Below are 57,343 nucleotides of genomic sequence, written 5' to 3' on the forward strand. Positions count from 1 at the left end.
GGCACCCATGTTGTGAGGACCGTTCGGTCGCGCGGCAATAGAAGAGAGCTGACATGGGGACGATCATCGAATTTCCGGCCGGTCGCCGGCTGGGCTCATCGGGGGATGTCGCTCCGCTCGCAGAGACGGGGACGGTGTTGATCCTTCCCGTGATCCGCATCGAGCGTGAATCGGACGGGACCAGCGGCGGTCGTGGGCCGGAAGAGGGCACTGCGCCAGGGCGCCGCCGTCGGCGCCGCTAGTCACCGGCTGCCGTGCAATGCCGGACCCACACCACAAGATCCGGTGTTTTGCATCGGCCCTGCTGCTCGCGCTGACCGGCGCGACGCTGGGTGCCTGTAGCGGCGGCGATTTCGGCCGCACCCGCGAGGACATGCGCAGCGACGACATGCACCGTTGGCTGGGTGCCGAGGTGACGGGCAGCCTTGGTCTCAAGGCTTCCCAATTCCAGCTCACCGACGAGGAGCGCCAGCTTCGCGACCTCGCCTATCCCATGATCGAGCCGCCGCTGTCGCGTCCCGCCTGGAAGAGCGTATTCGGCGACTACAAGGCGTTGCCGTCGCCCTGGCAGCAGAAGGTCGTGTTCGACCGCACCATGTACGGCCGCACCCTGATCGACGAGCCGCACCGTTCGCATTCCTCGCGTTATGCGCAGCTCATCGAGGACGTGCGCAACGACATCACGCGGTTCGAGCCGTTCTTCGCCAGCGCGATCCGCGTCATCGATCTCGACAAGAAGCGCAACGCCAGCATGGCGCGCGTCTCCGAGCTCTCGCCAAGAGAGAAAGAGGATGCGGTGGCGCGCATGCAGGAGAATTCGCTGATCGTCCAGTGGGTGCAGCAGTGCCTCGAGCAGCGCGTCTCGTCCTATCGCTGGGCGCTGGAGCGGCTGGTGATTCAGGCGCCCGACGGCATGGCGGCGGATGCCGACCGCCTGATCGGCGAGCTCGCCGCGCAGACTGCAAATCCCCCGGTCGCTGCCCAGCCGCCCTATGGCCGCGCGGTGGCCGTCCGCGGCTAGGACGAACCGGGCCGGTTCCGTCCGGACAGCGGTGCGCCGCAGCAGCGAACCGGGCAGCCTCGAACCTTCGTCGGATAGATTTGTGCTTGTCCGGCTAGCGCCGATATCGATAGATTGCGTGTGTTAGACGTGTCGATTTTTGACCAATTCTTTCAACATGCGATCAGGGGCTCCGGCCATGTTCGAAAGCCATTTCATTCGCATTTTGCCTTATGGCGTTCGCCAACTGCTTCCAGCCGCTCTCCTCCTGGCCTCGACGGGCGCAAGCTTTGCGCTGACGCAGGAGGCGGCGATCGAGAACTGCCGGATGACCATCGGCAAGCCGATCGTGCAGGCCTGCATGCGCGCGGGAGGCGGGCCGGCGGGTGGCGCCAATCTCGAAGCCTGTCGCGCCAGGGCTAAGCCACAGGTCCGTGCTTGCGTGATTGCCGCCTTGAACGCGGCGAACGGCCGCGCCAATGTCGCGGTGGAGGCGCCGAAGGAGGAGGCGCCCAAGCTCGTGCCGGGCACGGCACTACCGAAGGGCTTCATTGCACCGCCGCGGACCATCTCCGATATCACCGCGATACTCGATAGCGAAAAGCCGAACGATAAGCTGATCGCGGAGCTGAAGGCGGACGCGGATTCGACACCGACGGGGAAGGAGTCTCGCGAGGATCTCGCCCAGTTCTATTTCGACCGCGCCAATGCCCGCTCCCAGCTCGGGCGTCTCGCCGAATCCACTGTCGATGCCAACAAGGCCGTGGAAGTGGGCCGCGGGGCCGTCAGCCCAAGCATGATGGGGCGATTGTTGCAGTTGCAGTCGGTGCAATACGCGCTCGCAGGCGATCCCAAGCGCGCGCTGGAGATCATTCAACAGCTCTTGCGCCAGACGCTCAGCGTGCCGGGCGCGAAAGGATATCAGTTCAACGCAAACCGCTCGGTTGCGTCCATTCTCGTTCAGATGGGTGATATCGCGCAGGCGGAAGCCTATTTGCGTCGCAGCCTGACGGGGATTCAGGAGGCGCGCACTAGTGGGCTTCCTGGTTGGCGAGCGTCCTATGCAAAGTTCGGCCAGACCTGGGAGGGTGAAATCGAGATTACCCGCGGGGTAATATTCGAGGCACGGGGGCAGTTTGCCGAAGCCGAGGCCGCCTATCGCGCCGCGGAGCTGCGTAAGAGCGCCGGTAACAAAGCGGTATTGGAGTCGGACAACCCGCCTGCAGAGACCCTGCTGCTGCAGGTGGTCGACAGCATGGTGTTGAATCAGGCGCGTATGAAGGCAAGGCAGGGCAGACTGGCTGAAGCTGAGGTCGATGCCCGCCGGGCGCTGCTGTCACGGCTGAAAGATACCGGCAAATACAATCCGGTGACGCCACGCTTTGTCATGGGCCTCGCCGGCATCCTGGTCGAGGAAGGCCGGTATGAGGAGGCCGAGCAGCTCGGCCGCGTCGCCGTCGAGATCAACAAGACGGTCGGCGTGCCCGAGGATTCGCAAGCTACCGTCGGATTGCTCTCGCAGCTTGCCGGCATGCTGGCGCTGCGGCGCAAGACACCTGAAGCGAACGAGATCTATGCGCGGATCGACAAGGCGGTCGCCAACTGGGATCCGCAGCGCCGCCAGGTGTTCGAGCTCAACCCGTCGCGCATCCTGTCGCTCTATGCCTCCGGCCAGGTCGATGTGGGCATCGCTGCGGCCGAGCAATTGGTGAAGAAGCAGGTCGCTCGGGTCGGCGAGAATCATTTCGACGCCGCCTCGGCGCGTGGGACGCTGGCGATCGGCTTGATGCGGGCGCGCCGCGATGCGGAGGCGATCCGCGAGTTCAAGGCCGCGATCCCGATCATGATGGCGAATGCGCGCGAGAACGCTGACGACGAGAATACGACCGTGGTGGCTGCGCGCAGCCTGCGCCTGCAAGGGACTGTCGAGAATTATTTCCTCCTGCTCGCACGGGCCGAGGGAACGAGCAACGAGGTTGGCGAAGAGACCTTCAGCCTTGCCGATGCCATCCGAGGTCGCTCGGTCCAGCAGGCGTTGGCAGCTTCCAGTGCGCGCGCGGCGGCGAAAGACCCGGCGCTCGCCGATCTCGTCCGCAAGGAGCAGGACCTGACCAAGCAGGTCAACGCCCAGCTCGGCACGCTCAACAACGTGCTTGCGATTCCCTCTGCCGATCGCGACGAGAAGGGCGTGCAGCAGATCCAGGCCTCGATCGCAACCTTGCGCCGCGACCGCGACAAGGCGCGCCTGGAGATCAAGCAGAAGTTTCCGTCTTACGCCGATCTGGTTTCGCCCAAACCGCCGAGCGTCGCTGAAATTCGCGCGACGCTGGCGGACAACGAGGCGATGCTGTCGTTCTATTTCGGCCAGAACGGCAGCTTCGTCTGGGCCGTGCCCAAGACGGGTCCGGTGGCTTTCGCCGCGGTCAAGGCCAGGATCGGCGACATCGAGACCAAGATCCGCAAGCTGCGCGAGGCACTCGAGCCGCAGGCGGCAATGATCTCGGACATTCCTCCGTTCGACCTCAAGCTCGCCTATGAGCTCTACGAGCTCCTGCTGGAGCCGGTCGAAAGCGGCTGGAAGCCGGCCAAGAACCTGATCGTCGTCACCAACGGTGCGCTCGGCCTGCTGCCGCTTTCATTGTTGCCGACGGCGCCTGCGGAGGTTTCGCAGGATGATGACCCGCTGTTCGTCGGCTATCGCAACGTACCATGGCTCGCGCGCACCCACGCGGTGACCACGGTGCCATCGGCGGCGGCGTTGCGGACGCTGCGGCAATTGCCGCCCGGCAAGCCCGGACGCAGCGAGCTGGTGGCGTTCGGCGATCCCTATTTCAACAGGGATCAGCAGGCCGAGGCGGAAGGTACCGACGCCAAGGTCCAGGTTGCGGATGCCGGCGGTAATTTGACGCGCGGCGTGCCCTTGAAGCGGCGCAACAGTCCGAAGCTCGACGGCGTCGATAGCGCCGAGCTCGGGCTGCTGCCCCGGCTGCCCGATACCGCGGACGAGCTGAAGTCGATCGCGCTTGCCTTGCAGGCCGACCCGTCGAAGGTCCTGTTTCTCGGCAGCAAGGCGACGGAGAGCGCGGTCAAGACCATGAACCTCTCCGGCTTCAAGATTCTCGCCTTTGCGACCCACGGCCTCGTGCCGGGCGAGCTCAACGGCTTGACCCAGCCGGCGCTGGCCTTGTCGTCTCCGGCGGTGACGGGCGAGGAGGGGGATGGCCTCCTGACCATGGAGGAGATCCTCGGCCTCAAGCTCGATGCCGACTGGGTCATCCTGTCGGCGTGCAACACCGGCGCCGGAGCAGGCGCCGGCGCCGAGGCGGCCTCTGGACTTGGCCGTGCCTTCTTCTACGCAGGCACGCGTGCGCTACTCGTCACGAACTGGTCGGTGCATTCGCAATCGGCGCGGCAATTGGTGACGGACCTGTTCAAGCGACAGGCAGACGATGCAAAGATCGGACGAAGCGAGGCGCTGCGCCAGGCGATGATGGCTCTCGTCGACGGCCCGGGTTATCTTAACAGCGAAGGCAAGACTGAATTTGCCTACGCACATCCGCTGTTCTGGGCGCCGTACACCATCATCGGCGATGGCGGCGCGCGTTGAAGGCCAGCGTAGGAGGTTGAGCGAAGTGACGATGCGGAAGATCTGGTTGGGGCTTGTTGCGGCAGGCATCCTGCTTGCGGGTAGGGCGCAGGCGACGCAATTGATTACGGAAGAGGAGGCCAAATTGCCGCCGCCGAAGGGCGCCGTTGTGGCCGACCGGCGCGGCATTTTGCGCGGACCGAAGGTGGAAGTGGTCTCGCCCAGCGATGCCGCCAGTTCGCCGCTCAAACTGCAACTGAAGTTCGAGTCGTTCGGCGGAGCGAAGATCGATCCCGACTCCGTCAAGGTGACCTTCCTGCGCTCGCCGAACGTGGACCTGACCGCGCGGGTCAAGCCGTTCATCCAGGCCGACGGCATCAATATGCAGGACGCCGAATTGCCGCCGGGCGAATATCTGGTTCGGGTCGACATCAAGGACAGTGACGGCCGTCCTGGCACCGTGAGCTTCACCCTGAAAGTCGCGCCGAAATGAAGCGATGAAGTGTCCCTATTGCCAATCGGAGAATGTCGAGGGCGCGCTGGTCTGCGCGTCCTGCGCCCGCGACATCGCCATTCCCGCCACGTTGATCGCCGAACGCGACGATCTCCTGCGCAAGCGCGACCAGCTTCGTGACGCGTTGCGGAGCGCCAGAGCGGAGATCGAGGCGATCATGAGCCGCAGGAAGTCGCGCTGACGATGGAGTGTCCGTTCTGCGCCGAGACCATCAAGGATGAGGCCATCGCGTGCAAGCACTGCTCGCGGGACCTGCGCGTCGTGCGCCCGATGCTCGCCGAGATAGACGAGATCGTCGGCGACCTCGACCGGCTCAGGCGTGATCTCGACCGCGTCGGCGCCAGGCTCGAGCGCTACACCAACCCCGTGCGGTACTTTTCGACCCACGCGGTTCTCTATGTCGTCATTCCCGCGCTGCTACTGGTCACCGCGCACGTCCTCGTCACCATCACCTTCAACATCTCGCCGTTGCCCCTCCGCCTGGCGTCGATCGTTGTACCCCTCCTGTTCGGCCTCATCGCCTATCCGCTGCACCGGGTCTCCCTGATCGGCGCGCTGGTGCTGGGTGTGCTGTGCGCTGCGCTCAGCATTCAGTTGATGCTGACGGTGACGGGTATTCACGACCGCGTCCCGATCCTTCCCGAAGTCTGGGTCGAGTGGCGCGAGGTCTTCGAATATGGCGCGAGCATCCTGCTCGCCTTCCTGTCCGGCAACATTTTGGGCGTCGTGATCTTCCAGGTGTTGCCGCGGGTGCTGACGCAAGGCGGCAAGCCCAACGCCTTCGCCTTCAGGATCGCGCGCCTTCTCGGCCAGCACGTCGGCGAGGAGCAATTGCGCCGCAGGGCGCGCCTGATCCAGGACCTCATGCAGACCGTCGGTCCGCTCGTCGGTGTCGCCGCCACGGCGGTCGGCTCGATCTATGCCGGGTTGAAGGGGATCCTTGGATAGGCGGAGAAAGGGGCAGAGTTGTTGCCGCTTGCCAGGCCTGAACCAATGACCGGTCGGTGAAGACAAACGGTCATCGAGATCGCATTGAGAATAGCCGCTCAAACGCCGCTCGATACAAGCCTCTTGGATATCTCACATCATGATGGAGGTAGTCCCATGCCGATCGTGCAATTTGCTCGTTTCAAAACCGACAAGCCCGAGGAAATGACCAGGATTGTCAGGCAGGCGAAGAAAATCTTCGAGAAACACGGCGCCGAATTTCTCAGGCTGTCCCGTTTCCACACTGGTCACTGGGCAGGAGAGCTACTGGTGACGACGCGCTATGCCAATTGGGAAGTCTACGGCAAAGTGCAGGAAGCCGTGGCAAAGGACGCGGAGTTCGCGCAAGTGATGGCTGACGGGATGAAGATTGCGGAACTACAGGGTCGCAACATCGCCGTGAGCATCGATCTCTAGTCGGGGCGCCACCGAGCGAACCAGGATTGCAAGGCCGCCGGACATGCGCCGGCGGCCTTTTCAATTCCGGCGCAGATGTCGATGAAATGAATTTGCGTTGTTGTGCGCGAGGCGAGCATGAAGCTTGTGAGCTCATCCTCGATCGGAGACGAGTGCGTTCGCGCGGGTGAGGGAAGTGAGTGAAACAAGCTGTTTTGCAGGATCGATTGGCTCGATTTGTCGGCACTCGCGCGGGTGAAACGCTCAATCGGGCGGCAATCATCACAATTTTTTCGCGCTCGTAGCGCCGACGAAGCGATCATTGCTCGCCGCAGAAAACAAAGCTGGTTTCGTTTCATTGACTGAACCGCGATCGCTTTTACCATCTGGAACGTCCAAGCGAGGTCGTTCACCATGTGGCAATCCGATCCACTCGTCGTTCGCGAAGCAGCCCGGCTGATCTCGGCTTTGTGTGCGCCGCGCTGCGCTGAGACGATGGCGGAGAGCTGTACCGCCGGGATCCGTGCGCGACGGACCATCTAGTCCGGTCGCCGACGCGATCCCCAGGGACCAAAAGCCAAGAAACCGTCGATCATTCTCCGCGCGCGCGACCGGCGCATGGCGGAGCTTTGTCCAGAATTCACAACGAGAGGCCACGATCATGAGCAATACGACCACTATCGACAATTTCATTCCGCGTGCTGACATCATCAAGCGTGCGGCCAGGCTCGGTGCCGAAATCAAGAACGTCAAGCTGTCCGGCGATCTGTCCGATGACGTCATTCGCGCCATCAACCAGATTCTCCTCGAGCACAAGGTCATCTTCTTCCGCGACCAGGGACATCTCGACGACGCCGAGCAGGAGCGCTTCGCCGTCAGGCTCGGAAAGCTGATTCCGCATCCGACGGTCGGTGCGATCAAGGGAACGTCGTCGATCCTGGAACTGGACTCCGGCCGCGGCGGCGGCCGTGCCGACCAGTGGCACACGGATGTCACCTTCGTCGACGCCTATCCGAAAATCTCGGTGCTGCGCGGCGTGGTGATCCCGCCCTATGGCGGCGATACGGTGTGGTCGAACACGGCGGCGGCCTATCTGGACCTGCCCGAACCGCTGCGCAAGCTTGCCGACGAGCTCTGGGCAATCCACAGCAACGCCTATGACTATGCCGTGAAGACGCGTGCGACGGAAGCGGACCGGAAGCATTTCGACGAGGTGTTTACCGGGACGATCTACGAGACCGAGCATCCGGTGGTGCGCGTTCACCCCGAGACGGGCGAGCGCACGCTTGTGCTCGGCAATTTCGTCCAGCGTTTCGTCGGTCTGCCGAAATATGACGGCCAAAAACTGTTCGATCTGTTCCAGTCCCATATCACCGCGCCGGAAAACACCGTGCGCTGGACCTGGCAGGCCGGTGACGTCGCGATCTGGGACAATCGTGCGACCCAGCACTACGCGGTCAATGACTATGGCGATCAGCATCGCGTTGTTCGCCGGGCCACCATCGACGGCGAGGTGCCGCTCAGCGTCGATGGCCGTCGCAGCGTGACGCGCATCAAGACGTCGAAACCGCAGACGGCGAAGGCCGCCTGATCCCGCATCATCGACAGGATTTGCCAGCATGAATTCTCTGATTCGATTTGTTCGCGCGCGGCATCTCGCCGCGCGCAGAGCGGCGCGGCTCTTGACCGCGGGCGCCTTGACGCTCGGCCTCGCAGCTCCGGCCTTCGCCGAGCCGCCGCTCGAGAAGACCGAGATCCGCTACCAAGGCTGGGCCGGGCAGGCGACGTTCATCGAGCTCGCCGACGACCTCGGCTATCTCGCGCCGCTGAAGCTCAAATGGGTTGGCAATACCATCAGCGGACCGCAGGACATCCAGGCCGTGGTCACCGGCGATATCGACATTGGCGGCGCCTTCTACGGGGCGATCCTCAAGCTGATCGCGGCCAAAGCTCCGATCAAGGCTGTGGTCGGCTACTACGGATCCGACGACAACACCTACAATGGCTACTTCGTGAAGGACGATGGTCCGGTCAAGACGGCGCGCGACCTGATCGGCAAGAAGGTCGCGGTCAATACGCTCGGCGCGCATCTGGAGTTCGTTCTTCGCGAATATCTCGCCCGCAATGGCCTGAGCGCAAGCGAGGCCAAGCAGGTGACGCTGGTGGCGATCCCGCCGGTGAGCGGGGAACAGGCGTTGCGCCAGGGCCAGGTCGAGGTGAGCACGCTCAGCGGCATCTTGCGCGACAAGGCGCTCGAGCGCGGCGGCATCCACCCGCTGTTCAAGGACACCGATCTGTTCGGCCAGTTCACCGGTGGCTCCTATGTGCTGCGAGACAAGTTCATCAGGGACAATCCCGAAGCATCCCGCAGGCTGATCGAGGGCATTTCGCGCGCGATCGCATGGGCGCAGACAACGCCTCCGGAGGAGGTGCGCGCCCGGTTCGAACGCATCATTGGCGAGCGCAAGCGCAATGAGGATGTCGCTCCGATCAAATACTGGAAGAGCACCGGCGTTGCATCCAAGGGTGGATTGATCTCGGACGCCGAGATCCAGGTGTGGATCGACTGGCTAGAGAAGGACGGCCTGTTCAAGCCGGGGCAGATCAAGGCCTCCGATACCTACACCAACGCGTTCAATTATTTCCGTCCGGGCAAGACGGCGGAGGCGCGATGAGCCAAGTCAAAAGCGACGTCAAAATCAGTCCCGTCAAGATCAGCTTCGAGCACGTCCGCAAGGAATTCGTGACGCGAGGCGAGGGGGGCGGTCCGGCGGACCGCTTCACCGCACTCGAGGACGTCACACTCGATGTTCGCGCCGGCGAGTTCCTGGCTTTGGTCGGCCCGAGTGGCTGCGGCAAATCGACGTTGCTCGATTTGCTCGGCGGACTGGCGACACCGACCAGCGGCCGCATCCTGCTCGACGGACGGCCGATCACCGGACCCGGCCGCGACCGCGGCATCGTGTTTCAGCAATATGCGCTATTTCCCTGGCGCACCGCCGCCGAGAATGTCGAGTTCGGACTCGATATCGCAGGGCTCAAGGCCACGCGGCGGCGCGAGATCGCGCGGCATTTCCTCGATCTGGTCGGCTTGTCCGGCTTTGCCAGCCGTTATCCGCACGAATTGTCCGGCGGGATGAAGCAGCGCGTCGCGATCGCGCGAAGCCTCGCCTACGATCCGGAGGTGCTGTTGATGGACGAGCCGTTTGCCGCGCTCGACGCGCAGACGCGCGAGACGCTGCAGGGCGAGCTGCTGCGGATCTGGCGCGCCACCGGGAAGACCATCATCTTCATCACCCACGGCATCGACGAGGCCGTCGTGCTCGGCCAGCGTGTCGCGGTGATGACGTCGCGCCCGGGCCGCATCAAGCAGGTCATCGACATTCCGATGTCGTTGCGCAGCGAGGTCGACGACGTGCGTGCGCTGCCGGAGTTCGGCCATGTGCGGCACGAGGTCTGGAGTCTGCTTCGCGAAGAGGTGCAGAAGGCGCAGCAGGGACAATTGGGCGTCGTTTCCATTGCGGGGCGCGTCGACCGTGAGGTGAAGGAGGTTGCCCATGTCTAGTTTGGAGACGCTGACGCTGCTGGAGTTGGCCCATGGGCGTCGGAAGCCATTGTCCAGCGCGGACTATCGGTCGTCGCCGATCGCCAATGGGCTTCGTGCGATCGTGCGTGGGCTCGCCGCGTTCGGACACCGCTCCCTTCTGCTCATCATTTTGTTGTCGGTGTGGGAGGCGGCCCCGAGGTCCGGGGTAGTCGATCCGGTGTTCCTGCCGCCGTTCTCGGAGGTGATCGCCGCCGGCTGGCAGCTCGCGCAAAGCGGCGAGCTGTATGACGACGTGTCGGCGAGCTTGCTGCGCGCCCTCAGCGGGTTTCTGATCTCGGTCGCGTTGATCGTTCCCCTTGGCCTCGCCGTCGGCTGGTATGCCCGGCTCGGCAATCTCCTGAACCAGTTCATTGAGATCTGCCGCAACACTGCGCCGCTGGCGTTGTTGCCGGTGTTCATCCTGCTGCTCGGTATTGGCGAGATGTCGAAGATCACCATGGTGATCTATAGCTGCGCCTGGCCGCTGCTGCTCAACACCATCGCCGCGGTGAAGCAGGTCGATCCGCTTCTCATCAAGTCGGCGCGGACGATGGGCGCGAGGCCGCGGCAACTATTTCGCAAGGTGATCCTTCCGGCGGCGCTTCCGACCATCTTCGTCGGCATTCGTCTCGCAAGCGCCTCGGCCATGCTGGTGCTGGTTGCCTCCGAAATGGTCGGTGCCAAGGCGGGGCTCGGCTATCTCATCATCAATAGCCAGTACAGCTTCCTGATTCCGCAGATGTATTTCGGCATTTTGGGCATCACGGTCATCGGGCTGGCGTTTAATGCCGTCCTTGAGGCCCTGGAGCGGCGCTTCATGCGGTGGAAGGCACCCGTCGCGGCATGAGCGCGCGGGCCGATTGCAATCATTCGAACTGGGGATGTCATCAATGACCAACCAAATCCGTCGCGCCGAGCGCAGATCAGCGCCGGCCGGATCCGTCGAATATGATGCCGACGTGCTGGTGCTCGGCGGTGGACCCGCGGGCACCTGGGCTGCGGTGAGCGCGGCCGAGCGCGGCGCGCGCGTCGTGCTTGCGGACAAGGGGTTTTGCGGCACGTCGGGCGCCACGGCTGCGGCCGGCACCGGCGTCTGGTACGTCGATCCCGTACCGGCGCAACGCGAGGCGGCCATGGCCGGTCGCGAGAAGCTCGGCGGCCATCTCCAGGATCGCCGCTGGATGGCTCGCACGCTTGATCTCACCTACCAGCAGAGCAATCGCCTCGCCGATTGGGGCTATCCCTATCCCGTCGATGACAACGGCAAGTCGCAGCGCAACTCGCTGCAAGGTCCCGAATATATGCGGCTGATGCGCAAACGGACCAAGCAGGCCGGCGTCACCATTCTCGATCACAGCCCGGCGCTCGAATTGCTGGTGGATGAGTCAGGTGCTGTTGCCGGCGCGAGCGGCTTGCGGCGGCAAAAGCAGGATCGCTGGACGGTGCGCGCCAAGGCGGTGGTGATCGCAACCGGCGGCTGTGCGTTCCTGAGCAAGACCCTGGGATCGAACGTGCTGACCGGCGACGGCTATCTGATGGCCGCGGAAATCGGTGCCGAGTTCAGCAGCATGGAGTTCTCCAACCCTTACGCAATCTCGCCGGCGTTCGGCTCCGTGACCAAGACACTGTTCTACGGCTGGGCCACCTTCACCCATGAAGATGGTAGCGTGGTTCAAGGCGCTGCATCCAAGGGCGGCCGATCGGCGATTGCCCGCGCGCTGCTTGAGGGGCCGGTTTATGCCCGACTCGACAAGGCCGATGAGGACGTGCAGCGGCACATGCGTGTGTCGCAGCCGAACTTCTTCCTGCCGTTCGACCGCACCGGTATCGACCCGTTCAGGGAAAGCTTTGCGGTGACGTTGCGGCTGGAAGGCACCGTTCGCGGCACCGGCGGTCTGCGCATCGTCGACGACACATGCGCCACCAGCGTGCCGGGACTCTATGCGGCGGGCGATGCGGCGACGCGCGAATTGATCTGCGGTGGCTTCACCGGCGGCGGCAGCCACAACGCCGCCTGGGCGATGTCGTCAGGGACTCTTGCCGGGCAGGGCGCCGCCGCCTACGCGAGGCATGCCGGTGGTGCCGAGCGGAGACTATCGTCGGCGGGAACCATCGGGTTTCGCAACCGCTCGCGGCGGCCGTTCGAACCGGCGGCGCTGGCGAAGGCCGTCCAGGATGAAGTCTTCCCGTATGAGCTGAACTATTTCCGCGAGGCATCGCGGCTGAATGGCGCGCTCGCGCGCCTTGACGCCGCATGGCGCGACGCATCGGAAGCGGATGCAGCCGGCGCGGCCGATGTGCTGCGCGCACGTGAAAGCGCGGCGATGCTTGCGACCGCGCGGTGGATGTATCGCAGCGCGCTCGCGCGTCAGGAAAGCCGCGGCATGCATCGCCGCGACGATTTCCCCGATCTGGATTATCGCCAGCGCCACTACGTGACCACGGGCGGTCTCGACGACGTCTGGACCGCGATCCGGCCGCATGCCGAGGCCTTTGCGGAGGCCGCGGAATGATCGAGGTCATCGATAACGAACGCTGCACGTCCTGCGACATCTGCGTCAACGTGTGCCCGACCAACGTGTTCGACAAGACGGACGGTGTCCCGGTGATCGCGCGGCAGAGTGATTGCCAGACCTGTTTTCTCTGCGAACTCTATTGTCCCGAAGATGCGCTTTATGTCTCGCCTTTCGCGGATGAGAGTCAGCAAGTCGACCTTGTTGCTCTCAAGCAGGCCGACGCGCTGGGCAGCTATCGCCGCGCCGTCGGCTGGACCGAAGACACCGGGGATCGCCGGAACGGCGACCGCAGCTATCTGCTCTTCGGGCATTGAGTCGGCTCAACCTGCGCCGGCCGATGCGCGCATCAATGGCTTGAGATGATCTTGGCCGCAGTCCGCGAGAGAAGGGACGCAAACTCGAGATCACGTGCCTTGGCTTCTGTCGGAGCGACGTGGTACATCGCGAAAGTTCCCAAAACCCTTCCGTTCGCTTCAACGGGAAATGACCAACAGGCGCGGTAGCCGAACTTGTTCGCCAGCCAATTCCATTCACTCCAGCTTGGATCCTCCGTGACGTCCGGCGTAATGACGGCACGTCGCTTGGCGGCTGCCAAGCCGCATGCCAGCGATGCGGAGCCGATCCCAAATCCATCGACATAGCGCGCATAGTCTTTCGTCATACCCGTGAGATGGTAGAGCGCGGTTCCTTGGGGATTGGCCAGATAGAAAGCTGCTCTCGCATCTCCATTAGCCTGTTCCACAGCCGCGTGAACGAGAACCCCGAGCAAATCCGGTAGTGCAACTCGGCTACCTTCACCGACGGCGATCTTGCCTATTCCGGCGGTCTCGAATGATCCTGTAGGCCGAGGCGTGCTGCAGCGCATCAAGCTGAGATGCCATGGCGCGCCATTGGCCGGCCAATTCCCGCAGAGTATGGGCGGTCATCCGATCGGTGGCCTTATCAGCCATCGCCTCGCACAGCTCAGCTTTCGTCGTCATTTCGTTGGCGCATAACATGATCGCCAATGACTTGGAGCCAACGGCGTTCCAATCCATGGCCTTTGCGAACCGGGCAAATCAGGTCCGTTCTCCGGCACGCGGCTACTGTGCATGGGGTTGTTTTCCAGATTTTCGATAAGGGCCGCGACTGTCCGCTCACCGTCGTCCGCGCGGGGCGTCGGCCTTGGCGGGCGCGTCGGTCTGCGGCGCGCAGGTGGCGGCGGCAAGCGAAGCCTGCGCCTGCGGCATCAGGCCGGGCTCGGCCGCAAGCGCCTTCATCACGATCAGGCCGGTCGCTGTCGGGGAATCGATGATCAGCCGGTCGGCCGCGGTGACTTCCTCGTCCTCGGGCAACGCGTTGTGCTGGGCTTCCGTCATCAGGTCGAGTTCGATCACCTTCTTGCCGGCGGAGCGATCGTTGATCGCGTAATAGGCGATCTCGTTGCGGGTGTAGAAGGACACCGAGGTGTAGGACTGGCTCACCGGCACCTGCAGCTTCAAGGGGCCGCCCGACAGGTCGTAGCGGCAGATCGCCAGCGCAAAGGCCGGGTCCATGAACGGCATCGGCGAGGTGTTGGGATCCGCGAGCGGCAGCTGCGTGACCGCGTTCTCCGTGGTCATCGGCGTCAGCCGCGAATAGGCATCCTGGGTCGCAATCCGCGGCAGCGCCAGCACGCTGACGAGGTGGACGATGAGGCCGAGCAGGATGCCGGCAAGGATCGTGAAGGCGAGCCGGATCATGGGCAGCCCACCGTTGCGATCTGTGGCATCGGTGCGTCGCGTTGGGTGCGTGTGGCAACGCCCACGGGCGTATCGTAGAGGCGGAGCATCAACGCATAGCGCTCGATGCCACCGGTCGGCAGCCAGTTGCCCGCGCGGGAGCGCGAGGCGATGTGGATCTCGAACGAGCCGTCTGACAGCCGGACGATCTCCTGGCTGGTGAAGCCGTAGCGCTGCAGCGAGTTGGCGACGAGATGGCCCTTGCGGTCGTAGAGCGTCAGCGTCCAGAACCGCGCCGGCGGGGTCACGCCGGAGACCACGATGTCACAGCGGCCGTCGAGCGCCTTCTTCTTGTCGTCGGTGGTCGCCGTGAACGCCACGCCGTCGCCGGTGCCGATCGGCAACTCGCCGTTGCGCACGATGGTGGCGCGCGAATAGGGGTCTACGTCGGCCGTGCCGGTGCGCGGCCGCGCGGTCCATGCGCCGATGGTGAGCGCGCCGATGTCGGTGCCGCGTGTCGTCGTCATCCAGGTCGCGCCGACACCGACCGCGGTCGCGAGCAGGAGGGCCGTCAATGTGATGATGATCAGCCGCACGGGATCAGGTCAGTTCTTGCGCGGGCCGGACGAGGTCGCGTTCTCCTCCGCCGCATAGTTCTGCGGGAAGGCGAGCGCGCTCGACGGCGAGGCGGGCTTGGCCGGCTTTGCCGTATCGTCGGACGTCGTCTTGGTCGCGGTTTTGGCGGCGTCGTCGAGCATCTTTTCCACCCGCACCAGGATGTCGGCGCCGCGCTTGGTCAGGACCGGCGGCGGACCGGGCTTGGTCTCGAGCACTTTTGGCGCCGCACTGGCCTGCGCGTTGGCCTCCTTCGGCTGCGGCGGCAGCTTCTGGCCCATGCCGATGCCGGGAATCTCGCGGACCTCCACGCCCTGGTGGGCGGCGACCATGATGTCGTGCCAGGTCTGCGCCGGCAGCGAGCCGCCGGTCATGCGGTTGGTCGGCGAGTAGTCGTCATTGCCGTACCAGACCGCGCAGGTGAAGTTGCCGGTGTAGCCGACGAACCAGGCGTCGCGATAGGCATTGGTGGTGCCGGTCTTGCCCGCGGTCGGAATGCCGTCGAGCGCGGCGCGGCGCGCGGTGCCTTCGCTGACGACATGGCTCATCATGCCGGCCATGTCGGCGGCGATGTTCGGCGGAATGGCCTGCCGTGGCTTCGGACCGTCGCGGTCCCAGCGCCAGACCAGATCGCCGGCGCCGGTGCGCACTTCCAGCACGGAGTGGGGCGTCACCGCCTTGCCGCGGTTGGGGAAGGTCGCATAGGCCACCGCATGCTCGAGCACGGTCACTTCGTCGGAGCCGATCGGCAGCGACGGCGTGTCGGGCAGCGGCGCCTTGATGCCGAAGCGGCGGGCGACCTCGACGATCTTGGCGCGGCCGGCCTTCGGTCCGTCCTTGCCGCCGAGGGCGATCGACAGTTTCACCGGCACGACGTTGATCGATCGAGTGATGGCCTGCGTCAGCGTCACCGAGCCGGAATAGGAGTGGCCATAGTTCTGCGGGCACCAATTGCCGATGCAGACCGGGCCGTCGACAACTTTCGAGTTCGGCGTGAAGCCGTTCAGCAGCGCCGTCGTATAGACGTAGGGCTTGAACGAGGAGCCGGGCTGGCGATAGGCGTCGGTCGCGCGATTGAACTGGCTTGCGCCATAGTCGCGGCCGCCGACCATGGCGCGGATGCCGCCGTCGAGATCGGAGACCACGGTCGCGGCCTGCGTCGCGTGATAGTCGCGGCCGAACTGGCGGAGCTGGTTCTCGATCGCCTCTTCGGCGGCCTTCTGCACGTTGGTGTCGATCGCGGTGCGGACCACGAAGACACGCTCGGTGTAGGATTTCGGGAAGGTGTCGACGAGCTTGCGCATCTCGTCGAAGGCGTAGTCGAGATAGTAGTTCGGCGAGGCCTCGTCGCGGCGGTCGACCGCGAAGGCCGGGTTGCGGCGGGCGCCGAACACCTGACCCTCGGTCATGAACCCTGCATCGACGAGGTTGTCGAGCACCACGTTGGCGCGGGCGCGGGCCGCGGGCAGGTTGATGTGGGGCGCGTATTTGGTCGGGGCCTTGAACAGGCCGGCGAGCATGGCGGCTTCCGCAAGCGTCACATCGCGCGCCGACTTGTTGAAGTAGAAATGCGCCGCGCCGTCGACGCCGAACGTGCCGCCGCCCATATAGGCGCGGTCCAGATACAGCTTCAAAATCTCGTTCTTGGTCAGCCGCCATTCCAGCCAGACCGCGAGGAAGGCCTCGTTGATCTTGCGCTCGATGGTGCGCTCGTTGCTCAGGAACAGGTTCTTGGCGAGTTGCTGGGTGATCGAGGAGCCGCCCTGGCGGACGCCGCCGGCCTGGGCGTTGGTGACGAGGGCGCGGGCGGTACCGGCGATGTCGATGCCGAAATGGTCGTAGAAGCGGCGGTCTTCGGTCGCGAGCGTCGCCTTGATCAAGACGTCCGGAAAGTCTTCCAGCGGGATGGAGTCGTTGTGCTTGATGCCGCGGCTGCCGATCGGGTTGCCGTACCGGTCGAGGAAGGTCACCGCGAGGTCGGATTTCTTCAGCCAGTCCTCGTCCGCCGTCTCGCGGAAGGCGGGGATGGCGAGGGTGAGCAGCAGCACGAGCCCGCCGAGGCCGAGGGTGGCGGCCTCCGACAGCGGTTCGATGAATACCCAGCGCTTCCACCGCCCGACATAGAAGCGGTCCATGAAGGTGGAGTAGCGCTCGTAGAGCTCGCGGATGCCCTTGGCCGAGGAGAACAGCGAGGAATCGATGCGCGCATCGAGATCCAGGAAGAAATTCCGGACCTTGCTCTTCCAATGCGGTGGTATGATCTGGCGCACCTAGAACCCTTGAGGCTCGGTTCGAAAGCGTTCAAACACCCGGCCGGGGCGGCATCGGGACGTCTTGCGGGACTGTTGCGGCAAACCCAAGGCGCCCAATTGCGTCCTTTGGGGGACTCGCAGGTTGTTCTAGCCGAGCGGGGACCATAAACCAATGGTCACGCTCGCGATTTTGAACGACAGGCCTAATTGGCCCCGCATGTTTACGGAACGTCCGCGACGCTGCTTGCAGCGCCATCGGCGCGCGCCCTAGATGGGTTGGCCGATTGTCTTGTGAAACCAGTTGAAGGCGCAATGACCACAGCTCCCAAACGACCTTCAAACCAGGAGGGATTCTTCTGGAAAACCAAGACATTGGAGCAAATGTCTGAGGCTGAGTGGGAAAGCCTTTGCGACGGCTGCGGCCGCTGCTGCCTGAACAAGCTCGAGGATGAGGACACTGGGGACATCTATTTCACCCATGTCGGCTGCAAGCTGCTCGATGCCGGCACCTGCGCCTGCAAGGACTACGCGAATCGGTCGGATAAGGTGCCGGACTGCGTCCGCCTGACGCCGGCCAATGTCCGCACCCTGAACTGGCTGCCGCCGAGCTGCGGCTACAAACTGGTCGCGGAAGGGCGTGATCTCTATTGGTGGCATCCGCTGATTTCAGGCGATCCCAATACCGTGCATGAGGCGGGCGTCTCCGTGCGCGGCAGGGTCGAGGGCAGCGAGGACGAGATTCCGGATGAGGAGCTCGAGGACCATATCGTCGAGTGGCCGGCGCTCCTGCCGAAGCGGGCGCGGCTGAAGCGGCGTCCGAAGGACTGATAAAGGCTGACAAGGCCCGACCTCCGTTCCCGATTCCGAACCGATCACGTCTTCGGGATGACGCGGGTGCGGGATGCTCCCATGCGTCGAGGTGCCTGCCTCGACGCAGATTTGCTGCGTACATTGCGATTCATAGAACGATTCCATCGCGGCGTTGCGCTGCAACCAAGAACTACGTCTGAAATGAACAAGTTTGCACGGCAGAGCCATCAACCTGCCGACATCGGGCCATTGCCCGACGACATCGCCGAAGAGCTCTCCCGCCTTCCGACCGAGGTCTTGAGCGTCGACGACGCCCCCTCCATCGCTTCGCCGGCGGCCCTGACCACGGACGAGGTCCGCACCATCGTCATCAGCCTGATGCTGACGATGTTCCTGGCGGCGCTCGACCAGACCATCGTGGCGACGGCGCTGCCGACCATCGGGCGCCAGTTCCGCGACGTCTCCAACCTTTCCTGGGTGATTACGGCCTATCTGCTGGCCGGCACCGCCGTGGCGCCGGTGTTCGGCACGCTCAGCGACATCTACGGCCGCCGCGCCATGCTCATCACTTCGCTCAGCCTGTTCGTGGCGGGCTCGATCCTGTGCGCGGTCGCGCCGAACATGCCGATGCTGATCCTGGCGCGCGGTCTCCAGGGGCTCGGTGGCGGCGGCATCATGCCGGTGGTGCAGACCGTGATCTCCGACGTGGTCAGCCCGCGCGAGCGCGGCCAGTACCAGGCCTATTTCTCCAGCGTCTGGATGGTCGGCGGTATCCTCGGCCCCGTGATCGGCGGCGTGTTTGCCGAGCATCTGCACTGGTCGATGATCTTCTGGATCAACCTGCCTCTCGCAGCCGCAGCGCTCGCGCTGCTGTTGCCGAAGATGGGCAAGATCCCGGTCTTCCATCGCAAGCGAAAGGTCGATTGGTTCGGCGGCGTCCTGCTGATGGCGTCCGCGGTTGTCTTCATGCTGGTCCTGACCTGGGGCGGCACGCGCTATCCCTGGCTCTCGCCGACCGTGATTGCGATGGTCGGGGGCGCTGTCGCGCTCGCCGTGACCTTCGTGTGGCACGCGTGGCGCGCCGACGAGCCTTTCCTGCCTTTGCCGCTGCTCAGCGGAACGGTTGCGCCTTACGCGCTCACCGCCGGCGGCTGTGCGCTCGGTGCGATGACAGGCCTCACCGTGCAGCTGCCGCTCTACTACGAGTCCGTCTACCATCTCAGCGCCAGCGAGGCGGGACTCGCGCTCATTCCGCTCGCGGCGGTCTCGACCTGCGGCGCGGCCATTGCCGGCCGCACCATGGCGCGCGCGAAGCACTATAAGCGTGTCGCCGTCGTCGGCACCTCGTGGGCAGCTCTGTGCGGACTGGGTCTCACATTCTCCACGTTGCCGCTGTGGGCTCTTTTGGTCTTGATGGCAGCGTTCGCGCTTGGCCTCGGTACGACCTTCCCGGTCTGCGTGGTCTCGCTGCAGAATTCGGTCGCCCGAGCCCAGGTGGGCACCATCACCGGCGCGATGAACTTTTTCCGCTCGCTGATGTCCTCGTTCACGGTCGCAGCGTTTGCCGCGGTCCTGCTGATCTCGCTCGGCGCCGACATCCCGCTCGCCGGCGAGCATCATGGCCATGGCGCGATCAACGTGATTCCGTCGGCCGACATGATGATGGCGTTCCGCTACGTCTTCGGAGCAGCCGCCGCGATGATGGCGCTTGCCTCGCTCTGCCTGATTCTTATGGAGGAGCGGCCGCTCGCAGGACCGGTGAGCGCGCAGCCTGTCGAGATGGCGGAGTAGGGAGCCTCATCCGCCGCGATCTGCGTAAGGGTTGTCATCCGTGCTACGCTCGGCCGCCTTCCGCGCTGTCGCCGCAAGATGGTCCTTCAACCGCGCAAGCGCCTCCGCAGACCAGTCCTGGACATCGGTCACGGCGACCCAGGCATCGACGTAATGCTCGGGCGCATAGACATGGCCAAAACCCATCGGCGTGTTGGTCGCCACCGCCATGTCGAGGGCGAGCTGGAGCATCGTGACGACGGGGTACCAGCGCAGCTCCGGCGAGACGTCCGGACCGCGCGGCGCATTCAGCCAGGCTGGCGCGCGGTAGGCATCGTGATAGTCGAACAGCACGATCGGATCGCTGGCATATTGCAGATAGACGACGCGCAGCGCACCCCAGGGCGCATCCGCCGGCACCGTCGATCCGTTCTGGTTCATGAAACGTATGAAGCGGCCGTCGCGAAATTCCGGCAGCCAGGCCGGCGAGCTCTGGTTGCGGTTTGCGGTGACTGAGCGCCAGATCCGGCTCTCGAACGGTGGGCCGCTCCACAGCGCACCGGCAATGGGATCGCCGATCGTCTCGAACAGCTCCGCGGATTTCTCCGAGTTCATGGCGCCGAGGCTAAGACCATGCAGGTACAGTTTGGGTCGCTTGTCCCTCGGCAAGGTCGTCCAGTAGCCGTAAACTTCCGAGAACAGTGCGCGCGCGGCTTCCGCGCCGTATTCGGGTTGAAACAACAGCGACAGCGGACTGTTGAGATAGGAATACTGCATCGCGACGCTGGCGACATCGCCGTGGTGGAGGTATTCGACCGTGCCCATCGCGGCGGGGTCGATCCAGCCGGTGCCGGTCGGCGTGATGACGATCAGGATCGCGCGCTCGAAGCCGTGCTGGCGCTTGAGCTCGTCCAGCGCGAGTCTGGCACGCGCTTGGGCCGTATCGCGTGCACCGAGACCGACGTAGACGCGCACGGGCTCCAGCGCGGGCCGTCCGGTGAAGCCGCTGATCTCCGCCGCGGTCGGTCCCGAGGCCACGAATTCACGCCCCGCACGCCCGAGCTCATTCCATTTCACCAGCGATGCAGCGCTTCCCGTCTTCCCAGGCGCCGTTGGCTGCGGCCGCTCCGGCTCGAGCAGGGCGTCGAATTCGCGGAAAGATGAATCGAGTGCGCGGAAGGTCGTGCGTATCAGGAGATTGTTGGCGAGTGACCAGAACAGGAGCGCCGCAACCAGCACGCCGAGGACGTTTGCGATTTTTCTCGGGATGAGACGACTTTTGCGCGCGGCCAGGAAGCGAACGACAAGCACGAACAGCCGCCCCAACGCCAGGAGCACGAGGAACGTGAGCAGCGCGATGGCGCAGACCTTGAACGGATGGGCGGTTTCGACCGGCGCCATCTTCATGACGGCCCGGATCGAGTTCTGCCACTCGGCGGCCCGCCCGAGATAAATGATCGCGACGAGCAGGCACCCGGTCGCGACCAGCGCGTTGGCGGTCGATCGCACGCGCGAGGAGGGCTCGGGCAGCTCAAGATAGTGCCACAGCCAGCGCCAGAGGATGCCCGCTGCGTAGCCGATCGCAAAGCAGGTACCGGCGAGCGCGCCTTGCGTGAGATAGCTCCGCGGGATCAGCGTCGGCGTGAGCGAAGCCGCGAAGAACAGCGCGCCCAGCATGAGGCCGACGCCGGACAGCGACAGCATCTGCCGCCGGATAAGCCACGCCAGATTTTTGACAGCAACAGCCACCGCGCGACAACTTTCCTCAATCGGGCGACTATCGCACAATCGGACCTGATCGCAACCGAGGTGGGGGAGCGGCGGTTCCGGCAGCGTGAGAGCCTATCCCGCTTGCGCGAGCCGCGCGTCGATTTCCTCGCGCAGCACGCTGAAGTCGATCGGCTTGGTCAGGAGACCGGTTGCGCCGCTCGCAAGCGCCTTGCGTCGGGTGTCGGCATCGCCATAGGCCGTGATCATGATGACCGGCACCTCCGGCCGGATCTCCTTCACCTTCGGCAGCAATTCGAGCCCGCTCATCCCGGGCATGTTGATGTCGGAGAGGATGAGGATCAGCGACTGCCCGATATTGCTCGCGATGCGCGACAGTGCGTCCGCCGCCGAACTGGCAAAGTCCATTACAAAGCGCTGGGCGCGGAGATCACGACGAAACTGCTGGCGGAACAGTGCCTCCACGTCGGGCTCGTCATCCACCACAAGAACCATCACGGTCACGGCTAGCCTCTGGTCTTGTCTGCAAGCTTGCTTTTGCGCGGCAATCGGATCGTGAACTCGGTAAATTCGCCTGACACGGTTTCGACGTCGATCGTGCCACCGTGCTGTTTCACGATGATGTCGTGGCTCATCGAAAGCCCGAGCCCCGTGCCTTCGCCGGCCGGCTTGGTCGTGAAGAACGGGTTGAACATTTTCTCCTTCACCTCGCTCGGGATGCCGGTACCGTTATCGCGGATGCGGATTTCGACATGGGGGCCGCAATCCCGTGTGCTGGCGGTCAGAACAGGCACAAATCCGGTGCCGTTCTCGCCGCCACGCTTGGCCACCGCGTAAAAGCCGTTGGAGATCAGGTTCAACAGCACGCGCGTGATTTCCTGAGGAAAAGCCTCGATCGTTCCGGCGTCCGGATCGAGTTCGCACTTAAGCGTGACGTTGAACTGCGGCTTCTCGGCGCGGGCGCCGTGATAGGCGAGGTTGAGACTCTCCTCGACCAGCGAATTGACAGCGGTCGGTCGGTGCTCGCCGCTGCCCTCGCGCGAATGCAGAAGCATGTTCTTGACGATGGAATCGGCGCGCTGACCGTGCTGTACGATCTTTTGCAGATTGTCCTTCAAGAGCCCCGTGAGTTCGTCGACGCCCTCGCGGAGCTCGTCGGCAAGCGGCGCCGGCTTCAGCACGTCTTTGAGTTCGTCGGTCAGTTCGGCCGACAGCGCGGCAAAATTGTTGACGAAGTTGAGCGGGTTCTTGATCTCATGAGCAATGCCGGCGGTGAGCTGGCCGAGGGAAGCGAGCTTTTCGGTCTGGATCAGCCGGTCCTGCGCGGTGCGGAGGTCGTCGAGCGACTGCGACAGTTCCCGCGTGCGTGTCTGCACCTCGTCGAACAGGCGCGCGTTCTCGATCGCAATTACCGCCTGATCAGCAAAGGTCGTAACCAGTTCGATCTGTTTTTCGCTGAACGGCCGGACGATGCGACGCGCGAGGACGATGGCGCCGACCGGGCTGCCTTCGCGCAGCAGAGGAACACCAAGGAAGCTCCGTGGATTGCCGCTCAGATCCTGGCCCTCGAATTCATAGTCCGGATCTTCCAGCACGTCGGCGACGTGGATCACCTTGTCGCCAAGCAAAGTCCGGCCGGTGATTGTGCGCTTGTCCGCCTGCACCGGAAGAGCTTTGACATATTCGGCAAACGCGGCCGGGAAGCCGTACGAACCCGCCCTGAAATACACATCGCCGCGTCTGCGGGTAATTGCCGCCATATCGGCCTCGCACAGCCGCGCCGCGGACTCGACCAGCGTATCCAGCACGGCCTGCAGGTCGAACGCGGAGCGACTGATCACCTTGAGCACGTCGGCCGTCGCGGTTTGCTGCCGTAGCGATTCCACCAACTCCTCGGTGCTCTGGCGCAATTCGCTGAGCAGCCGCGTGTTCTCGATGGCGATCACGGCTTGCGCCGCAAACTGCTGCAGCAGGGCGATCTGCTTCTCCGAGAAGCGCCGGTTCTCCTGCCGAAAAATCATGACGTTGCCGACCACGCGCTCGTCCTTGAGCAATGGCACCGCGAGCAGGCAGCGCGCGCCTCCGAGATCGACCAGCGCCCGGCGGTTCGGCTCGCCGCTGCGATAGGCGTCCGACTCGAGCAGGTCGGTGATTTCGACGAAGGATTCACCCTTCAAAAGGCGCGTCGGCGCGGTGGCCGGACCGTAGTTGAGGGGCAGCTTGCGCCGGAACTCGTCATAGGCGGGGGCCAGTCCATAAGTGGCCGCCGTGTGGAATTGCGCTCCATCGTAGGTGTTGAGCACACCGAAATTGGCGCCGCAGAGCTGCATTGCCTTGCCGAGCATGGCGTCGAATACCGGCGCGAGATCGCCGGCGGAGCGGCTGATGACGCTCAGCACCTCCGATGTCGCAGTCTGCTGCTCCAGTGATTCACTCAGCTCGTGCGTCCGTGCCTGCACCTCCTCGAACAGTCGGACGTTCTCGATCGCGATCACTGCCTGGTCGGCAAATGCCTGTAGCAGCGTGATCTGCCGGTCATCGAACGCGCCGACCTCTTGTCTGCCGGCAACGATGCGGCCAAACACGGCTCCGTCTCGGAGCAGGGGCACCGTTGCTATCGTGCGAATGCCGCCCAGCTCGACCGCCGCACGGTAAGAGGGTTCGCCGGGCTGGATCTTGAGCACGTCCGCCAGGTCGAGGCGTTGCGTAGGATGGTCTGCCATCAGACTTTCGCGGATGCCGGCGGTGATCGGGTAACCGCGGGCAAGCCACTCGACGAAGGCGGGGGGCATGCCGCGGATCGCGACGGGCACCACGCGATCATTCTGGTAGAGTTGAAGGCTGCCGCATGGTGCGCCGCAAAGACGGTGGGCATTCTCGAGGATGGAGTCGAAAACCGGGCCGAGGCTGCCGCGGGAATTTTTGATCGCCGACAGGATGGACGTCGTGGCTGCATGCTGTGCGCGCGATTGCTCAAGCTCGGCCGTGCGCGTTTCAAGCCGCCGCTCAAGCTCCGCAATTCTGGCCTCGAGCGCGGCCACCACGTCCGTCGGAAGCGTGGGCATCCAAAATGTCCATATTGCCCGGTGCCTGATGGCGCCGGGTCCAATAGCTGAGCCCGATTATTCCATCCTCAAACTACCGGGGCCAGTGATATCCTTGCGCATTTCCGCGAATCCTCAGCTCCCCGGGCGGGAGACCTCCGTCTCCTTGCTGGTGATGAATTCCAGGAGCGTCGGTAGGCCCTCGCGGGTCTTCTGGATGCCGCGCTTGATCGCCGGCACGATGTCCTCGGGCTTGGTGACCCGCTCGCCATGGCCGCCGAAGGCGCGGGCCATGGCGGCATAGTCGCCGGAGATGTCGGTCGAGCGGTATTTCTCGGTCGAGACCGGCATCACCTTGAGCTCGATCGCCATCGAGAAATTGTTGAGCAGGATCGACAGGATCGGGATGCGCTCGCGCACCGCGGTCTCGAAATCCATGCCGGTAAAACCGATCGCGGCATCGCCCCAGACGTTGATGCAGAGCTTGTCCGGCTTTGCGAGCTTTGCACCCATCGCCAGCCCCAGGCCGTAGCCGAGCTGCGTCGTCTTGCCCCAGCCCAGATAGGAGAGGGGCTCGACCGCCTTCCAGAACGGCGAGAGCTGGTCGCGCGGGCTGCCGGCATCATGGGTGATAATGGTGTTGTGGATGTCGACCGTGTGCTGGAGATCCCAGAGTACGCGATAGGGATTGAGCGGCGCGTCGTTGCTGGTGAGCTTCGGCATCCATTTTGCGAGCCATTCCTTGTGAGAGGCCGAGATCTCGGCCGCAACCGCCGAGGCATCACGGTCCGACGCGACCGTCTTGCCGATCTCCTCCAGCAGCGCATCGAGCACAAGGCCTGCATCGCCGACGAGACCAATTTTTGCTTCAACATCCTTGTTGAGATGGTTCGGATCGAGCGTCGCGTGGATGATGGTCTTGCCCTTGGGCATGGCGATGCCAAAGCTTGTCTCGGTGAAGGAGCAGCCGATGCCGAAGATCACGTCCGCTTCGGCAAGAAACTTGGGAACCGCGCGCGGCACCGCGAGCCCGCCCGAGCCGAGCGAGAGCGGATGTGTTTCCGGAAACGATGACTTGCCGCCGAGGCTGGTGGTGACGGGGATCGCGAGACGCTCGGCAAGCCGCTTAAGTTGCGGCCACGCCTGGGCATAATGCACGCCCTGACCGGCGTAGATCACCGGCCGTTTTGCGTTGACGAGAAGCGCTGCGGCCTCCTTCACATGAACCGGGTCGGCGCCGTAGCGGGTGCGCAGCACCGGTGTGTAGTTGAGGGGTTCCGGCACCTCCTCGTTCCACATGTCCGCGGGAATCTCGACGATGACAGGTCCCCCGCGGCCGTTCTTCAACCTGGTGAACGCGCGGCGGAAGATGTTGGCGACTTCGGCCGCGAGGATTATCGGCTCGGACGACTTGGCGAACGCCTTCATCACCTCGCTGGAGTTGAAGTTCGGCTCGATGTGCGAGAGCCTGCGCTGATAGCCCATCGGCAGCACTAGCACCGGAACGGACTCGCCGAAGCACTGCGCGACGCCGCCCATGGCGTTCTCGGCGCCGGGCCCATGCTGCATGCAGAATGCGCCGATGCTGCGCCCTGACGTGACGCGCGAGATCGCATCCGCCATGTGGATGCCGACGCGCTCCTGCCGCACTATCACCGGGCGGATCTCGGCCTTCGCGGCGTGCTCGATCAGGTGATTGACGGGATAGCCGCAGAGGATCTCGATCCCCTCGCGCTTCATGATTTCCGCGATCGCGGTGCCGAGCTTCATGGCGTTTCTCTCCCTTCGGCAGGCCGGTTGATCCGGCCGGTTTGTCGGGTAGAGGATCAGGAATTCGCGGAAGCGTAAAGCGCGCGCCGCCGCGCGCAGACCGTAGATCTGCCATGCAGGGCGGCTGCGTTCGGCTGCCGCTATTTGCCGCGATATCGCAGCGCCTCGACCAGCAGCGAGAAGGCCGGCGTCGGTTGGCGGCGGCTCGGATAGTAGAGATGGTAGCCGGAAAAGGCGGGACACCAGTCGCCAAGTACGCGGACGAGCTGGCCTTTCGAGACGTATGGCTGCACGTGTCCTTCCGTCAGATAGGCGAGGCCGAAACCCTTGAGCGCTCCTTGCAGGAGCAGGCCCGCGCTGTTGAACACGAGCTGCCCTTCGACGCGAACGTTGAGTTCTCGCCCGTTCTTCTCGAACTCCCAGGCGTAGAGGCTGCCGCCATGAGTCGGCAGGCGAAGATTGAGGCAGTTGTGCCCCGTCAGGTCCTGAGGCGTTCTGGGTCGCTTCCGTTCGGCGAAGTAGGCGGGCGAGCCGACGACGGCCATGCGGAGATCCGGGCTGATCCTGACAGCGATCATATCCTTGGCGACGAGCTCGCCTGGACGGATCCCCGCATCGACCTGCTGCGCCACGATGTTGGTGAGCCCGTAATCGATGATCACCTCGACGTGAATGTCCGGATATTTCGGCAAGATCTTACTCAGGGCGGGCAGCAGAATTTCGCTGGCGGCGTACTCCGTCGCCGTGAGGCGAACGATCCCCGCCGGCCTTTCACGGAGCTCGCGGAGCGCGGCAAGCTCCACGTCCATCTCGTTGAATTTGGGGCCGATGCTCAGGAACAGCCGCTCTCCAGCCTGAGTGGGCGTGACGCTGCGCGTTGTCCGGTTCAAGAGCCTGACGCCGATCCGCTCCTCCAGATTTCGGACGATCTGGCTGAGCGCGGACTGCGTCATGCCGAGCTTCGCCGCGGCGCGCGTGAAACTGTGTTCCCTCGCCACTGCGAGAAAGACGAGGAGATCGCTTGCGTCGTCCCGGTCCATTGATAAGCCTGCCTAATAACCGCATTCGAAATTTATCACCTAATCTCTGGTCGGAGGAAGTCCTAGGTTCGGTTCAGCGTTGAACGGAGCTCGAAGCCGACATGTCGATATCAGCGATGCAAGAACCGGTCGCGGCCCATCGCCTCGCTGCGACCCTGCTCCCGATCATGGGAGTTGTGTTCGTTGCCTTTCTCGTCATTGGCTTTGCGCTGCCCGTTCTTCCGCTTCACGTTCACGATGGCCTCGGATTCGACAGCTTCGTGGTCGGCCTCGTCGCGGGCAGCCAGTTCGCCGCCGCGTTGATCTCGCGCCCGTGGGCGGGCCATTATTCGGACAGCCGCGGAGCGAAGCGGGGCGTGATCGTCGGCCTGCTGGCGGCCGCGTCCTCCGGGCTGCTCTATCTGCTGTCGCTGGGTTTCAGTGCCGCTCCGGTGGCATCGGTCGCCATCCTGTTTCTCGGGCGAGGCGTGCTCGGCGGTGCAGAAAGCTTCATCATCACGGCCGCGGTGAGCTGGGGACTTGCGCTCGTCGATTCCGGCAGCACGGGCAAGGTGATCGCTTGGGTCGGTTCGGCGATGTTCGCCGCTTTCGCGATCGGCGCTCCGGCCGGCTCCGCCCTCTACGCTGCCTACGGCTTTGCGGCGATCGCGTTGGGGACCGTCGTGGTTCCGCTCGCAACCCTGCTTCTCGTTGTGCAGCTCCCATCGATTGCTCTCGTGCAGCATGTCCGCGTCTCCTTCGCCGATGTGATCGGTGCCGTATGGGTACCGGGCCTGGGCTCGGCACTCGGCAGCGTCGGCTTCGGTGCCGTGACCACGTTCGCCGCCTTGCTGTTCGCAAATCGTGGCTGGGCCGATGGATGGCTCGCCTACACGGCCTATGCTGCTGCGTTTATTCTGGCGAGGGTCTTCTTCAGCCATGCGGCCGACGCGATCGGCGGCGCAAGAGTGGCACTGGTCTGCACCCTGACCGAAGCTGCCGGCCTGGCGCTGATCTGGCTCGCCATTCGACCCGAGATGGCATTGGCAGGCGCAGCGCTCACCGGCTTCGGTTTCTCACTGGTGTATCCTGGCTTCGGTGTCGAAGCGGTGCTCCGCGTGCCGGCGCAGAGCCGTGGCCTGGCGATGGGGGCCTACACCGCCTTTCTCGACCTGGCCCAGGGGCTTGCGAGTCCCGCGCTTGGATTGATCGCGATCGGAGCGAGGTTGAACGTCGTGTTCCTCGTCAGCGCCGTGACCGTCCTCTGCGCCGCGCTCGTCGCGTCGTGGTTGATGGCGCATCCGGCAAACCTGCAGGGAAGGCCAGGATGAAACTGACGGCAACGATCGGACGTTTCTCTCAATGAAGGAGCTTTCATATGGACATCGACATCAAGAGGATCGGGTCTCGGCCTTCGCAGAAAGGTCCGGAAGACTGGTTCACCGGAGCGGTCCGCATCGACCCGCTTGTCCAGGCGCCGGAGCCGGCACGAGTCGGCGCTGCCCAGGTCACCTTCGAGCCCGGTGCGCGTACAGCCTGGCATACGCATCCGCTCGGGCAGACGCTGATCGTCACGTCAGGGTTCGGTTGGGTGCAGCGCGAGGGCGGCCCGGTCGAGGAAATCCGTCCCGGTGACGTCGTGTGGTTTCCGCCGGGATTGAAGCACTGGCACGGCGCTTCGCCGACGACCGCCATGACACACATCGCCATTCAGGAGACACTGGGCAGCAAGGCGGTCGACTGGATGGAAAAGGTCAGCGACGAACAATATCGGAAGTGATCGCCGGACCGTTTGAAACCCGCCTCAGACAGGCGGCGGATTGCGGTCTGTGAAGGTCGTCCGCTGGTGCCAGTAAGGATAGGGCAATGTCACCTTGCTCGCTGCATCCAGCCGCTCGACCTGATCCTTGGTCAATGACCAGCCGACCGCGCCGAGATTTTCGCGCAATTGTGCTTCATTGCGCGCGCCGATGATCAAGGTCGAAACCGTCGGACGCCGGAGCAGCCAGTTCAACGCGATCTGCGACACGGTTTTACCGGTTTCCTTGGCAATCTCGTCGATGGCGTCCACGACACGATAGACGTGCTCGTCAGGCACGGGCGGCCCGAACTCGGCAGTCTTGGGCAAGCGGCTGACCTCGGGCTTCGGCTGCCCGCGGCGTATCTTTCCGGTGAGGCGTCCCCAACCGAGGGGCGACCAGACGACCGCGCCGATGCCCTGGTCCAGGCCGAGCGGCATCAGCTCCCATTCGTAATCACGACCGATCAGCGAATAGTAGGTTTGATTGGCGACGTAGCGCGGATAGCCGTATTTGTCGGCGACGGCGAGCGACTTCATCAGGTGCCAGCCCGAGAAGTTCGAAACGCCGATATAGCGGATCTTGCCAGCGCGCACGAGCCCATCGAGCGTCGCAAGCACCTCTTCGGGGGGCGTAAAGGCGTCGAAGCCATGGAGCTGGAACAGGTCGATATGGTCGGTGCCAAGCCGCTTGAGCGACCCGTCGATCGCGGCGAGCAGATGCTGCCGCGACGAGCCGATGTCGTTGGGCCCATCGCCGAAACGGAAGGTTGCCTTGGTCGAGATCAAAACCTTGTCGCGGCGACCTTTGATGGCCTCGCCGAGCACGCGTTCGGATTCGCCAAGCGAATAGACGTCGGCACTGTCGAACATCGACACGCCGGCATCAAGGCAGATATCGAGAAGACGCCGCGCCTCGGTCGCGTCTGTCGTGCCCCACGCCGCGAGGCGGCCCACCCCGCCGAAGGTGCCCGTCCCAAGACTGAGCGCCGGCACGGTGAGCCCTGACGAACCCAGGCGTCGGTATTCCATCGCTATTCTCCTCGAAGCTCTGCATCCGCAACTTATCGCCGTGCGGCTTTCGGCTGGATGCTAACGCACCTAAGGGCCTCGTGCCATTACATGCCCACATGGTGGCGATGCTTCGCGCGCGCCTTGAAGCGTCCACATTGCCGGTGGAGAAACAGCAGGATAGCGCGCGGGCTTGGAGACCAATGGGCACCTGGGGGACGATGACACGTGGCGTGGTTGGCGGAGTGATGGCCGGCTCTCTGCTGCTGGCCTCGCCCGTGACAGCCGCCGAATCCCCGGCCGAGCTGATCTCCAGCTTCCGCCTCAAGCACGGCGAGGCCCGCGTCGCGCGCGATGCAACGCTGGACCGGATCGCGCTGGAGCAAGCGCGCGCGATGGCGGCGAAGGATGATCTCAGCCACGAGGCCCTCGGCCCGTTCACCAGGCGGGTCGCGCCGGCGCATGCCGGGCGCGCCGCCGAGAACATCGCCTATGGCTACGACACCTTCGAGAAGACGCTGGGACAGTGGATCGACTCGTCCGGGCACCGCAAGAACCTCTTGTTGCACAACGCCTCGCGCGTCGGGATTGCCAGTGCCAGGAATGCCAGCGGCAAGCGCACCTACTGGGCCATGGTGATCGCAGGCGATTACGAGCCGAAGCCGGGCAAGGGCAAGAAGGACAGGGAGCCCGTCGTCGCCGTGAAGCGTGAGGCCGCGCCCTCGAGCGGATCCAAATCCAGGGATTGTCATATCAAGCTGCTCAGCCTCTGCATTTGAGGCGGAGCCCGATGACGGATTCGCCGGGCGGACTGCGGCGAGGAGCCTTGCGGAAGTGACCGTCGCGAACGATGCTTGCAGGCGCCGCTCATCAAAGGAATCATTCATGTCCGTCGACACCCAGGCCGCCACCGATCGCCTCATGCGCTTTCTTGCCGTCGAAGGCGTGACGGGAAAGGAGGCCGCGATCGGGCGCGAGCTGACGGCGGCGCTGCGAGACATCGGCGTGCCGGCGGGGGCGATCCGCCTCGACGATGCCAACACGCGTATTCCGGTGCCGACGGAGACCGGCAACCTCATCGTCGATCTGCCCGGCCGCGGCGCGATGCACAATCAGCCGCGCATCATGTTCATGACTCACATGGACACCGTGCCGCTGTGTGCCGGTGCGAAGCCGAAGCGATCGGGGCGCAAGATCGTCAACGCGGCGAAGACCGCGCTTGGCGGCGACAACCGCTGCGGTTGCGGCGTTCTCGTCACGCTGGCGGCTGAGCTTGCGAAGCAGCGGCTTGATCATCCGCCGATCACGCTGTTGTTCTGCGTGCGGGAGGAGAGCGGGCTCTATGGCGCGCGCCACGTCAAGACCGAGGAGCTCGGTTCGCCGGTCATGGCCTTCAACTATGACGGCGGCTCTGCCTCCAACGTCACCGTCGGCGCCGTCGGTGCGGATCGCTGGCATGTCGAGATTTTTGGCCGCGCCTCGCACGCCGGCGTCGCGCCGGAGCGCGGGATCTCTTCGACCATGATCCTTGCGCTTGCGCTCGCCGAGGTGAAGGCCGGCGGATGGTTCGGCAAGGTGGTGAAGGGCAAGCGGCAGGGCACCAGCAACGTCGGTCCCGTCACCGGCGGTGAGGGCCGTCCCGCAGGCGATGCAACCAATGTCGTCACCGACTATGTGCACGTACGCGGCGAAAGCCGCAGCCACGATGGAAAATTCTTCAAGGAGATCACCAAGGCCTACAAGGCTGCGTTCGAGAAGGCCGCCAAGCGCGTCACCAATGCGCAAGGCAAATCCGGCCGCGTCAAATTCAGGGCCGAGACCGACTATTATCCGTTCCGCATGAAGGAGAGCCTGCCCGTCGTCAAGCGCGCGATCGAAGCCGTTTCCGCGGTTGGAGGGGTGCCGGTCGTCCGCGCCGCCAATGGCGGCCTGGACGCGAACTGGATGGTCCGTCACGGCATTCCGACCGTGACCTTCGGTGCGGGGCAAAACGAGGCGCACACGATCGACGAATGGATCAATCTCGACGAATACGACCGCGCATGCGCGCTCGCCTTGCAGCTTGCGACGATGCGGTGAGCAGGCTGCGCTGACGTGGCGTCGCTCGAACGTTCAAGATCCGACGAAACAACGGCACCGATGGCTACGCGATCCATTGGTGTGCCACGCCCAGTAGGAGAGCGGGCATCCTTGGAGGCTGCCGGTCCACGCATTCTCTGCTAGGGTGGCATCGGGAACAAGACCGGGAGGACTGGGACATGACGGCTTCCGACCCGAAGATCGTCCGCACCATGTGTCCGATGAATTGTCATCCGACCTTTTGCGGAATGTTGGCCGAATCGAAAGCGGTCGATTGAAGGCCGTGAGCGGAGACAAGGACAATCCCGACAGTCGAGGATTTCTTTGCGTTCGTGGCCGCAGCACCAGCGAGATATTTGGCAATCCGAAGCGTCTTCTCTATCCCCAAATCCGCGATGATCGCCGTACCGACACCTGGCGCCGCGTGAGTTGGGACGAAGCGCTGGATTTCATGGCGAAGCGGATGCGGTCGGCCGGGCCCGAGGCGGTGGGCCTATGGGCGGGACACGGCGGGTTCACCGCGGGCAGCGCCACGACAGTCCAGTTGATGCACCGTTTCGCAAGCATGTATGGATGCCAGAACTGGCACCCTGCCATGATCTGTTGGGGACTCGGCGGCTTCGGCGTAGGCTTGTCGGGCGCGCTCAAGGTCAACACCAAGGAGGATATGGCCGAGAACTCGAACATGATCGTGCTTTGGGGCGCGAACATTGCGAGCCAGCCCAACACGGCTCGCCATATCGTCGCGGCGCGGCGTCGCGGTGCCAAGGTTGTCACGATCGATGTGAGGAGAACGGAAGCAGCGGCTCAATCGGATGACGTTCTCCTGATCCGGCCTGGGTCGGACGCTGCTCTGGCCCTGGCCGTGATGCACGTCATCGTCACCGAAAAACTGTACGATCCCGCGTTTGTGCGATCTCACACCGTCGGATTTGAAGAATTGTCATCACACGTTCTGCCCTTCACTCCGGCGTGGGCAGCAGCGCAAACGGGTCTTCGGGAAGACCAGATTGAATCCTTCGCCAGAGCATATGCGTCCACACGACCGGCCATGATCCTGCTTGGCGGCAGCTCCATGCACAAAACCGCCAACGGCTGGCAGGCGGCGCGTGCGATCAGTTGCCTGCCGGCTTTGACGGGCTATTTTGGCGTCCGGGGCGGCGGTCTCGGCCCGCGTCATGGCGCCCACAGTGCGACCATGGGAAATCTGAACGCGGGCATGACGCGTCAGCCGGGCAACTACATTCCGAACCAGATGCACGACATTGCAGAGGCCTTGTCCAACGGTCGGCTCAAGGTCTTGCTGCTTCTGGGCACCAACATGCTGTCTTCGTTCGCCGACGCCGGAGCCATTTCGAAAGGTCTCGACCAGACGGAGACGGTCGTCTGCGTCGATCTGTTCATGAACGAGACGGCGCGTCGCTTCGCCGACGTCGTGCTGCCTGGCACTGCCTGGCTGGAGGAATTGGGATTCAAGGTGACGAACACGCACCTGTATTTGATGGAGCGTGCACTGGAGCGCGAGGAAGAGACCCGTCCAATTTACGAGATCCTGAGGTCTCTCGCAGATTCTCTGGGGCTTGCTGACTTCTTTCCCTGGGCATCGGACGAAGAAATGCTCGATGTCATCCTGGACGTTCCGGCGACCGGCCATGCGACTGTCGCGTCTCTGCGCGCGGCCGGTGGCTTCGTGCCGCTGAAAGCGCCGGACGTTGCCTACGAGGATCGTCGATTTGATTCACCGTCCGGGAAGATCGAGTTCTACTCGCCACAGGCTGCAAGGCTGGGACTGCAGCCCCTCCCGGTGCATGAGGTCGACCGGAGTTCGCCGTATCCGCTGGCGTTGAGCTTCGGAAGGACGTTGACGCATTTTCATTCGTTCTATGACGAGGGCAGAGCGCTATCGTCATTGGCCAGGCACAATACGGCCCCACAGCTCTGGATATCGCCGGCAGACGCAAAGGCGCGTCAGCTCGCCGACGGCGATGCGATCAGGATCTACAATGAGCGGGGTGAGTTCGCAGCAAAGGCCTGTGTCACCAACGACGTGCAGCCTGGGGTCGTCTGGATGCGCGACGGCTGGGTCGGCCTCAATCATCTCACGTCCGGAGAGGCTGTTCTCGCCGGCGACGCTCTCAGTCTCTTTCCGTTTTCCGTCGGGCAGGCAGGCTACGGCGCGCGAGTGGAGGTTGTCCGCACCTAGGCGTTGCGTTCACGCGGGAGCAACGAAGTCGGGAATTCGTAAGGATCGGCTATGATCGTTACTTCATCGCCGAGCTGATGGAGTTGAACTTGTTGTTGAGCAGGGCGGACCCTGTGTTGTTCACAACCGTGACGATTGCGAGCGCGATGCCGGCGGCGATCAGGCCGTATTCAATAGCGGTGGCGCCACTTTCATCGGCAAGGAAAGACCTAAGCAAAGCCATCGTCGACTCCTATTGATCCGTCTAATCTACCCGGGCGTCGTTTTCGAATTGGTGAATCGGTCGATTAAGTTTTTTTGTGCGCGTCAAAACAACAGGTTCGGTCGACCTCGCGTGCTGCCTGATATGATGACATCCATTAAATTAAGGTTTCCTCACCCAATTCAGATGGATTTGAATCGGTGCGCCCCGGCGGAAGCCGGCAGTGCCGCAGCTCAGCATGGTAAAGGAAACGAGAAGGCGCTGTCTCTTATCGTCGCGCGTCTCAAGGCGTGAGCGAGCGTGCCTACGAGTTCTCGTGCCGGCGCTTCAGCACGGCTGCGAGGCGCCCGACCAGATAGCTCACCACGCGCGGCTGCGATTGCGCGGCACTGTCGGCGACGCGCTCTTCCTCGCTCGTGTCGTTCACGAGGCCGATGTAGTTTCTTCTGCCGTCCTGCTGCTGCACGGGTGTGCGACCTTCGCTCAATCGAGAGCGTGAGCATGCTGCGCAAAGCGGCAATCGACGGTTAATTTTCTCTTCCGTAGGAATACCCGGTGTGGCGGTGATATCAGGCGGTCGCTGCAAAAAACGACTGTGCCGCTTAACCGATTGTTGATCCTGTTCGTCGACGGGTCCGAGAGAACGCCGGACCTGCAGTGCTCACCTGCGGCGGACGTCCGCATTCAGCGCCCGCAGCATGGCGATACGGGCGAACATCATCCAGCCGCCGCCGGTCTCGGCCGCGTTGATGAGGGTCTCGATGGCGGTCTGCCAGTGCGCTTCATGTTGCGCGTCCTCCGGCAGGTGCATGACATAGTCGGCGGCCTGTTGCAGTGTGAGCAGCTTGCGCCGGTTGGGCAGGGGAATTGGTTCGTCGAACGACGTCGACCAGGGCATGTCAGGCCGGGCGATACGCGGGAAGGGACATCACGGCAGCGTCGCCCGGAGGTCGTCCCCTTATCCGGCCTTCCTGCCGCGCGCCGGCGCGCGCACCGGCTTGTCGGCCTGCTTGTCGGCCCTCTTGGGCGCTTCCTTGGCGGCGGCGGTCTTGCCGCCCTTTCCGGCGATCGGCAGCAGCATCTCGCGCTGACCCTCGACGCGCTTCTTCGGCTTCTTGGCCTTGCCGTTGGTCCTGGCGGCGGGCGCGGCTTCCTTCTCGGTCGCCAGGCTCTTCTTGAGCGCGTCCATCAGATTGATGACGTTGCCGCCCGTCTTCGGCGCAGCCTTGGCGGCAAGCGGCACGCCGCTGCGCTTCTTGTTGATCAGGTCGATCAGCGCGGTCTCGTAATGGTCCTCGAACAGCTCGGGCTCGAATGCGCCGGACTTCTTCTCGACGATGTGCTTGGCAAGGTCGAGCATGTCCTTGGTGAGCTTCACGTCCTGGATGTCGTCGAAATACTCCTTCTCGCCACGCACCTCATAGGGATAGCGCAGCAGCGTACCCATCAGGCCGCTGTCGAGCGGCTCGAGCGCGATGATGTGCTCGCGGTTCGTCAGCACCACGCGGCCGATCGCGACCTTGTTCATGCTGCGGATGGTCTCGCGGATCACCGCATACGCATCATGGCCGACCTTGCCATCCGGCACGAGATAATAGGGGCGGATCAGATAGCGGTTGTCGATGTCGGTCTTGGGCACGAATTCATCGATCTCGATCGTGTGGGTCGATTCCAGCGCGATCTCGTCGAGCTCGTCCTTGGTGACCTCGACATAGGTGTCGGTATCGACCTTGTAGCCCTTGACGATGTCGTCGGAGGTGACCTCGTCGCCGGTCTCGGCGTCGACCTTGAGGTACTTGATCCGGTGACCGGTCTTCCGGTTGATCTGGTTGAAGGAGACCTTCTCGGTATCCGAAGTGGCCGGATAGAGCGCGACCGGGCAGGTCACGAGCGAGAGGCGCAAAAAACCCTTCCAATTGGCACGGGGGGCCATGGGCTACTCCAAACGCAACAGGGACAGCCTGCGAGGATAACACCCGGGAACCGCGAATCATAGCAAGGCGCGGGATGGAATCTTGCAACGGCGTTAATCGCGGTCCCTCTGCCAGCGCGGCCCGGAACATCGCTCGCAATGAAACGTTGCCCCCGACGTCACGAGAGGCCGCGAGGAGGTCGCGGCATGTGGACGCGATACCCCGGCAGTTGAGGGTTACCATGGCTACGAGACGCGACAATCAGATCATCGAGACATCGACCGAGGCGCGCCAGGGCGAGCCCGGTCCGTCGGTCGCAGCGCTGCTCACCGTCTCGACCGGACTTGCGATCCTGATCCTCGGCGTCGTCTGGTTCGTATTCTTCCGGACCTGAGCGGCGCGGGACGCGCGATCGGCGCTTCCGACTCGCCGCGGAACGCGGCAAATTGCGCCCGCCACGCGGCCGGAGTAGCCCGGCCGCATGGCGGGCGCCGTCGTGTCGGCTCCATGACTAAAAAGTAACATTTGCCGGTTCCCGGCGTTCATATTCGGTTCACGCCGGAATTGATCATCTTGGCAGTAGATTCCGCAGTCCATCCTTTCGGACTATTCTTGGAGAGAGAAGCGTGCGCCTGCTTGTTGTTGAGGACGACCCCGATCTCAATCGCCAGCTCACCAAGGCGCTGTCCGACGCCGGCTATGTCGTCGACCGCGCCTTTGACGGGGAGGAAGGGCACTATCTCGGCGACAATGAACCCTATGATGCCGTGGTGCTCGACATCGGGTTGCCCAAGAAGGACGGCATCTCCGTGCTGGAGGCCTGGCGGCGCAATGGGCGCGCCATGCCGGTCCTGATCCTGACCGCGCGCGACCGCTGGAGCGACAAGGTCCAGGGGTTCGATGCCGGCGCCGACGACTACGTCGCAAAACCCTTCCACCTCGAGGAGGTGCTGGCGCGCATCCGCGCATTGCTGCGCCGATCGGCCGGTCACGCCCAGAGCGAATTGACCTGCGGACCGGTGACGCTGGACACGCGAACCAACAAGGTGACCGTCGCCGGCAACCCGGTGAAGATGACCTCGCACGAGTACCGGTTGCTGCAATATCTGATGCATCATGCCGGCCGCGTAGTCTCCCGCACCGAGCTCGTCGAGCATCTCTACGACCAGGATTTCGACCGCGACTCCAACACCATCGAGGTCTTTGTCGGCCGCATCCGCAAGAAGCTGGACGTCGATATCATCCAGACCGTCCGTGGCCTCGGCTATCTCCTGACCCCGCCGGCCGCGCCCGGGACTTGACCGGGCGGCGCGACCGGGGTCTTGGTCGCCTATGACCGTCTCCGACCACCTGCCGTCCTGCGCCTGCCGGGATCGATCCAATGCGCGCTAGCTCGCTTGCCAACCGCCTGTTCCTGTCGGCGACGGCGTGGCTGGTGGTGATCCTGGCCATCACCGGCGTGGTTCTGTCGTCGGTGTACAAGAACGCCACCGAGCGCGCCTTCGACCGCCGGCTCAATCTCTATTTGCGCACGCTGATTGCCGAGGTGGCGACGCCCGACGAGCCGCCGGATCGCCAATTCCAGTCGCTCGGCGAGCCGCTGTTCGAGCTGCCGCTGTCGGGCTGGTACTGGCAGATTACGCGCACCGACACCGAAAAGCCGGAGGTGCGCTCGTCGCGCTCGCTGTGGGACAAGAAGCTGCCGAAGCTGGAGGAGCAGGGCGTCGAGCTGACCGCGGCCGGCATCCGGCTCGGCTATGTCGATGGGCCGGAAGGTCAGACCTTGCGGATGGTGGAGCGGCCCGTCGATCTCGGCGCCGACGGCAAGTTCCTGGTCAGCGTCGCCGGCGATGCCACCGAGATCTTCGACGAGACGCGCAGCTTCGACTATTACCTCGGCGGCACGTTCACCGCGCTCGGCATCGTGCTCCTGCTCACCACGGTGTTCCAGGTCCGCTTCGGCCTTGCGCCGCTCAAGCGCATCTCCGAGGCAATCGCCGACATCCGCTCCGGGCGTGCCGAGCGGCTGGAAGGCGAATTCCCCGTCGAGATCGCGCCGCTCGCGCGCGAGACCAATGCGCTGATCGAGGCCAATCGCGAGATCGTCGAGCGCGCGCGCACCCATGTCGGTAATCTCGCGCACGCGATCAAGACGCCGCTCTCGGTGATCGTCAACGAGGCCACCGCCCATGCCGCCGACCCGTTCGCAGAGAAGGTCATGGAGCAGGCCGACGTCATGCGTGACCAGCTCGCCCACCATCTGGAACGCGCCCGTATCGCGGCCAGGGTCTCGATCGTTGGGACCGTGACGGAGGTGGCGCCAGCCATCGAGGCGCTCCGCCGGACCATGGAGAAGATCCACCGCGATCGCAGCATCATGGTGGAGGCCAAGGCAGATCACGCCGCGAAATTTCGTGGCGAGCGGCAGGATCTGGAGGAGATGGTCGGCAATCTCGTCGATAACGCCTGCAAATGGGCGGCATCGCGCGTCTTCATCGAGGTGCTTGTGGACGGGCCCGGCAAGGCCGAGACGGGGCCGCGCCTGCGGATCATCGTCGATGACGACGGCCGCGGCCTGTCCGAGGCGGAGCGGGCGCAGGTTTCGCGCAGGGGGCAGCGGCTCGATGAGTCCAAGCCGGGATCGGGTCTTGGGCTATCGATCGTCGTCGACCTCGCCGCGCTCTACGGCGGCAGTCTGATCCTGGGCAGCGCGCCCATTGGGGGCCTGCGCGCGGAGCTGGTGCTGCCAGGCATTTAGTCCTTGTTCCCGCGTGCCTTTTTCCATTCCGGAAAGGCCATTCCGAGACAAAACGCAACACCTCCGGGCAACTTCCTAAACGCCTTCTTAAGGCGCCACCTCCTATGATCGCGCCCGGACGCATCCCTCGTCCGCCACCATGACCGTGCATACCGGGCGCATGAGCCAGACATCGATCGAGCGGCTGAGAGACTATCTCGCGCAGCTCCCGCCGCAGTCGCAGGCGCTGCTGATGCGGGAGTTCGAGCGCGCGCTGGAGCGCGGCCAGGACACGGCGGTGGCCACCCTCGTGCTCGAGCAGCTGCGCAAGATCGTGCGCAAGACCGAGGTCGACGAAGATGCCGCGCCGCGCACGGAGGATCTGTCGCGACTGCTCTACCAGCCGCTGGAACCATTCCTCGTCGAGGCCGGGATTCCGATCCGTCTCGGACAGATCCGCCGCTCCTCGCTGCTCCCGATCTGGCAATGGCTCGGCCGCGATGGTGCCCCTGCCAAGGTGGGTGAGATCGACGCTGCCCTTTCCCGCCTGCCGGCCGGCGACAGCGGGGAAGCTCTGGCCCTGAAGATCCAGGCGGTCGCGGCCGAAGCGATCTTCGAGCTGACGGGGCCCGGCGGCGGCGACAAATCTCGTGCGCTTGCCCGCGTCGGCCCACCCAACGTCATCGAGGACCTCTACTCGGTCGGCGCCGTGCTCGCGGTCCGCGAAGCCATCGCCAGCCTCAATGAGAAGCTGCCGCGCTTCCTGCGTGCTTTCGGCGATTCCCAGATCGCATCGGTGACGACTGCGCTCAATGTTCCCGTCCTGCAGACGCCACAGATGCTGCCGTTTGCGCTGTCGATGGTGGTCCAGCGGCTGACGGCGCCCTGGCAGATCATCCGCCTCGCCATCAAGATGGCAGCCTCCGACGACGAGATCCGCGTCGCCGCGACGCCGTTCGGCGTGGCGGTCACGATGGCCCTGCATGACCTGTCCTGTCTTGCCGCCATGCTGCGGCTGGACATCAAGCGCGGCCGCTTCGACAACATCGCCGAGAACCTCAAGGCGTTGCATGACGGCGTGCGCGGATTGCGCACCGAGCTCGATCTGCGCAACGATTCCGCCTGGGGCAAGCAGCTCACCTCGATCCGCGCCGATATCTCCAACGCCCTGCAATCGGAGATCGACAGCGTGCCGGGCCGCGTTCGCCGCATCCTGCGCCAGCGTGCGGAGAAGGATATTCCGCCGGGTTCCCGCGTCGACAGCACCGAGGTCGAGGAGACCGCCGCGCTGATCGACTTCGTCGCGACCTGCCGCAACTATGCCAGCGAGCTTGCGATCAACGAGGTGACGCTGCGGACCTATTCGGACCTCCAGCAATATGTGGAGCGGTCGACGGAGTCTCTTGTGCAGTCGCTGCGCGCCGCCGACCATAAGGTCCGGGCCTATCGTCAGCAGCAGATGGCTGCAGCCATCCGGTTCTGCGAAGTGCTGTTCGGCGACGACTACGCCTCGTTGATGAGCCGGGCGGCCGAAAGCGCGCTGACCGGCGAACGCAAATCCTCGCGTGCCGGCTAATTTTGCGTGCACAGCGGCACTAGCACAATTTATGATTGACGAAGCCGGTGACGGAACGTACGGTTCGCGCGCAACTCGTCGGAATTCCTGTCTTGTAGGCGCATGAAACCCGTCATCAGCTTCGTGGAAATCGAGAACCGCGTGATTTCGGCGACCTATCGCAGAATGATGGTCAGGGCGAAGGTGGTGCTGGTCGAAAAAAAGACCGGTCGACAGTTGCCCGATCCGGTCACGACGATTGCCTCTCCCGTTCCCGTCGGCGCGTTGCGGATCAAGCTGCCGGAAACGGTCGGGCCGGGAACCTATTTTCTGAAGGCCCTGAACGGGCATGGCGAGGACGCAGCGCAGAGCGCGGATTTCGAGGTCGCCTAAGCCGTTGGATTTGCTTCCTTTCGGCTTTATGCCGGTCGCGCCAAATTGACAATTGTCAATTGCCGCCGCGCTTGAGCGTGGTGTAAAGCCACCTGAGAGGCGCGGGGTGACGCGCTGCCGGAAGCTTGCCCGATGACGCTATGGTTCGTGTTCGCGCTGATGACGGTCGCGGCGATTTTCGCTGTGCTCTGGCCGCTCGGCCGTGCCGGCCGCACGCAAAGCGGAGGGAGCGAGGTCGCCGTCTACAAGGACCAGCTTGCCGAGATCGAGCGCGATCTCGGCGCTGGCCTGATCGCGGCCCCGGAGGCTGAGGCTGCGCGGATCGAGATCGGCCGACGGTTGCTGTCGGCAGCCGCCAGCGAGCCCGTGCCGGACGGTCGGTCGAGCCTGAAATGGCGCCGTGCGGCGGCCGTGCTGGCACTGATCGGCCTGCCGCTGGTTGCGATCGCGGTTTATATCCCGCTCGGCTCGCCCAGGCTTCACGACTTTCCGCTGGCGCAGCGCGATCGCGCGCCCAGCATGGCGCAGTCGCTCGAGAACATGGTGACGCAGGTCGAGCAGCATCTGGAAAAGAATCCGACCGACGGCCGCGGCTGGGCCGTGCTTGGGCCGGTGCTGGAGCGGCTCGGCCGCTACGACGACGCAGTGCGCGCCTATCGCAATTCGCTCACCTATAACGGCGAGAATGCCGAGCGCAGGTCCGATCTCGGTGAAGCGCTTCTGGCTGCTGCTGGCGGCGTGGTGACGGCTGAGGCCAAGTCGGAGTTCGAACGCGCGCATGCGCTCGATGCAGACGACCCCAAGGCGAATTACTTTCTCGGGGTCGCAGCCGAGCAGGACGGTCGCAAGGACGACGCCGCTGCGATCTGGCGAGCGCTGCTTGCGAAGGCGCCGGCGAGTGCGCCGTGGCGTCCAATGGTGCAATCCTCGCTGGCGCGGGTTGGCGGCGGCAGCGCCGCGCCTGCGCTCTCGGACGACACGATCGCGGCAGCCAAGGATATGAGCGAAGGTGATCGCGGCGCAATGATCCGCGGCATGGTCGAGCGTCTCGCCAATCGTCTGAAGCAGAACGGCGACGACGTCGACGGCTGGCTGCGCCTGGTGCGCGCCTACGTCGTGATGGGCGAGCGCGACAAGGCGAAGGGCGCGCTCAGCGATGCCCGCGAGGCGGTGGCCAACGATGCCGAACGGCTGCGCCAGCTCAATGAAGGCCTGAAGAATCTCGGGCTCGACGGATGACGATCGCAGGAAGGGCGGAGAGAGACCAGCCATGACGCGCAAGCAGCGACGAATCACCATTATCGGCGGATCGCTCGCCGTGCTTGCGCTCGCCGCAGCACTGGTGCTGAACGCGCTGCGCGATTCTATCGTGTTCTTCTCGACCCCGACCATGGTCGCGGAGAAGCACATCGCACCCGGCAAGCGCTTTCGCCTCGGCGGCCTGGTGCAGCCGGGCTCGCTGCAACGTGGCGACAATCTTGCCGTGACCTTCGAAGTCGCCGACGGCGGTGCCAAACTGCCGGTCGCCTACAAAGGCATCCTGCCCGATCTGTTCCGCGAAGGGCAGGGCGTCGTCGCCGAAGGCGCGCTAGACGCGAGCGGCGTGTTCAAGGCCGACACCGTGCTCGCCAAGCATGACGAGACCTACATGCCCAAGGATGTTGCGGACGCCCTGAAGAAGCAGGGGCACTGGAAGGACGATTACGGCGCCAAAACGTCTGACAGCATCAAGCCCGCGGCAACGACCGCGCAAGGCAATCCGCAGGGAGCCGTGCGGTGATAGCTGAATCCGGACACTACGCCCTGGTGCTGGCGCTTGGTCTCGCGCTGATCCAGTCCATCGTGCCGCTGATCGGCGCGCGGCTGCGCGATCCCGCGTTGATGAACGTCGCCCGCTCTACCGCGCTGGCGCAATTGCTGTTCGTCGGCGCGTCTTTCGTCGCGCTCGTCACCTTGCACGTCACCTCGGATTTCTCCGTCGCCAACGTCTACGAGAATTCCCACTCGATGAAGCCGCTGATCTACAAGATCACCGGCGTGTGGGGAAACCATGAAGGCTCGATGCTGCTGTGGGTGTCGATCCTGGCGCTGTTCGGCGGACTCGTCGCCGCCTTCGGCAACAACCTGCCGCTGTCGCTGCGCGCCCATGTGCTCGCCGTGCAGGCGTGGGTCGCGAGCGCCTTCTACCTCTTCATCCTGATCACTTCGAACCCGTTCCTGCGCATCGCCAATCCGCCGATCGAGGGACGCGACCTCAACCCTGTGCTCCAGGACATCGGTCTCGCCGTGCATCCGCCGATGCTCTATCTCGGTTATGTCGGCTTCTCGATCTCCTTCTCGTTTGCGATCGCAGCGCTGATCGAAGGTCGCATCGATGCAGCCTGGGCGCGCTGGGTGCGGCCGTGGACGCTCGTTGCCTGGATCTTCCTGACGCTCGGCATCGCCATGGGGTCCTACTGGGCCTATTACGAGCTCGGCTGGGGCGGCTGGTGGTTCTGGGATCCGGTGGAGAATGCCTCGCTGATGCCGTGGCTCGCCGGCACCGCGCTATTGCATTCGGCGCTGGTGATGGAGAAGCGCAACGCGCTGAAGGTCTGGACAATCCTGCTGTCGATCCTGACTTTCTCGCTGTCGCTGCTTGGGACCTTCCTGGTGCGCTCGGGCGTGCTCACCTCCGTGCATGCTTTCGCCAGCGATCCGACGCGTGGCGTCTTCATCCTGCTGATCCTCTGCGTCTTCATCGGCGGCAGCCTGAGCCTCTACGCCGCACGGGTGTCCTCGCTGAAGCAGGGCGGGCTGTTCGCGCCGATCTCGCGCGAGGGCGCGCTGGTGCTGAACAACCTCTTTCTCACCACGGCCTGTGCGACGGTCTTGGTCGGAACGCTCTATCCGCTCGGGCTGGAAGTCCTGACCGGCGAGAAGATCTCGGTCGGTGCGCCGTTCTTCAATCTCACCTTCGGGCCGCTGTTCGTGCCGCTCTTGATTGCCGTTCCCTTTGGCCCGATGCTGGCGTGGAAGCGTGGCGATCTGCTCGGCGCAGCGCAGCGACTGCTCGCCGCCGGTATCGTCGCGCTGCTGGCACTGGCGCTGGTGTGGGCCTGGGCGCATGGCGGCAGCGCGCTTGCGCCTCCGGCCATCGCGCTCGCGGTCTTCGTCATCCTCGGCTCGGTGACCGATCTCGTCGAACGCGTCGGCCTGTTCCGCATGCCGTTCGGAACGGCGGTGCGGCGTGCGCGCGGATTGCCGCGTTCGGTCTGGGGCACCGCCTTCGCGCATGCCGGCCTCGGCATCGCGCTGATCGGCATCGTCTGCGAAACCACCTGGAACAGCGAATATATCGGCACCATGAAACCGGACGACGTTGCCAAGGTCGCCGGCTACGAGCTGAAGCTCGACGGATTGTTCCAGCGACAGGGCCCGAATTTCGGCGAGATGATCGCGCGGTTCGACGTCAGCCGCGATGGCGAGGCGCTCAGCGTCATGACGCCGTCGAAGCGGAGTTTCACCACGCGCGGCTCCTCGACCACGGAAGCTGCGCTTCTGACGCGCGGCGCGAGCCAGCTCTACATCTCGCTCGGTGACGTCACCGCCGAAGGCGCCATTGCGGTGCGGATCTATCACAAGCCGCTGGTGCTGCTGATCTGGTGGGGGCCGGTGCTGATGGCGTTCGGCGGCGTGCTGTCGCTGTCCGACCGCCGCTTGCGGGTTGGCGCGCCCAAACCGGCGCGCGCGCAGCAGCGCTTGCAACCGGCGGAGTGACCCGATGCGCAGGATGATCGCAGCGATCCTTGCGCTGGCATTTTTGGGGCTGCCCGCTGCCTATGCCGTGCAGCCCGACGAGATCATGGCCGACCCGGCGAAAGAGGCGCGCGCCCGCGAATTGTCGCGCGAGTTGCGCTGCATGGTTTGCCAGAACCAGTCGATCGACGACTCCGAAGCTCCGCTCGCGCGCGACCTGCGTCTGTTGGTGCGCGAACGGATCGCGGCCGGCGACAGCAATTCCCAGGTGATCGATTTCCTGGTCGCACGCTATGGCGAGTTCGTCCTGCTGAAGCCGCGCTTCGAGAGGCAGACTCTGCTGCTTTGGCTGCTTACGCCGCTCGCTCTGGGCGCGGGCGGCATCGCTCTCTGGCTTCAGATCCGGCGTCGCGTGCAGGGCGCTGCAAATGTGCCGACGCCGCTCACGCCCGAGGAGGAGGCGAAGCTCGCGGCATTGATGTCCGACGAGGCGAAATCGGGCTGATCGCTTGCGCTCCCGAAAGGGCCTAAAAGCAGGCCTCGGGGGCGTTCGCGGAACCTCCATTAAGTTCATGCGAAATAATGATTTTTGACCTGCGTTAAACTGCCGCAGGCGTTGGCGGCCTTCATTACAAAAGTTTAACCCCGCCGCCAGCGCGCTGTAAGGCGCCGATCCCCATCTTGGATGCCGTAAGGCGTTGTCCAAGCAGCGCCTAAAGGAATTCAAGGCCACTGGAGATCCCTGCATGACCGAACGTCCCGACCTTTCGTCCCTCCCGTCGTACCGGCAGCCCCGCCGGTCGGTGCTCGTTGCCCGCAAACTCGCGCTGATGGCCTCGGTGGTCGCTGGCCTGGGCGTTGCCGTCTATGGCTTCAGCCCGTCGATGTCGCCGTCCGACCTTTTCTCGAGCCCGGCGCATGCGCAGGTCAACAACGAGGTCAAGAAGGTCGAACGTCCGATCGGATTTGCCGACATCGTCGAGCGGGTGAAGCCCTCGGTGATCTCGGTGAAGGTGAACATCAAGGAGAAGACCGCGAGCAACGATGACGGTGACGATTCGCCGTTCCAGCCGGGCTCGCCGATGGAGCGCTTCTTCCGCCGCTTCGGCGGGCCGGACGGGATTCCGGGCATGCGCGGACCGCGCGGCGGCGGGCGTGCCGTCACCGGCCAGGGCTCGGGCTTCTTCATCTCGGCCGACGGCTTTGCCGTGACCAACAACCACGTGGTGGACGGCGCCGACAAGGTCGAGGTGACGACCGACGACGGCAAGACCTACAGCGCCAAGGTGATCGGTACCGACCAGCGGACCGATCTCGCATTGATCAAGGTCGAGGGCGGTTCGAACTTCTCCTTCGCCAAGCTGTCCGACGGCAAGCCGCGGATCGGCGACTGGGTGCTCGCGGTCGGCAATCCCTTCGGCCTCGGCGGCACAGTGACCGCCGGCATCGTCTCGGCCAGCGGCCGCGACATCGGCAACGGTCCGTATGACGATTTCATCCAGATCGACGCGCCCGTGAACAAGGGCAATTCCGGCGGTCCGGCCTTCAACACCGACGGCGAGGTGATGGGCGTCAACACCGCGATCTATTCGCCCTCCGGCGGCAGCGTCGGCATCGCGTTCTCGATTCCGGCAGCGACCGTGAAGAGCGTGGTGGCCCAGCTCAAGGACAAGGGCTCGGTCAGCCGCGGCTGGATCGGCGTGCAGATCCAGCCCGTGACCTCCGACATCGCCGACAGCCTCGGCATGAAGAAAGCCGAAGGCGCGCTGGTGGCAGAGCCGCAGGCCAACGGTCCGGCCGCGAAGGCCGGCATCGAGTCCGGCGACGTGATCACCTCGGTCAACGGCGAGTCCGTCAAGGATGCCCGTGAGCTCGCCCGCACCATCGGCGGCATGGCGCCCGGTGCGACCGTGAAGCTCAACGTGCTGCACAAGGGCCAGGACAAGGTCGTGAACCTCACCCTCGGTCAGTTGCCGAACACGGTCGAGGCCAAGGCCGACACCGACAACGACAACAGCAAGGCGCCGAGCAAGGGCACCGACGTGCCGAAGCTCGGCATGACGGTTGCGCCCGCGAACTCCGTGGCTGGCGCCGGCAAGGACGGCGTCGTGGTCACCGAGGTCGATCCGAAGAGCGCCGCGGCCGAGCGCGGCTTCAAGGAAGGCGACGTGATTCTCGAGGTCGCCGGCAAGAGCGTGAGCACCGCCGGCGACGTGCGTGACGCCATCAATACGGCGCGCACCGACAACAAGAACAGCGTCCTGATGCGCGTGAAGAGCGGCGGCCAGTCGCGCTTCGTGGCAGTCCCCCTCGCCAAGGGCTGAGGATCAGGAGGTCTTTAAGAGATGAAGGGAGCCGCCGGCATTAGTCGCCCCCGCCGCGGGCTCCCTTCCGGGGAGCGGAGCAATACCGCTTTCCCATCCTACCTTCCGGTGGAATACGCCCCCCTCCGTCGGAAGGGCCTAAGGGCGGTGAGGTCCCCCAGCTTCACCGCCCGCTCTTTTCCCGGTTCGAGAATCTTCCACTCCGCTTGCATGCGATTGCCGACCGCGCCATGTTGACAGAAGGGCTGACCTCCTTGACCGCTGCCGACCGCACGATGCGCCTCCTCATCATCGAAGACGACCGCGAATCCGCCGATTATCTCGTCAAGGCGTTTCGTGAAGTCGGTCACATCGCCGACCACGCCTCTGACGGCGAGGAAGGCCTCGCCATGGCCGAGACCGGCGATTACGACGTGCTGGTGGTCGACCGCATGCTGCCCAAGCGCGATGGCCTGTCGCTGATCGGTGCTTTGCGCGAAAAAGGCGCTGCGACGCCGGTGCTGATTCTCTCCGCGCTCGGGCAGGTCGACGACCGCATCAAGGGCCTGCGTGCCGGCGGCGATGACTACCTGCCGAAACCGTACTCATTCGCCGAGCTGCTCGCGCGGGTCGAGGTGCTGTCGCGGCGCCGCGGTGGTCCCGCCGAGGATACGGTTTATCGCGTCGGCGATCTCGAGCTCGACCGGCTCTCCCACCGTGTCGCCCGCGGCAAGGACGAGCTGACGCTCCAGCCGCGCGAGTTCCGGCTGCTCGAATATCTCATGAAGCATGCAGGGCAGGTGGTGACGCGCACCATGCTGCTGGAAAACGTCTGGGACTATCATTTCGATCCGCAAACCAACGTGATCGACGTGCACATTTCGCGGCTGCGCTCCAAGATCGACAAGGGCTTCGATCGGCCGCTGCTGCACACGATCCGCGGCGCCGGGTACATGATCCGTGACGGCATTCGGTAAGCTGATACGAACGACCGCGTTCCGGCTGACGCTGGTCTATCTGTTTTTGTTCGCGATATTCGCGGCGTCGCTGCTCGGCTATTTCGCCTGGAACACGCGGCGGCTGATCACCGAGGAAATCACCCAGACGGTCAATGCCGAGACCTCGGAGATCAACGAGATCTACGGCCGCCGCGGCCTGTTCGGCCTCGTGCGCACGATCGAGTATCGGGCGTTGCGGCCGGGCGCCAATCTCTACCTCGTGACCTCGCCGACCGGGCAGGCGATCGCCGGCAATGTCGGCTCGCTGGCGCCGGGCGTGATGGCGACGCGCGGCTGGTCGGAGACCGCCTACCGGCGGATCGAGGACGCGGACGAACGCGACCATCGCGCGCTGGTGCGCGTCACAGAGCTCGACAACGGCTTCCGCCTGCTGATCGGCCGCGACCTCGCCGAGCGGCGGCGCCTGTTCGGCATCGTCGCCAAGGCCGCGCAATGGTCGATCCTGATCGTCGTCGTGCTCGGCCTAGGCGGCGGCATCTTCGTCGCGCGCCGCGTGCTCACGCGCATCGACGCGATGAGCGGCACGGCGCATCGCATCATGACCGGCGATCTCAGCGAGCGCCTGCCGGTGGGGCGCAGCGGCGACGAGCTCGACCGGCTCGCGGAAAATCTCAACGCCATGCTGGAGCGCATCGAGGCGCTGATGGTGGGCTTGAAGGAGGTCTCCGACAATATCGCCCATGATCTCAAGACGCCGCTGACGCGCCTGCGCAACCGCGCCGAGGAGGCGCTGGCCAAGTCCGGCTGCGAGGCCGACTATCGTGCGGCGTTGGAGCGGACCATCGAGGAATCCGACGGGCTGATCCGCACCTTCAACGCGCTGTTGATGATCGCCCGCGCCGAGTCCGGCCAGGCCCGCGGCAACATGGACGATTTCGACGCCTCCGACGTCGCCAGCGGCATCCACGAGCTCTACGAGCCGCTCGCCGAGGACGACGGCATGACGTTGAAGGTGAAGGCCGAGCCGACGCCGGTTCATGGCAACCGCGAGCTGATCAGCCAGGCGCTCGCCAATCTCGTCGAGAACGCGATCAAGTACGGCAAGCCGGCCGCGCAGTCCGCGGGAACCGTTGTCAGCATGGATAGTCGCCAGATCCTCATCGAGGCCAGGCGCGAAGGCGATCACGTTCTGCTCAGCGTCACCGATCGCGGCCCTGGAATCCCGGAAGGTGATCGCAAGCATGCCGTGGAACGTTTCGTGCGGCTGGAGGCGAGCCGGACGCTGCCGGGCTCGGGCCTGGGCCTCAGCCTCGCTGCCGCGGTTGCAACACTGCATGGCGGTGAGTTGAAGTTGGGCGATGCCCATCCGGGCCTCGTCGCCACGCTGGTCCTGCCCGCCCGCACCGGGGCTGGCGACAGGGTTGCTCCTCCAATACCGGATGTGCCACAGAAGGTGGCATGAATCTTTCCGCGCCGGGAAACGCGGACAAGCATGGTAGCGGTCTGGCCGCGCGCTTCGCGGAAGGCCCCCATGTTGCCGCTTCCGCCACCGCCGAACAGCGTCTTCGTGACTGGCTCGCCGAGCTCGAGCCGCAGCAGGCGGCTGCGATTGCGGCGCTGCATGACCGTCCCTTCGTTCGTCCGATCCTGGCCGGGATCGCGGAATTTTCGCCCTATCTGTTCGACCTGATCCGCAGCGATCCGGCGCGACTGATCCGGCTGCTCGCCTGCGATCCCGATACGCATCTGGCTGCGCTGATCGACGCCGCCGGGCGCGCCGTGCTCGCCGCGTCAGACGAAGCCGAGGTGATGCGGCTGCTTCGCCGCATGAAATCGGAGGCGGCGCTCTTGATCGCGCTTTGCGACATCGGCGGCGTCTGGCCGGTGATGCGGGTGACGGCGGCATTGACCGACGTCGCGGTATCCTCGGTCCGGACCGCGCTCCGGTTCCTGCTGCGGCAGGACGTCGCACGCGGCAAGCTGCTGCCGGCCAATCCGGAAGCTCCGGAAGACGGCTGCGGCCTGATCGTGCTGGCGATGGGCAAGATGGGCGCGGGCGAGCTGAACTATTCCAGCGACATCGACCTGATCGTGTTCTTCGATCCCGACGCGACGACGCTTGCGCCCGACATCGAGCCGCAGCCCTTCTTCGTGCGCATGACGCAAGGGCTCGCGCGCCTGCTGCAACAGCGCACCTATGACGGCTATGTGTTCCGCGTCGATCTGCGGCTGCGTCCCGATCCGTCGTCGACGCAAGTTGCGATCTCGCGCGACGCCGCGCTGCACTACTACGAGCGGGAAGGGCGCACCTGGGAGCGTGCCGCCATGATCAAGGCCCGTGCCTGCGCCGGCGACCCGAAAGCAGGCGACGCGCTGCTTGCCGACATCGCGCCGTTCGTCTGGCGCAAGCATCTCGACTTCGCCGCGCTTGCCGATGTCCACGATATGAAGCGGCAGATGCAGACCTATCGCGGCCAGAGTGAGGTCGCGGTCGAAGGCCATAACGTCAAGGTCGGGCGCGGCGGCATTCGCGAGATCGAGTTCTTCGCCCAGACCCAGCAATTGATCGCCGGAGGCCGTCATCCGGAACTGCGGGTGCGGCCGACGCTGGCCGCTCTCGACGTGCTCGCAAGCAGCAACTGGATCACTATTCAGGCGCGTGATGAACTCACCGCGGCCTACCACTTCCTGCGCCGGGTCGAGCACCGCCTCCAGATGATTGCCGATGAGCAGACCCATGCCTTGCCGGACGACAAGGAGGGCGTGGAACGCCTGGCGTGGTTCTTCGGCTATGAAAGCCGCGAGGCCTTCGCGCGCGATCTCTTGCATCAGCTCGGGGTCGTCCAGGGGCACTACGAAAAATTGTTCGAGGGTGATCCGACCGGCACGGCAAAGCTGCCAGCCATCGATTACGGCGCAGGTCCCGATGATGCGCGCCTGTTGCAGCAGCTGTTGACGCTCGGCTTCAAGAAGCCCGCCGCCGTCGCACAGACGGTGCGCGACTGGATCACCGGCGATTACCGTGTGTTCCGTAACGAGGCGACGCGGGGCGCCTTCGTCGAATTCGTGCCGGCTCTGATCGATGGCCTTGCGCATGCCGAGGAGCCGGACCGCGCGGTCGCGGCGTTCGATCACTTCCTGCAAGCCTTGCAGCGCGGCGGCCGTCTGATCACGCTACTCAGCCAGAACCGCGATCTGGTTGCACTGGTGGCGCTGGTGCTCGGCGCGGCGCCCCGGCTCGGCGAGATGCTGGCGCGCCAACCGCAATTGATGGACGGCCTGATCGATCCGCGCTTCTTCGGTGCCATGCCGGATCAGCGGGAGTTGTCGGCACGGCTTGCGGCCACGGTGCGAGATGCGGATTCCTATGAGGAGTTCCTCGACCGGCTGCGCCTGTTCGGCCAGGAGAGCCTGTTCCTGATCGGCACGCGCATTCTCTCGGGGACGGTTTCCGCGCAACAGGCGAGCACCGCCTTCGCGGACGTCGCGGAAGGCATCGTGCACACCGTGCATGGACTGGTCGCAGATCGCTTCGCAGCCCAGCATGGCCGCATCAAGGGACAGGAGACCGCGATCGTCGCCATGGGGCGGCTCGGCAGTCGCGAGATGACGGCGTCGTCCGATCTCGACCTGATCCTGCTCTACGATTTCGATGCCGACGATCCGGACTCAGACGGACCGAAGTCGCTCCAGGGCGCGCATTATTTCGCGCGCTTCACCCAGCGCCTGATCAGCGCCTTCACGACGCGGACCAATTACGGCGTGCTCTACGACATCGACATGCGGCTGCGGCCCTCCGGACGTGCCGGCCCGGTGGCCTCCAGCATCGCCTCCTTCGCCGACTACCAGGCGCAGGAGGCCTGGACCTGGGAGCACATGGCGCTGACGCGCGCCCGCGTCGTGTCCGCTTCGCCGGTGTTCCGCGAGCGGATCGAGACGGTCATCCGCGAGGTGCTGACGCGGCGGCGCGATCCCGTCACCATTGCCAACGACGTCGCCGACATGCGCCGCGCAATCGCGCAGGAGAAGGGCGAGACCGACTATTGGGATCTCAAATATGCCGCCGGCGGCATGGTCGATATCGATTTCATCGCGCAATATCTCCAGCTCGTCCACGCGCATGACAAGCCTGACATCCTCGATGTCTCGACCATGCAGGTGCTGGAGAATGCCGCAAGGCTCGGCGTGATGGCGCACTCGGAGACCGAGATCCTGCGCGCGGCAGCGCGGCTCTACCACGATCTGACCCAGATCCTGCGCCTTTGCGTCAGCGACCGCTTCAAGCCGGAGACCGCCGGTGTCGACCTTCAGCGGGTGATGGCGCGGGCAGGAGACACGCCGGATTTCTCATCGCTCGAAGCCCGCGTGAAGGAGACGCAGAGCGACGTGCGGCGTGTGTTCAGGGCGCTGTTGGAAGGGCAGTAGCCTGTTTCAGCGATGCGATGGCGTCGCGGACATCAGGCTCCAGCCCGGCGCCGCCGGCGTCGAGATGCGCGAAGATCGCCCGCTTCATCCGGGGATCCCAGAACTTCTTGATGTGCTCGGCAATGCCCGGAACGGCCTTGTCGTGGCCCTGGCTCTGGAAGAATTTGCCGATCTGGTTGGCCATGTAGATCAAGCGGTCAGGCGACATCGGCAACCTCCGTGGCACGGCAGGCCACGCGGCCGCCATGCGTGAACACTTCAAACCCGTCCTGCCGGGCGATGGCGACCAGCGTGATGCCGGCGGCTTCCGCGGTGCGCACGGCGAGCGCGGTGGGCGCGGAAACCGCGACCATTACCGGCGCGCCGATCGAGGCGGTCTTTTGCACCATCTCCACCGAGACGCGGCTGGTCAGTAGCACCATGCCGCCGCTGGCATCCGTGCGGCTGCGTGCCAGCGCGCCGGCAAGCTTGTCGAGCGCGTTATGGCGGCCGACATCCTCGCGCAGCGCGACGGTGCCGCGGGCAGGGGACCAGAACGCGGCGGCATGCACAGCCCGGGTCTGCATGTTGATCGCTTGCAGCGGAGCGATCCCCTGCATCGCCGTCATGATCTGCTCGGGCGTGAAGGTCTGTCCCTGGGGCACGACCGCAGCGGGCCGCACGGCCTCCGCAATCGACTCGATGCCGCAGATGCCGCAGCCGGTGGGGCCGGCGATGTGGCGCCGCCGCTCGCTCATGCGTCCGGCATCTTCCGAGGCCAGCCACATCCGGAGCTCGATGCCGTCATCGAGGCGAACAACCTCGAGCGACTGGATGTCGTCGGCGGATTTGACGATGCCTTCGCTCAGGCTGAAGCCGACGGCGAAGTCCTCGAGATTCTGCGGTGTTCCCATCATGACGGCATAGGTGCCGCCATTATAGGTCAGCGCGAGCGGCGTTTCCTCCGGGATCAGGCGCGTCCCGCCGGAGGTCGCGCCGTCGCGCCAGATATCCCGATCTATTGCCTGGACCGCGACGTGCATGGGTCTACTCCGCGGCTTCCGCGGGCGCGATGCGACGCGAATGCCGTGCCTGCGCGTCATAGGCCTTCTGCCAGTCGGACGGGCCGTTGGACGGCGAGACCTGGACCGCAGTGACCTTGTATTCGGGGCAGTTGGTGGCCCAGTCCGAATAGTCGGTCGTGATGACGTTGGCCTGCGTGTCCGGATGATGGAAGGTGGTGTAGACCACGCCCGGTGCGACGCGGTCGGTGATCTCCGCGCGCAGCGTGGTCTCACCGGCACGGCTCTTCAGCCGCACCCAGTCACCGTCGCGCACGCCGCGCTGCTCGGCATCGTGCGGATGGATCTCCAGCCGGTCCTCGGCGTGCCAGACGACATTCTCGGTGCGCCGGGTCTGCGCGCCGACATTGTACTGGCTGAGGATGCGGCCGGTGGTCAGCAGCAGCGGATAGCGCGGGCCGGTGCGCTCGTCGGTCGCGACATATTCGGTGACGACGAACTTGCCCTTGCCGCGAACGAAGCCGTCGATATGCATCACCGGCGTGCCCTCGGGCGCCTTTTCGTTGCAGGGCCACTGCACCGAGCCGAGCTCGTCCAGCTTGGCGTAGGAGACGCCGGCGAAGGTCGGCGTCAGCGCCGCGATCTCGTCCATGATCTCGGAGGGGTGGCTATAGTTCATTTCGAAGCCCATCGCCTTGGCAAGGCCGATCGTGACCTCCCAGTCGGCAAGGCCGTTCTTCGGCGACATCACCTTGCGCACGCGCTGGATGCGACGCTCGGCGTTGGTGAAGGTGCCGTCCTTCTCGAGGAAGCTCGAGCCGGGCAGGAAGACGTGGGCGTAGTTGGCGGTCTCGTTGAGGAAGAGGTCGTGGACGATGACGCACTCCATCGCCGAGAGCGCAGCCACCACGTGCGAGGTGTTCGGATCAGACTGCAGGATGTCCTCGCCCTGCACGTAGATCCCCATGAACGTGCCTTCGACCGCGGCATCGAACATGTTGGGAATACGCAGGCCCGGCTCCGGATTGAGCTTGACGTTCCACAGCGCCTCGAATTGTTCGCGCACGGCATCGCCCGCGATGTGGCGGTAGCCGGGCAGCTCGTGCGGGAACGAACCCATGTCGCAGGAGCCCTGCACGTTGTTCTGGCCGCGCAGCGGATTCACGCCGACGCCGGGACGGCCGATATTGCCGGTCGCCATCGCGAGGTTGGCGATCGCGATCACCGTGGTCGAACCCTGGCTGTGCTCGGTGACGCCGAGGCCGTAATAGATCGCGCCGTTGCCGCCGGTGGCATAGATGCGGGCCGCTTCGCGCAGATCCTTCGGATTGACGCCGGTGAGGATCGCAGTGGCCTCCGGGCTGTTGTTGGGCTGCGCGACGAACGCCGCCCATTCCTCGAACTCGCTCCAGTCGCAGCGCTCGCGCACGAAGGCTTCGTCGACGAGGCCCTCGGTGACGATGACATGCGCCAGCGCGGTCATGACCGCGACGTTGGTGCCGGGCATCAGCGGCAGGTGCAGCGCCTTCACATGCGGGGATTCCACCATCTCGGTGCGGCGCGGATCGATCACGATCAGCTTGGCCCCCTGGCGCAGCCGCTTCTTCAGGCGTGAAGCGAACACGGGGTGAGCGGAGGCCGGGTTGGCGCCGATGACGACGACGACATCGGTATCTTCGACCGAGTCGAAATCCTGCGTGCCGGCGGAGGTGCCGAAGGTGGTGGCGAGGCCATAGCCGGTCGGCGAGTGGCAGACGCGGGCGCAGGTATCGACGTTGTTGTTGCCGAAGCCGGCGCGGATCAGCTTCTGCACCAGATAGGTCTCTTCATTGGTGCAGCGTGACGAGGTAATGCCGCCGATGGCGTCGCGGCCGTGTTTCTGCTGGATGCCGCGCATCTTCGTGGCGGCGAAGGAGAACGCTTCATCCCAGGACACCTCGCGCCAGGGATCCTCGATCCGCTCGCGGATCATCGGGTTGAGAATGCGTTCCTTGTGGTTGGTGTAGCCCCAGGCGAAACGGCCCTTGACGCAGGAATGGCCGCGATTGGCCTTGCCATCCTTGTACGGCACCATGCGCACGACTTCCTCGCCGCGCATCTCCGCCTTGAAGGCGCAGCCGACGCCGCAATAGGCGCAGGTGGTGACCACGGAGTGCTCGGGCTGGCCGATCTCGATCACCGATTTTTCCGTCAGCGTCGCGGTCGGGCAGGCCTGCACGCAGGCGCCGCAGGAGACGCATTCGGAGCCCAGGAAACTCTCGCTCATGCCGGGCGAGACACGGCTGTCGAAGCCGCGGCCGGAGATGGTCAGCGCGAAGGTGCCTTGCACCTCCTCGCAGGCGCGGACGCAGCGCGAGCAGACGATGCACTTGGAGGGATCGTAGGTGAAATAGGGATTGGATTCGTCCTTCGGCATCCAGGCGGGGTTCACCTCAGCGCCGGATTTTGCGAAGACATGGTTCTCGCCCTCATAGCCATAGCGCACGTCGCGCAGGCCGACGGCGCCGGCCATGTCCTGCAACTCGCAATCGCCGTTCGCGCCGCAGGTGAGGCAGTCGAGCGGATGGTCGGAGATGTAGAGCTCCATCACGCCCTTGCGCAGCTTCTTGAGCCGCTCGGTCTGGGTGTGCACGACGAGGCCGTTCATCGCGGGCGTGGTGCAGGAAGCCGGCGTGCCCGCGCGGCCCTCGATCTCGACCAGGCAGAGGCGGCAGGAGCCGAACGCGTCGACCATGTCGGTCGCACAGAGTTTTGGGATCTGGTGGCCCGCGTCCATCGCGGCACGCATGATCGAGGTGCCCTCGGGCACCGAGACCTCCTTGCCGTCGATGGTCAGCGTGACCATCGTTTCCGATTTCGAGCGCGGCGTGCCGAAGTCGATTTCTTCGATCAGAGACATCGTTGTTCTCCTATTCCGCGGCCTGAAGCGTGGCCGGTGCCGGGCCAAAATCTTCCCGGAAATGTTTCAGGGCACTCAGCACGGGGTAGGGCGTGAAGCCGCCGAGCGCGCAGAGCGAGCCGAACTTCATGGTGTTGCAGAGATCCTCGACGAGGGCGAGGTTTTCGCTCACGCGCTCGCCGCGCATGATCTTCTCGATGGTCTCGACCCCGCGGGTCGAGCCGATCCGGCAGGGCGTGCACTTGCCGCAGGATTCGATGGCGCAGAATTCCATCGCGAAGCGCGCCTGCTTGCGCATATCGACGCTGTCGTCGAAGACGACGATGCCGCCATGGCCTATCAGGCCGTCGCGTGCCGCAAAGGCTTCATAGTCGAACGGCGTGTCGAACAGCGCGCGCGGGAAATAGGCGCCGAGCGGACCGCCGACCTGCACGGCGCGCACGGGACGGCCAGTGAGCGTGCCGCCACCGATGTCGTCGACGAGCTCGCCGAGCGTCACGCCGAACGCGGTTTCGAACAGACCGCCATGGCGGATGTTGCCGGCGAGCTGGATCGGCATCGTGCCGCGCGAGCGGCCCATGCCGAAATCCGCATAGGCCTGGGCGCCCTCGGAAAGGATGAAAGGAACGGCTGCGAACGACAGCACATTGTTGATGACGGTCGGCTTGCCGAACAGGCCGTGATGGGCCGGCAGCGGCGGCTTTGCGCGCACGATGCCGCGACGGCCTTCGAGGCTTTCCAGCAGCGAAGTCTCTTCCCCGCAGACATAGGCGCCGGCGCCGACCCGTACCTCGAGATCGAAGCTTTGCGTGGAACCGCCTATGTTCGTGCCGA

The 57,343-nt window shown here is 64.6% G+C and carries 53 protein-coding genes (1 of these 53 cut by a window edge); 33 read left to right on the forward strand and 20 right to left on the reverse strand.

Annotation, left to right across the window (positions count from 1 at the left end; all coding sequences use genetic code 11):
• The first annotated feature begins 53 nt into the window (after nt 1-53).
• The 7 genes from ACV1FX_RS05030 to ACV1FX_RS05060 all read left to right on the forward strand — a co-directional run bounded on the left by ACV1FX_RS05030 (nt 54) and on the right by ACV1FX_RS05060 (nt 6,504).
• On the forward strand, nt 54-242 hold the full coding sequence (locus ACV1FX_RS05030; RefSeq protein WP_473116452.1) for a hypothetical protein: 189 nt from the start codon (nt 54-56) through the stop codon (nt 240-242).
• 17 nt (nt 243-259) lie between these two features.
• The gene (locus tag ACV1FX_RS05035; protein ID WP_473116453.1) at nt 260-1,021 is read left to right on the forward strand and encodes a hypothetical protein; all 762 of its coding nucleotides are present in this window, start codon (nt 260-262) and stop codon (nt 1,019-1,021) included.
• A gap of 178 nt (nt 1,022-1,199) precedes the next feature.
• Nucleotides 1,200-4,607: a CHAT domain-containing protein gene (locus ACV1FX_RS05040; RefSeq protein WP_473116454.1), complete on the forward strand. Its 3,408-nt coding sequence runs from the start codon at nt 1,200-1,202 to the stop codon at nt 4,605-4,607.
• The gene (locus tag ACV1FX_RS05045) at nt 4,591-5,079 is read left to right on the forward strand and encodes a hypothetical protein (RefSeq protein WP_473116455.1); all 489 of its coding nucleotides are present in this window, start codon (nt 4,591-4,593) and stop codon (nt 5,077-5,079) included. The genes ACV1FX_RS05040 and ACV1FX_RS05045 overlap by 17 nt, the downstream gene beginning before the upstream one ends.
• A gap of 4 nt (nt 5,080-5,083) precedes the next feature.
• Nucleotides 5,084-5,281 carry a hypothetical protein gene (locus ACV1FX_RS05050; protein WP_473116456.1) on the forward strand — a complete coding sequence of 66 codons (198 nt, stop codon included), beginning with the start codon at nt 5,084-5,086 and terminating at the stop codon, nt 5,279-5,281.
• A 2-nt stretch (nt 5,282-5,283) separates the two neighbouring features.
• A complete protein-coding gene (locus ACV1FX_RS05055) occupies nt 5,284-6,048 on the forward strand; it encodes a hypothetical protein (protein WP_473116457.1) in 765 nt (254 codons plus the stop codon).
• Nucleotides 6,049-6,204: 156 nt separating this feature from the next.
• Entirely contained in the window at nt 6,205-6,504 is a 300-nt protein-coding gene (locus ACV1FX_RS05060) for a hypothetical protein (protein ID WP_473116458.1), read from the forward strand.
• Here ACV1FX_RS05060 and ACV1FX_RS05065 read toward each other — a convergent pair.
• Nucleotides 6,501-6,899, reverse strand: coding sequence for a hypothetical protein (locus tag ACV1FX_RS05065; protein WP_473116459.1), 399 nt, complete (start codon nt 6,897-6,899; stop codon nt 6,501-6,503). The two genes, ACV1FX_RS05060 and ACV1FX_RS05065, sit on opposite strands and share 4 nt — an antisense overlap.
• A 245-nt stretch (nt 6,900-7,144) precedes the next feature.
• On the opposite strand from ACV1FX_RS05065, the gene ACV1FX_RS05070 reads away from it, so the two are divergent.
• Genes ACV1FX_RS05070 through ACV1FX_RS05095 form a run of 6 tightly spaced genes read left to right on the forward strand, consistent with a single transcriptional unit; the run spans nt 7,145 to nt 12,899 of the window.
• A complete protein-coding gene (locus ACV1FX_RS05070; protein ID WP_473116460.1) occupies nt 7,145-8,074 on the forward strand; it encodes a TauD/TfdA dioxygenase family protein in 930 nt (309 codons plus the stop codon).
• A 28-nt stretch (nt 8,075-8,102) separates the two neighbouring features.
• Complete coding sequence (locus ACV1FX_RS05075) at nt 8,103-9,158, forward strand: ABC transporter substrate-binding protein (protein ID WP_473116461.1); 1,056 nt, start codon at nt 8,103-8,105, stop codon at nt 9,156-9,158.
• Nucleotides 9,159-9,181: 23 nt separating this feature from the next.
• Entirely contained in the window at nt 9,182-10,048 is an 867-nt protein-coding gene (locus ACV1FX_RS05080; protein WP_473116826.1) for an ABC transporter ATP-binding protein, read from the forward strand.
• Nucleotides 10,041-10,916 (forward strand): ABC transporter permease, encoded by an 876-nt coding sequence (locus tag ACV1FX_RS05085; RefSeq protein ID WP_473116462.1) that lies wholly within the window; start codon nt 10,041-10,043, stop codon nt 10,914-10,916. The genes ACV1FX_RS05080 and ACV1FX_RS05085 overlap by 8 nt, the downstream gene beginning before the upstream one ends.
• Nucleotides 10,917-10,959: 43 nt before the next feature.
• Nucleotides 10,960-12,582, forward strand: coding sequence for an FAD-dependent oxidoreductase (locus ACV1FX_RS05090; RefSeq protein WP_473116463.1), 1,623 nt, complete (start codon nt 10,960-10,962; stop codon nt 12,580-12,582).
• Entirely contained in the window at nt 12,579-12,899 is a 321-nt protein-coding gene (locus ACV1FX_RS05095; protein WP_473116464.1) for a 4Fe-4S binding protein, read from the forward strand. Before ACV1FX_RS05090 ends, ACV1FX_RS05095 begins: the two co-directional genes overlap by 4 nt.
• Before the next feature lie 32 nt (nt 12,900-12,931).
• Here ACV1FX_RS05095 and ACV1FX_RS05100 read toward each other — a convergent pair whose 3' ends face one another.
• From ACV1FX_RS05100 to ACV1FX_RS05120, 5 genes are all read right to left on the reverse strand, one after another.
• Nucleotides 12,932-13,354, reverse strand: a complete 423-nt coding sequence (locus ACV1FX_RS05100; protein ID WP_473116465.1) for a GAF domain-containing protein — start codon at nt 13,352-13,354, stop codon at nt 12,932-12,934.
• Nucleotides 13,355-13,379: 25 nt separating this feature from the next.
• Nucleotides 13,380-13,622: a hypothetical protein gene (locus ACV1FX_RS05105; RefSeq protein ID WP_473116466.1), complete on the reverse strand. Its 243-nt coding sequence runs from the start codon at nt 13,620-13,622 to the stop codon at nt 13,380-13,382.
• Between the two features lie 99 nt (nt 13,623-13,721).
• Nucleotides 13,722-14,306, reverse strand: a complete 585-nt coding sequence (locus ACV1FX_RS05110) for a DUF1254 domain-containing protein (protein ID WP_473116467.1) — start codon at nt 14,304-14,306, stop codon at nt 13,722-13,724.
• Nucleotides 14,303-14,881, reverse strand: coding sequence for a DUF1214 domain-containing protein (locus tag ACV1FX_RS05115; RefSeq protein ID WP_473116468.1), 579 nt, complete (start codon nt 14,879-14,881; stop codon nt 14,303-14,305). Before ACV1FX_RS05115 ends, ACV1FX_RS05110 begins: the two co-directional genes overlap by 4 nt.
• Before the next feature lie 9 nt (nt 14,882-14,890).
• On the reverse strand, nt 14,891-17,170 hold the full coding sequence (locus ACV1FX_RS05120; protein ID WP_473116469.1) for a transglycosylase domain-containing protein: 2,280 nt from the start codon (nt 17,168-17,170) through the stop codon (nt 14,891-14,893).
• 294 nt (nt 17,171-17,464) lie between these two features.
• Between ACV1FX_RS05120 and ACV1FX_RS05125 the strand changes: the two genes are divergently transcribed.
• Together ACV1FX_RS05125 and ACV1FX_RS05130 are read left to right on the forward strand one after the other, a co-directional pair.
• Nucleotides 17,465-17,980 carry a YcgN family cysteine cluster protein gene (locus tag ACV1FX_RS05125; protein WP_473116470.1) on the forward strand — a complete coding sequence of 172 codons (516 nt, stop codon included), beginning with the start codon at nt 17,465-17,467 and terminating at the stop codon, nt 17,978-17,980.
• A 183-nt stretch (nt 17,981-18,163) separates the two neighbouring features.
• Nucleotides 18,164-19,753: an MDR family MFS transporter gene (locus ACV1FX_RS05130; protein WP_473116471.1), complete on the forward strand. Its 1,590-nt coding sequence runs from the start codon at nt 18,164-18,166 to the stop codon at nt 19,751-19,753.
• Nucleotides 19,754-19,759: 6 nt separating this feature from the next.
• On the opposite strand, the gene ACV1FX_RS05135 is transcribed toward ACV1FX_RS05130, so the two are convergent.
• The 5 genes from ACV1FX_RS05135 to ACV1FX_RS05155 form a co-directional block, all read right to left on the reverse strand.
• Nucleotides 19,760-21,436, reverse strand: a complete 1,677-nt coding sequence (locus tag ACV1FX_RS05135; RefSeq protein WP_473116827.1) for an alpha/beta hydrolase — start codon at nt 21,434-21,436, stop codon at nt 19,760-19,762.
• A 138-nt stretch (nt 21,437-21,574) separates the two neighbouring features.
• Nucleotides 21,575-21,964: a response regulator gene (locus tag ACV1FX_RS05140; RefSeq protein ID WP_473116472.1), complete on the reverse strand. Its 390-nt coding sequence runs from the start codon at nt 21,962-21,964 to the stop codon at nt 21,575-21,577.
• A 2-nt stretch (nt 21,965-21,966) separates the two neighbouring features.
• Nucleotides 21,967-24,525 carry a GAF domain-containing sensor histidine kinase gene (locus tag ACV1FX_RS05145; protein WP_473116473.1) on the reverse strand — a complete coding sequence of 853 codons (2,559 nt, stop codon included), beginning with the start codon at nt 24,523-24,525 and terminating at the stop codon, nt 21,967-21,969.
• 114 nt (nt 24,526-24,639) lie between these two features.
• Nucleotides 24,640-26,331: a thiamine pyrophosphate-requiring protein gene (locus ACV1FX_RS05150; protein WP_473116828.1), complete on the reverse strand. Its 1,692-nt coding sequence runs from the start codon at nt 26,329-26,331 to the stop codon at nt 24,640-24,642.
• Nucleotides 26,332-26,414: 83 nt separating this feature from the next.
• The gene (locus ACV1FX_RS05155) at nt 26,415-27,314 is read right to left on the reverse strand and encodes a LysR family transcriptional regulator (RefSeq protein WP_473116474.1); all 900 of its coding nucleotides are present in this window, start codon (nt 27,312-27,314) and stop codon (nt 26,415-26,417) included.
• 116 nt (nt 27,315-27,430) lie between these two features.
• Between ACV1FX_RS05155 and ACV1FX_RS05160 the strand changes: the two genes are divergently transcribed.
• A complete protein-coding gene (locus tag ACV1FX_RS05160) occupies nt 27,431-28,624 on the forward strand; it encodes an arabinose transporter (protein WP_473116475.1) in 1,194 nt (397 codons plus the stop codon).
• A 53-nt stretch (nt 28,625-28,677) separates the two neighbouring features.
• Entirely contained in the window at nt 28,678-29,073 is a 396-nt protein-coding gene (locus ACV1FX_RS05165) for a (R)-mandelonitrile lyase (RefSeq protein ID WP_473116829.1), read from the forward strand.
• 24 nt (nt 29,074-29,097) lie between these two features.
• On the opposite strand, the gene ACV1FX_RS05170 is transcribed toward ACV1FX_RS05165, so the two are convergent.
• Nucleotides 29,098-30,123 (reverse strand): aldo/keto reductase, encoded by a 1,026-nt coding sequence (locus ACV1FX_RS05170; RefSeq protein ID WP_473116476.1) that lies wholly within the window; start codon nt 30,121-30,123, stop codon nt 29,098-29,100.
• Nucleotides 30,124-30,305: 182 nt separating this feature from the next.
• Between ACV1FX_RS05170 and ACV1FX_RS05175 the strand changes: the two genes are divergently transcribed.
• The 3 genes from ACV1FX_RS05175 to ACV1FX_RS05185 all read left to right on the forward strand — a co-directional run bounded on the left by ACV1FX_RS05175 (nt 30,306) and on the right by ACV1FX_RS05185 (nt 34,384).
• A complete protein-coding gene (locus ACV1FX_RS05175; protein ID WP_473116477.1) occupies nt 30,306-30,881 on the forward strand; it encodes a CAP domain-containing protein in 576 nt (191 codons plus the stop codon).
• Between the two features lie 106 nt (nt 30,882-30,987).
• On the forward strand, nt 30,988-32,181 hold the full coding sequence (locus ACV1FX_RS05180; protein ID WP_473116478.1) for a M20/M25/M40 family metallo-hydrolase: 1,194 nt from the start codon (nt 30,988-30,990) through the stop codon (nt 32,179-32,181).
• A 214-nt stretch (nt 32,182-32,395) separates the two neighbouring features.
• A complete protein-coding gene (locus tag ACV1FX_RS05185) occupies nt 32,396-34,384 on the forward strand; it encodes a molybdopterin-containing oxidoreductase family protein (RefSeq protein ID WP_473116479.1) in 1,989 nt (662 codons plus the stop codon).
• Between the two features lie 58 nt (nt 34,385-34,442).
• Here the strand turns inward: ACV1FX_RS05185 and ACV1FX_RS05190 are convergent, their stop codons facing one another.
• From ACV1FX_RS05190 to ku, 4 genes are all read right to left on the reverse strand, one after another.
• Nucleotides 34,443-34,607 carry a Flp family type IVb pilin gene (locus ACV1FX_RS05190; protein WP_027521278.1) on the reverse strand — a complete coding sequence of 55 codons (165 nt, stop codon included), beginning with the start codon at nt 34,605-34,607 and terminating at the stop codon, nt 34,443-34,445.
• 283 nt (nt 34,608-34,890) lie between these two features.
• Complete coding sequence (locus ACV1FX_RS05195; protein WP_473116480.1) at nt 34,891-35,073, reverse strand: hypothetical protein; 183 nt, start codon at nt 35,071-35,073, stop codon at nt 34,891-34,893.
• A gap of 174 nt (nt 35,074-35,247) precedes the next feature.
• Nucleotides 35,248-35,484: a hypothetical protein gene (locus ACV1FX_RS05200; protein ID WP_473116481.1), complete on the reverse strand. Its 237-nt coding sequence runs from the start codon at nt 35,482-35,484 to the stop codon at nt 35,248-35,250.
• A 60-nt stretch (nt 35,485-35,544) separates the two neighbouring features.
• Nucleotides 35,545-36,519, reverse strand: coding sequence for a non-homologous end joining protein Ku (ku, locus tag ACV1FX_RS05205; RefSeq protein ID WP_473116482.1), 975 nt, complete (start codon nt 36,517-36,519; stop codon nt 35,545-35,547).
• Nucleotides 36,520-36,740: 221 nt separating this feature from the next.
• Here ku and ACV1FX_RS05210 point away from each other — a divergent pair, with 221 nt between their 5' ends.
• From ACV1FX_RS05210 to ACV1FX_RS05270, 13 genes are all read left to right on the forward strand, one after another.
• A complete protein-coding gene (locus tag ACV1FX_RS05210; RefSeq protein WP_473116483.1) occupies nt 36,741-36,893 on the forward strand; it encodes a hypothetical protein in 153 nt (50 codons plus the stop codon).
• A gap of 232 nt (nt 36,894-37,125) precedes the next feature.
• Nucleotides 37,126-37,800 (forward strand): response regulator transcription factor, encoded by a 675-nt coding sequence (locus ACV1FX_RS05215; protein WP_473116484.1) that lies wholly within the window; start codon nt 37,126-37,128, stop codon nt 37,798-37,800.
• 80 nt (nt 37,801-37,880) lie between these two features.
• The gene (locus ACV1FX_RS05220; RefSeq protein ID WP_473116485.1) at nt 37,881-39,257 is read left to right on the forward strand and encodes an ATP-binding protein; all 1,377 of its coding nucleotides are present in this window, start codon (nt 37,881-37,883) and stop codon (nt 39,255-39,257) included.
• Nucleotides 39,258-39,417: 160 nt separating this feature from the next.
• The gene (locus tag ACV1FX_RS05225; protein WP_473116486.1) at nt 39,418-40,812 is read left to right on the forward strand and encodes a hypothetical protein; all 1,395 of its coding nucleotides are present in this window, start codon (nt 39,418-39,420) and stop codon (nt 40,810-40,812) included.
• A 102-nt stretch (nt 40,813-40,914) separates the two neighbouring features.
• Complete coding sequence (locus ACV1FX_RS05230; protein ID WP_473116487.1) at nt 40,915-41,184, forward strand: hypothetical protein; 270 nt, start codon at nt 40,915-40,917, stop codon at nt 41,182-41,184.
• Between the two features lie 132 nt (nt 41,185-41,316).
• Nucleotides 41,317-42,423: a c-type cytochrome biogenesis protein CcmI gene (ccmI, locus tag ACV1FX_RS05235; protein WP_473116488.1), complete on the forward strand. Its 1,107-nt coding sequence runs from the start codon at nt 41,317-41,319 to the stop codon at nt 42,421-42,423.
• 31 nt (nt 42,424-42,454) lie between these two features.
• Nucleotides 42,455-42,964 (forward strand): cytochrome c maturation protein CcmE, encoded by a 510-nt coding sequence (gene ccmE, locus ACV1FX_RS05240; protein WP_473116489.1) that lies wholly within the window; start codon nt 42,455-42,457, stop codon nt 42,962-42,964.
• Nucleotides 42,961-44,943: a heme lyase CcmF/NrfE family subunit gene (locus ACV1FX_RS05245; RefSeq protein ID WP_473116490.1), complete on the forward strand. Its 1,983-nt coding sequence runs from the start codon at nt 42,961-42,963 to the stop codon at nt 44,941-44,943. Before ccmE ends, ACV1FX_RS05245 begins: the two co-directional genes overlap by 4 nt.
• A gap of 4 nt (nt 44,944-44,947) precedes the next feature.
• Entirely contained in the window at nt 44,948-45,427 is a 480-nt protein-coding gene (locus ACV1FX_RS05250) for a cytochrome c-type biogenesis protein (protein ID WP_473116491.1), read from the forward strand.
• Between the two features lie 241 nt (nt 45,428-45,668).
• A complete protein-coding gene (locus tag ACV1FX_RS05255; RefSeq protein WP_473116492.1) occupies nt 45,669-47,246 on the forward strand; it encodes a Do family serine endopeptidase in 1,578 nt (525 codons plus the stop codon).
• 275 nt (nt 47,247-47,521) lie between these two features.
• A complete protein-coding gene (locus ACV1FX_RS05260; protein WP_473116830.1) occupies nt 47,522-48,202 on the forward strand; it encodes a response regulator transcription factor in 681 nt (226 codons plus the stop codon).
• The gene (locus ACV1FX_RS05265) at nt 48,186-49,646 is read left to right on the forward strand and encodes a sensor histidine kinase (protein WP_473116493.1); all 1,461 of its coding nucleotides are present in this window, start codon (nt 48,186-48,188) and stop codon (nt 49,644-49,646) included. The genes ACV1FX_RS05260 and ACV1FX_RS05265 overlap by 17 nt, the downstream gene beginning before the upstream one ends.
• On the forward strand, nt 49,643-52,609 hold the full coding sequence (locus ACV1FX_RS05270) for a bifunctional [glutamine synthetase] adenylyltransferase/[glutamine synthetase]-adenylyl-L-tyrosine phosphorylase (RefSeq protein ID WP_473116494.1): 2,967 nt from the start codon (nt 49,643-49,645) through the stop codon (nt 52,607-52,609). The genes ACV1FX_RS05265 and ACV1FX_RS05270 overlap by 4 nt, the downstream gene beginning before the upstream one ends.
• Here ACV1FX_RS05270 and ACV1FX_RS05275 read toward each other — a convergent pair.
• The 4 genes in view from ACV1FX_RS05275 to ACV1FX_RS05290 are tightly spaced (at most 10 nt apart) and all read right to left on the reverse strand, a layout consistent with a single transcriptional unit that may run on beyond the window.
• The gene (locus ACV1FX_RS05275) at nt 52,584-52,817 is read right to left on the reverse strand and encodes a formate dehydrogenase subunit delta (protein WP_473116495.1); all 234 of its coding nucleotides are present in this window, start codon (nt 52,815-52,817) and stop codon (nt 52,584-52,586) included. The two genes, ACV1FX_RS05270 and ACV1FX_RS05275, sit on opposite strands and share 26 nt — an antisense overlap.
• The gene (gene fdhD / locus ACV1FX_RS05280) at nt 52,807-53,631 is read right to left on the reverse strand and encodes a formate dehydrogenase accessory sulfurtransferase FdhD (protein ID WP_473116496.1); all 825 of its coding nucleotides are present in this window, start codon (nt 53,629-53,631) and stop codon (nt 52,807-52,809) included. The genes ACV1FX_RS05275 and fdhD overlap by 11 nt, the downstream gene beginning before the upstream one ends.
• Nucleotides 53,632-53,635: 4 nt before the next feature.
• Nucleotides 53,636-56,509: a formate dehydrogenase subunit alpha gene (fdhF, locus tag ACV1FX_RS05285; protein WP_473116497.1), complete on the reverse strand. Its 2,874-nt coding sequence runs from the start codon at nt 56,507-56,509 to the stop codon at nt 53,636-53,638.
• Nucleotides 56,510-56,519: 10 nt separating this feature from the next.
• Nucleotides 56,520-57,343, reverse strand: the 3' portion of a protein-coding gene (locus tag ACV1FX_RS05290; protein ID WP_473116498.1) for a formate dehydrogenase beta subunit. Its footprint extends 733 nt past the window's final position; the window shows 824 of its 1,557 coding nt (coding positions 734-1,557); its start codon lies off the right edge, out of view — the gene reads right to left on this strand; its stop codon occupies nt 56,520-56,522.

It is taken from the genome of Bradyrhizobium ingae (genome assembly GCF_055791185.1).

Coding starts and splice junctions, on each gene's coding strand:
- ACV1FX_RS05145 (WP_473116473.1), bottom strand. CDS start 24,525: ATGCCCACGCTTCCGACGGACGTGGTGGCCGCGCTCGAGGCCAGAATT.
- ACV1FX_RS05170 (WP_473116476.1), bottom strand. CDS start 30,123: ATGGAATACCGACGCCTGGGTTCGTCAGGGCTCACCGTGCCGGCGCTC.
- ACV1FX_RS05225 (WP_473116486.1), top strand. CDS start 39,418: ATGAGCCAGACATCGATCGAGCGGCTGAGAGACTATCTCGCGCAGCTC.
- ACV1FX_RS05130 (WP_473116471.1), top strand. CDS start 18,164: ATGAACAAGTTTGCACGGCAGAGCCATCAACCTGCCGACATCGGGCCA.
- ACV1FX_RS05030 (WP_473116452.1), top strand. CDS start 54: ATGGGGACGATCATCGAATTTCCGGCCGGTCGCCGGCTGGGCTCATCG.
- ACV1FX_RS05255 (WP_473116492.1), top strand. CDS start 45,669: ATGACCGAACGTCCCGACCTTTCGTCCCTCCCGTCGTACCGGCAGCCC.
- ACV1FX_RS05125 (WP_473116470.1), top strand. CDS start 17,465: ATGACCACAGCTCCCAAACGACCTTCAAACCAGGAGGGATTCTTCTGG.
- ACV1FX_RS05155 (WP_473116474.1), bottom strand. CDS start 27,314: ATGGACCGGGACGACGCAAGCGATCTCCTCGTCTTTCTCGCAGTGGCG.
- ACV1FX_RS05055 (WP_473116457.1), top strand. CDS start 5,284: ATGGAGTGTCCGTTCTGCGCCGAGACCATCAAGGATGAGGCCATCGCG.
- ACV1FX_RS05250 (WP_473116491.1), top strand. CDS start 44,948: ATGCGCAGGATGATCGCAGCGATCCTTGCGCTGGCATTTTTGGGGCTG.
- ACV1FX_RS05040 (WP_473116454.1), top strand. CDS start 1,200: ATGTTCGAAAGCCATTTCATTCGCATTTTGCCTTATGGCGTTCGCCAA.
- ACV1FX_RS05065 (WP_473116459.1), bottom strand. CDS start 6,899: ATGGTGAACGACCTCGCTTGGACGTTCCAGATGGTAAAAGCGATCGCG.
- fdhF (WP_473116497.1), bottom strand. CDS start 56,509: ATGTCTCTGATCGAAGAAATCGACTTCGGCACGCCGCGCTCGAAATCG.
- ACV1FX_RS05220 (WP_473116485.1), top strand. CDS start 37,881: ATGCGCGCTAGCTCGCTTGCCAACCGCCTGTTCCTGTCGGCGACGGCG.
- ACV1FX_RS05190 (WP_027521278.1), bottom strand. CDS start 34,607: ATGGCTTTGCTTAGGTCTTTCCTTGCCGATGAAAGTGGCGCCACCGCT.
- ACV1FX_RS05260 (WP_473116830.1), top strand. CDS start 47,522: ATGCGCCTCCTCATCATCGAAGACGACCGCGAATCCGCCGATTATCTC.
- ACV1FX_RS05095 (WP_473116464.1), top strand. CDS start 12,579: ATGATCGAGGTCATCGATAACGAACGCTGCACGTCCTGCGACATCTGC.
- ACV1FX_RS05050 (WP_473116456.1), top strand. CDS start 5,084: ATGAAGTGTCCCTATTGCCAATCGGAGAATGTCGAGGGCGCGCTGGTC.
- ACV1FX_RS05230 (WP_473116487.1), top strand. CDS start 40,915: ATGAAACCCGTCATCAGCTTCGTGGAAATCGAGAACCGCGTGATTTCG.
- ACV1FX_RS05270 (WP_473116494.1), top strand. CDS start 49,643: ATGAATCTTTCCGCGCCGGGAAACGCGGACAAGCATGGTAGCGGTCTG.
- ACV1FX_RS05200 (WP_473116481.1), bottom strand. CDS start 35,484: ATGCCCTGGTCGACGTCGTTCGACGAACCAATTCCCCTGCCCAACCGG.
- fdhD (WP_473116496.1), bottom strand. CDS start 53,631: ATGCACGTCGCGGTCCAGGCAATAGATCGGGATATCTGGCGCGACGGC.
- ACV1FX_RS05105 (WP_473116466.1), bottom strand. CDS start 13,622: ATGGATTGGAACGCCGTTGGCTCCAAGTCATTGGCGATCATGTTATGC.
- ccmE (WP_473116489.1), top strand. CDS start 42,455: ATGACGCGCAAGCAGCGACGAATCACCATTATCGGCGGATCGCTCGCC.
- ACV1FX_RS05045 (WP_473116455.1), top strand. CDS start 4,591: ATGGCGGCGCGCGTTGAAGGCCAGCGTAGGAGGTTGAGCGAAGTGACG.
- ACV1FX_RS05180 (WP_473116478.1), top strand. CDS start 30,988: ATGTCCGTCGACACCCAGGCCGCCACCGATCGCCTCATGCGCTTTCTT.
- ccmI (WP_473116488.1), top strand. CDS start 41,317: ATGACGCTATGGTTCGTGTTCGCGCTGATGACGGTCGCGGCGATTTTC.
- ACV1FX_RS05085 (WP_473116462.1), top strand. CDS start 10,041: ATGTCTAGTTTGGAGACGCTGACGCTGCTGGAGTTGGCCCATGGGCGT.
- ACV1FX_RS05175 (WP_473116477.1), top strand. CDS start 30,306: ATGGGCACCTGGGGGACGATGACACGTGGCGTGGTTGGCGGAGTGATG.
- ACV1FX_RS05275 (WP_473116495.1), bottom strand. CDS start 52,817: ATGTCGCCTGACCGCTTGATCTACATGGCCAACCAGATCGGCAAATTC.
- ACV1FX_RS05160 (WP_473116475.1), top strand. CDS start 27,431: ATGCAAGAACCGGTCGCGGCCCATCGCCTCGCTGCGACCCTGCTCCCG.
- ACV1FX_RS05070 (WP_473116460.1), top strand. CDS start 7,145: ATGAGCAATACGACCACTATCGACAATTTCATTCCGCGTGCTGACATC.
- ACV1FX_RS05060 (WP_473116458.1), top strand. CDS start 6,205: ATGCCGATCGTGCAATTTGCTCGTTTCAAAACCGACAAGCCCGAGGAA.
- ku (WP_473116482.1), bottom strand. CDS start 36,519: ATGGCCCCCCGTGCCAATTGGAAGGGTTTTTTGCGCCTCTCGCTCGTG.
- ACV1FX_RS05075 (WP_473116461.1), top strand. CDS start 8,103: ATGAATTCTCTGATTCGATTTGTTCGCGCGCGGCATCTCGCCGCGCGC.
- ACV1FX_RS05210 (WP_473116483.1), top strand. CDS start 36,741: ATGGCTACGAGACGCGACAATCAGATCATCGAGACATCGACCGAGGCG.
- ACV1FX_RS05110 (WP_473116467.1), bottom strand. CDS start 14,306: ATGATCCGGCTCGCCTTCACGATCCTTGCCGGCATCCTGCTCGGCCTC.
- ACV1FX_RS05035 (WP_473116453.1), top strand. CDS start 260: ATGCCGGACCCACACCACAAGATCCGGTGTTTTGCATCGGCCCTGCTG.
- ACV1FX_RS05090 (WP_473116463.1), top strand. CDS start 10,960: ATGACCAACCAAATCCGTCGCGCCGAGCGCAGATCAGCGCCGGCCGGA.
- ACV1FX_RS05135 (WP_473116827.1), bottom strand. CDS start 21,436: ATGCTGTCGCTGTCCGGCGTCGGCCTCATGCTGGGCGCGCTGTTCTTC.